The 57671-nt window shown below is 44.2% G+C and carries 48 protein-coding genes, 1 tRNA gene and 1 pseudogene (2 of these 50 cut by a window edge); 10 read left to right on the top strand and 40 right to left on the bottom strand.

The features are described from left to right. Nucleotides 1–331, top strand: the final stretch of a protein-coding gene (gene hydF, locus AC4OGX_RS17985; RefSeq protein WP_493332049.1) for a [FeFe] hydrogenase H-cluster maturation GTPase HydF. The gene continues 887 nt to the left of window position 1, outside the view; 331 of the gene's 1218 nt are visible here — the last part of the coding sequence; its start codon lies beyond the left edge, outside the window; the stop codon is at nt 329–331. A 166-nt stretch (nt 332–497) separates the two neighbouring features. Here hydF and AC4OGX_RS17980 read toward each other — a convergent pair whose 3' ends face one another. The 4 genes from AC4OGX_RS17980 to AC4OGX_RS17965 all read right to left on the bottom strand — a co-directional run bounded on the left by AC4OGX_RS17980 (nt 498) and on the right by AC4OGX_RS17965 (nt 4737). After that, nucleotides 498–2753, bottom strand: a complete 2256-nt coding sequence (locus tag AC4OGX_RS17980) for a sensor histidine kinase (RefSeq protein ID WP_493332048.1) — start codon at nt 2751–2753, stop codon at nt 498–500. Next, complete coding sequence (locus tag AC4OGX_RS17975; RefSeq protein WP_493332046.1) at nt 2725–3423, bottom strand: response regulator transcription factor; 699 nt, start codon at nt 3421–3423, stop codon at nt 2725–2727. Before AC4OGX_RS17975 ends, AC4OGX_RS17980 begins: the two co-directional genes overlap by 29 nt. Before the next feature lie 46 nt (nt 3424–3469). Beyond that, a complete protein-coding gene (locus AC4OGX_RS17970) occupies nt 3470–4126 on the bottom strand; it encodes a hypothetical protein (protein ID WP_493332045.1) in 657 nt (218 codons plus the stop codon). Nucleotides 4127–4227: 101 nt separating this feature from the next. Next, nucleotides 4228–4737, bottom strand: coding sequence for a DedA family protein (locus AC4OGX_RS17965; RefSeq protein WP_493332044.1), 510 nt, complete (start codon nt 4735–4737; stop codon nt 4228–4230). Nucleotides 4738–5003: 266 nt separating this feature from the next. On the opposite strand from AC4OGX_RS17965, the gene AC4OGX_RS17960 reads away from it, so the two are divergent. Beyond that, nucleotides 5004–5411, top strand: coding sequence for a hypothetical protein (locus tag AC4OGX_RS17960; RefSeq protein WP_493332043.1), 408 nt, complete (start codon nt 5004–5006; stop codon nt 5409–5411). A gap of 253 nt (nt 5412–5664) precedes the next feature. On the opposite strand, the gene AC4OGX_RS17955 is transcribed toward AC4OGX_RS17960, so the two are convergent. The 15 genes from AC4OGX_RS17955 to AC4OGX_RS17885 form a co-directional block, all read right to left on the bottom strand. After that, nucleotides 5665–6231, bottom strand: a complete 567-nt coding sequence (locus AC4OGX_RS17955) for a CDP-alcohol phosphatidyltransferase family protein (protein ID WP_493332041.1) — start codon at nt 6229–6231, stop codon at nt 5665–5667. 15 nt (nt 6232–6246) lie between these two features. After that, nucleotides 6247–7653, bottom strand: a complete 1407-nt coding sequence (locus AC4OGX_RS17950) for a glutamate synthase-related protein (RefSeq protein ID WP_493332040.1) — start codon at nt 7651–7653, stop codon at nt 6247–6249. A gap of 54 nt (nt 7654–7707) precedes the next feature. Continuing rightward, nucleotides 7708–9402, bottom strand: a complete 1695-nt coding sequence (locus AC4OGX_RS17945) for an extracellular solute-binding protein (protein ID WP_493332039.1) — start codon at nt 9400–9402, stop codon at nt 7708–7710. Then, nucleotides 9399–11120 (bottom strand): sensor histidine kinase, encoded by a 1722-nt coding sequence (locus tag AC4OGX_RS17940; RefSeq protein ID WP_493332037.1) that lies wholly within the window; start codon nt 11118–11120, stop codon nt 9399–9401. The genes AC4OGX_RS17945 and AC4OGX_RS17940 overlap by 4 nt, the downstream gene beginning before the upstream one ends. Then, complete coding sequence (locus AC4OGX_RS17935; protein ID WP_493332036.1) at nt 11092–12627, bottom strand: response regulator transcription factor; 1536 nt, start codon at nt 12625–12627, stop codon at nt 11092–11094. The genes AC4OGX_RS17940 and AC4OGX_RS17935 overlap by 29 nt, the downstream gene beginning before the upstream one ends. A gap of 127 nt (nt 12628–12754) precedes the next feature. After that, nucleotides 12755–13594, bottom strand: coding sequence for a carbohydrate ABC transporter permease (locus AC4OGX_RS17930; protein ID WP_493332035.1), 840 nt, complete (start codon nt 13592–13594; stop codon nt 12755–12757). Beyond that, complete coding sequence (locus tag AC4OGX_RS17925; protein WP_493332034.1) at nt 13594–14436, bottom strand: carbohydrate ABC transporter permease; 843 nt, start codon at nt 14434–14436, stop codon at nt 13594–13596. The genes AC4OGX_RS17930 and AC4OGX_RS17925 overlap by 1 nt, the downstream gene beginning before the upstream one ends. Nucleotides 14437–14545: 109 nt before the next feature. Next, on the bottom strand, nt 14546–15889 hold the full coding sequence (locus tag AC4OGX_RS17920; protein ID WP_493332032.1) for an ABC transporter substrate-binding protein: 1344 nt from the start codon (nt 15887–15889) through the stop codon (nt 14546–14548). Nucleotides 15890–16094: 205 nt separating this feature from the next. Further along, nucleotides 16095–16793, bottom strand: a complete 699-nt coding sequence (locus tag AC4OGX_RS17915) for an exonuclease domain-containing protein (protein ID WP_493332031.1) — start codon at nt 16791–16793, stop codon at nt 16095–16097. Beyond that, nucleotides 16787–17422 (bottom strand): HAD family hydrolase, encoded by a 636-nt coding sequence (locus AC4OGX_RS17910; protein ID WP_493332137.1) that lies wholly within the window; start codon nt 17420–17422, stop codon nt 16787–16789. The genes AC4OGX_RS17915 and AC4OGX_RS17910 overlap by 7 nt, the downstream gene beginning before the upstream one ends. Nucleotides 17423–17507: 85 nt before the next feature. Further along, nucleotides 17508–18089 (bottom strand): xanthine phosphoribosyltransferase, encoded by a 582-nt coding sequence (locus AC4OGX_RS17905; RefSeq protein WP_493332030.1) that lies wholly within the window; start codon nt 18087–18089, stop codon nt 17508–17510. 36 nt (nt 18090–18125) lie between these two features. Continuing rightward, nucleotides 18126–18635 carry a YcxB family protein gene (locus tag AC4OGX_RS17900; RefSeq protein WP_493332029.1) on the bottom strand — a complete coding sequence of 170 codons (510 nt, stop codon included), beginning with the start codon at nt 18633–18635 and terminating at the stop codon, nt 18126–18128. Between the two features lie 19 nt (nt 18636–18654). Next, nucleotides 18655–19323 carry a YesL family protein gene (locus tag AC4OGX_RS17895; protein WP_493332028.1) on the bottom strand — a complete coding sequence of 223 codons (669 nt, stop codon included), beginning with the start codon at nt 19321–19323 and terminating at the stop codon, nt 18655–18657. 154 nt (nt 19324–19477) lie between these two features. After that, entirely contained in the window at nt 19478–20080 is a 603-nt protein-coding gene (locus AC4OGX_RS17890) for a flavin reductase (protein ID WP_493332026.1), read from the bottom strand. Between the two features lie 266 nt (nt 20081–20346). Beyond that, nucleotides 20347–20417 (bottom strand) — tRNA-Gly (locus AC4OGX_RS17885). Between the two features lie 148 nt (nt 20418–20565). Here AC4OGX_RS17885 and AC4OGX_RS17880 point away from each other — a divergent pair. Beyond that, nucleotides 20566–20802: a hypothetical protein gene (locus AC4OGX_RS17880; RefSeq protein WP_493332025.1), complete on the top strand. Its 237-nt coding sequence runs from the start codon at nt 20566–20568 to the stop codon at nt 20800–20802. A 96-nt stretch (nt 20803–20898) separates the two neighbouring features. Here the strand turns inward: AC4OGX_RS17880 and AC4OGX_RS17875 are convergent, their stop codons facing one another. Next, on the bottom strand, nt 20899–23040 hold the full coding sequence (locus AC4OGX_RS17875) for a sensor domain-containing diguanylate cyclase (RefSeq protein ID WP_493332024.1): 2142 nt from the start codon (nt 23038–23040) through the stop codon (nt 20899–20901). A gap of 305 nt (nt 23041–23345) precedes the next feature. Here AC4OGX_RS17875 and AC4OGX_RS17870 point away from each other — a divergent pair, with 305 nt between their 5' ends. After that, nucleotides 23346–23648 (top strand): DUF6465 family protein, encoded by a 303-nt coding sequence (locus AC4OGX_RS17870; RefSeq protein WP_493332023.1) that lies wholly within the window; start codon nt 23346–23348, stop codon nt 23646–23648. A gap of 92 nt (nt 23649–23740) precedes the next feature. On the opposite strand, the gene AC4OGX_RS17865 is transcribed toward AC4OGX_RS17870, so the two are convergent. The 3 genes from AC4OGX_RS17865 to AC4OGX_RS17855 all read right to left on the bottom strand — a co-directional run bounded on the left by AC4OGX_RS17865 (nt 23741) and on the right by AC4OGX_RS17855 (nt 26983). Continuing rightward, nucleotides 23741–25150, bottom strand: coding sequence for an amidophosphoribosyltransferase (locus AC4OGX_RS17865; protein WP_493332022.1), 1410 nt, complete (start codon nt 25148–25150; stop codon nt 23741–23743). Between the two features lie 110 nt (nt 25151–25260). Then, entirely contained in the window at nt 25261–26295 is a 1035-nt protein-coding gene (locus AC4OGX_RS17860) for a tyrosine-protein phosphatase (protein ID WP_493332021.1), read from the bottom strand. Nucleotides 26296–26314: 19 nt separating this feature from the next. Continuing rightward, a complete protein-coding gene (locus tag AC4OGX_RS17855) occupies nt 26315–26983 on the bottom strand; it encodes a Crp/Fnr family transcriptional regulator (RefSeq protein ID WP_493332136.1) in 669 nt (222 codons plus the stop codon). A gap of 108 nt (nt 26984–27091) precedes the next feature. On the opposite strand from AC4OGX_RS17855, the gene AC4OGX_RS17850 reads away from it, so the two are divergent. Then, nucleotides 27092–27823, top strand: coding sequence for an ATP-binding protein (locus AC4OGX_RS17850; RefSeq protein WP_493332019.1), 732 nt, complete (start codon nt 27092–27094; stop codon nt 27821–27823). A gap of 62 nt (nt 27824–27885) precedes the next feature. Here the strand turns inward: AC4OGX_RS17850 and AC4OGX_RS17845 are convergent, their stop codons facing one another. Continuing rightward, entirely contained in the window at nt 27886–28650 is a 765-nt protein-coding gene (locus tag AC4OGX_RS17845) for a MerR family transcriptional regulator (protein ID WP_493332018.1), read from the bottom strand. A 343-nt stretch (nt 28651–28993) separates the two neighbouring features. On the opposite strand from AC4OGX_RS17845, the gene carB reads away from it, so the two are divergent. Then, the gene (carB, locus tag AC4OGX_RS17840; RefSeq protein WP_493332017.1) at nt 28994–32218 is read left to right on the top strand and encodes a carbamoyl-phosphate synthase large subunit; all 3225 of its coding nucleotides are present in this window, start codon (nt 28994–28996) and stop codon (nt 32216–32218) included. A 115-nt stretch (nt 32219–32333) separates the two neighbouring features. On the opposite strand, the gene AC4OGX_RS17835 is transcribed toward carB, so the two are convergent. From AC4OGX_RS17835 to AC4OGX_RS17825, 3 genes are all read right to left on the bottom strand, one after another. Next, nucleotides 32334–33254, bottom strand: coding sequence for an aldo/keto reductase (locus AC4OGX_RS17835; protein WP_493332016.1), 921 nt, complete (start codon nt 33252–33254; stop codon nt 32334–32336). A gap of 109 nt (nt 33255–33363) precedes the next feature. Continuing rightward, a complete protein-coding gene (locus AC4OGX_RS17830; RefSeq protein ID WP_493332015.1) occupies nt 33364–33906 on the bottom strand; it encodes a hypothetical protein in 543 nt (180 codons plus the stop codon). 143 nt (nt 33907–34049) lie between these two features. Continuing rightward, complete coding sequence (locus tag AC4OGX_RS17825; RefSeq protein WP_493332014.1) at nt 34050–35432, bottom strand: alanine/glycine:cation symporter family protein; 1383 nt, start codon at nt 35430–35432, stop codon at nt 34050–34052. Between the two features lie 396 nt (nt 35433–35828). Between AC4OGX_RS17825 and AC4OGX_RS17820 the strand changes: the two genes are divergently transcribed. Then, nucleotides 35829–39053: an ATP-binding protein gene (locus tag AC4OGX_RS17820; protein ID WP_493332013.1), complete on the top strand. Its 3225-nt coding sequence runs from the start codon at nt 35829–35831 to the stop codon at nt 39051–39053. 133 nt (nt 39054–39186) lie between these two features. On the opposite strand, the gene AC4OGX_RS17815 is transcribed toward AC4OGX_RS17820, so the two are convergent. The 4 genes from AC4OGX_RS17815 to AC4OGX_RS17800 all read right to left on the bottom strand — a co-directional run bounded on the left by AC4OGX_RS17815 (nt 39187) and on the right by AC4OGX_RS17800 (nt 43908). Beyond that, on the bottom strand, nt 39187–40101 hold the full coding sequence (locus AC4OGX_RS17815; protein WP_493332012.1) for an ROK family protein: 915 nt from the start codon (nt 40099–40101) through the stop codon (nt 39187–39189). A gap of 21 nt (nt 40102–40122) precedes the next feature. Beyond that, complete coding sequence (gene asnB / locus AC4OGX_RS17810; protein ID WP_493332011.1) at nt 40123–41661, bottom strand: asparagine synthase (glutamine-hydrolyzing); 1539 nt, start codon at nt 41659–41661, stop codon at nt 40123–40125. A 161-nt stretch (nt 41662–41822) separates the two neighbouring features. Beyond that, a complete protein-coding gene (locus tag AC4OGX_RS17805) occupies nt 41823–43193 on the bottom strand; it encodes an APC family permease (RefSeq protein ID WP_493332010.1) in 1371 nt (456 codons plus the stop codon). Between the two features lie 25 nt (nt 43194–43218). Beyond that, nucleotides 43219–43908, bottom strand: a complete 690-nt coding sequence (locus AC4OGX_RS17800; RefSeq protein ID WP_493332009.1) for a cysteine hydrolase family protein — start codon at nt 43906–43908, stop codon at nt 43219–43221. Between the two features lie 231 nt (nt 43909–44139). On the opposite strand from AC4OGX_RS17800, the gene AC4OGX_RS17795 reads away from it, so the two are divergent. The 3 genes from AC4OGX_RS17795 to AC4OGX_RS17785 all read left to right on the top strand — a co-directional run bounded on the left by AC4OGX_RS17795 (nt 44140) and on the right by AC4OGX_RS17785 (nt 47559). Further along, nucleotides 44140–44883 carry a response regulator transcription factor gene (locus AC4OGX_RS17795; RefSeq protein WP_493332008.1) on the top strand — a complete coding sequence of 248 codons (744 nt, stop codon included), beginning with the start codon at nt 44140–44142 and terminating at the stop codon, nt 44881–44883. Nucleotides 44884–44892: 9 nt separating this feature from the next. After that, nucleotides 44893–46149: a sensor histidine kinase gene (locus tag AC4OGX_RS17790; protein ID WP_493332007.1), complete on the top strand. Its 1257-nt coding sequence runs from the start codon at nt 44893–44895 to the stop codon at nt 46147–46149. A gap of 219 nt (nt 46150–46368) precedes the next feature. Continuing rightward, the gene (locus AC4OGX_RS17785; protein ID WP_493332135.1) at nt 46369–47559 is read left to right on the top strand and encodes a coenzyme F420-0:L-glutamate ligase; all 1191 of its coding nucleotides are present in this window, start codon (nt 46369–46371) and stop codon (nt 47557–47559) included. Nucleotides 47560–47752: 193 nt separating this feature from the next. Here the strand turns inward: AC4OGX_RS17785 and AC4OGX_RS17780 are convergent, their stop codons facing one another. The 9 genes and pseudogenes from AC4OGX_RS17780 to AC4OGX_RS17740 form a co-directional block, all read right to left on the bottom strand. Beyond that, nucleotides 47753–50713 (bottom strand): TOTE conflict system archaeo-eukaryotic primase domain-containing protein, encoded by a 2961-nt coding sequence (locus tag AC4OGX_RS17780; RefSeq protein WP_493332006.1) that lies wholly within the window; start codon nt 50711–50713, stop codon nt 47753–47755. A gap of 186 nt (nt 50714–50899) precedes the next feature. Further along, on the bottom strand, nt 50900–51658 hold the full coding sequence (locus tag AC4OGX_RS17775) for a PBECR4 domain-containing protein (RefSeq protein ID WP_493332005.1): 759 nt from the start codon (nt 51656–51658) through the stop codon (nt 50900–50902). A gap of 273 nt (nt 51659–51931) precedes the next feature. Beyond that, a pseudogene (locus tag AC4OGX_RS17770) lies at nt 51932–52216 on the bottom strand (GNAT family N-acetyltransferase); the annotation flags it as partial. Nucleotides 52217–52394: 178 nt separating this feature from the next. Beyond that, entirely contained in the window at nt 52395–52580 is a 186-nt protein-coding gene (locus AC4OGX_RS17765) for a hypothetical protein (protein WP_493332004.1), read from the bottom strand. Nucleotides 52581–53604: 1024 nt separating this feature from the next. Further along, nucleotides 53605–53985, bottom strand: a complete 381-nt coding sequence (locus AC4OGX_RS17760) for a GNAT family N-acetyltransferase (protein ID WP_493332003.1) — start codon at nt 53983–53985, stop codon at nt 53605–53607. 460 nt (nt 53986–54445) lie between these two features. Further along, entirely contained in the window at nt 54446–54916 is a 471-nt protein-coding gene (gene cptIN, locus AC4OGX_RS17755) for a type III toxin-antitoxin system CptIN family toxin (protein ID WP_493332002.1), read from the bottom strand. A 694-nt stretch (nt 54917–55610) separates the two neighbouring features. After that, the gene (locus AC4OGX_RS17750; RefSeq protein WP_493332001.1) at nt 55611–56378 is read right to left on the bottom strand and encodes a hypothetical protein; all 768 of its coding nucleotides are present in this window, start codon (nt 56376–56378) and stop codon (nt 55611–55613) included. Between the two features lie 123 nt (nt 56379–56501). Then, nucleotides 56502–57434, bottom strand: a complete 933-nt coding sequence (locus AC4OGX_RS17745; protein WP_493332000.1) for a reverse transcriptase family protein — start codon at nt 57432–57434, stop codon at nt 56502–56504. Next, nucleotides 57431–57671: the 3' portion of a helix-turn-helix domain-containing protein gene (locus tag AC4OGX_RS17740; protein WP_493331999.1), read on the bottom strand. It continues 56 nt past the right edge of the window; 241 of the gene's 297 nt are visible here — the last part of the coding sequence; the start codon falls outside the window, past its right edge; it ends in the stop codon at nt 57431–57433. Before AC4OGX_RS17740 ends, AC4OGX_RS17745 begins: the two co-directional genes overlap by 4 nt.

Raw genomic sequence — 57671 nt, 5'->3', positions numbered from 1 at the left:
TGAGGATGGCGATACCATTCTGATCTCAGAAGGGTGCACCCACCACCGCCAGTGCGAAGATATCGGCACGGTGAAGCTTCCCCGTCTGGTCAGAAAGCATACCAAAAAGGAACTAAACTTCGAATTCACAAGCGGAATCGAATTTCCTTTAGATCTATCAAAATACAAGCTGATCATCCACTGCGGGGGCTGTACCTTGAATGAACGGGAAATGAAATACCGGCTGAAATGTGCGCAGGATCAAGATATTCCGATCACAAATTATGGGATCGCCATCGCACATATGCAGGGAATATTGGATCGGAGTATTGAAATATTCGGGGATATGTAATAAAGGCAGGATACCTATTCATATTTTTCCTGGCATATACTGAATAATATTGTTTTTAGTATACAAGTTAAAAGCGGAAAAACAATTCCCTCTGTTTTTCCGCTTTTTTATACCCAATTATTATTCCGATAATTACGGGGCGCCCTTTGTCTGTCCCTTTGACGCACTATCTTACCAGATGGTACCCTTTTGCCTTGTCTTTCTGATCTATCTGGTGATCCTCAACTCTTTGAATTTCCATTTTGGGCTCTTCTATTTTAAGCTCCTCCGTCTTTCGGGGTTCCACTTCAACAGGGCTCTCCCTTTTAGGCAGTGTGATTTCTGCTTTGAAAAGATCGGCCTCTGTGGAAATCTTAAGCGTTCCATACTGCAGCTCAGTGAAGCTTTTCGCAATGGCAAGCCCAAGACCGGAGCCTTCCGTATTCCTGGACGAATCTCCCCGGACGAATCTGTCTGTGATCTCCTCTGTATTGAAGTTCAGCTCCGATGCCGAAATATTCTTCATGGAGATAGATACTTCCCGGTCTGTCTCCTGCATCTCGATATAGACCCGTGTATGAGGCATCGCATACTTGGTAATGTTCACGATCATGTTTTCAAAGATACGATATGTTTTCTGACTGTCCAGCCAGAGTACGATCTTGTGGTCCGGCAGTTTCCATCTAAAGTCCAGATTTGATTCCTGGATCTTATTGTCATATTCCAGTCCTACCTGCTTAAGCAGTCCCACAATATCCACATCCATAAAGTTCATGGTCACATTCCTGCTCGTTGCCTTGCTGATCTCAAACAGATCTTCGATCAGAACTTTTAGTCGCAAAGACTTTTTGTCTAAAACTTCGATATATTCTTTCCGCTTCGCTTCGTCTGTCTCATTCTTTAATAAATCTGTATAGGTGATGATCGCTGTCAGCGGTGTCTTTAAATCATGGGAAACATTCGTGATCAGCTCGGTCTTCATCCGCTCGCTTTTCACTTCCTCCTCCACCGCTTTCTTGAATCCCTTCTGGATCCGGATCAACTCACCCTGGATCGGATTAAAGATTCCCATATCTCCGGTCAACGGCGTATCCAGATCTCCCTCTGCCAGCTGATTGGTGGACCGCAGAAGAAGTTTGTATTTTTCCTGAATGTCACTGAAATATTTCCTCAGGAACAAAAACAGCACTACTGAATAAATAACAAGCGCTATAAATCCATAAAACCAAAAGGTACAGATCACGATCAATACTACAAAATTAATTGCCACGATCTTGAAGATCGTCCGATTCGTCTTATCCCGAAAATCCAAGTGCATCATCGCATCATACTGCTTGCTGCAAAATAACTTGAACCGGCTCCAGATCCCACCTGCACCGTCTTTCACTTTTTTACCATACGCATTACCACCTCTTTTTGTCCATCTGATAAATCTTGCGCATAATGTTCGTTCCCTCCAATATGCCTTCTTCATTGTAAACATATGGCTTAAGCAGACACTTCCCCAGAATACGACGGTAAATACAGCCAGCCATACCAGCAGATTGATGAGGAAGGAGAATACCTCATTCCCAAAGCTGTTCGCTCCCGGGATGACCGCCGGAAACTCCCCGCTGATCGTAAGCCATACCATCTCCGATATCATATACGAAAATCCTGCCAGAATGCCCAATACACAGATTACGATTTCAAACGGCACCGCAAAAATCTGATGTGTACCAAATGCAAAGCTTTTTCTGACTGTCAGGAAAAGTCCCGTCAGCATGACCACGATTACAAGCAGAGTGATCATCCAGGTATACGTCGAATTCTCGAGTAAATGGTACGTCTGATAATACTGGGCAGATTGATTTCCCTGCAGATATGCATCCAGATTTTTCTCTGTCATGCCATAGATGATCTGCACGCTGGCCGGTTCTGAAATATCACTGTAGTCATACTGCTGCCAGCCCAATATATTCTGTTCGATCGTAAACTGCTCCCGTTCATCGATCCGGCTGCCGCTGATCCTTATATCCTTTAGTTCACCGGAATCATCATATGTAAATGCTGCCCGAAAAGCATACTCAGAAGAATCTTTTTTTACAAGCTTCGCCAGGGTATCTTCACCGTTCTCTGTAAGCAATGCTTTCCCCTGATAATCAAACACTTCGTAATCCATGAATTTACGCATCAGCTGGAACCTGTCGTTGCCATACTCTTGCAGAACATACGCCGGGTCAGTCTCCTCGTACACCTCGTTATATAAAATAGCATTCCCCTCGATCAGGCTGCTGGCCATCTCCAAAATCATGGACATCTCCACTGATTCCCCGGACCGTTCATCGTTTAGCTGATCCGAATAGATCCGATAGCTCAGTACCATTCCCACGGAGCTAAGCAATATTACAAGTGCAGCAATAATTACCGCAAGTCTATGGCTGTTTTTCAATTTTATATCCAACTCCCCACACCACCTTCAAATATTTTGGGTTCTTCGGGTCTACCTCTATCTTCTCCCGAATATTCCGCACATGCACCATGATCGTGTCTGTGCTGATCGCCTTTTCCTGCCATACCCTTTCGTAGATTTCTTCCGCTGAAAAGACACGCCCCGGATTCTTAGCCAATAATAGCAAAATCTTATATTCGATCGGCGTCATTTTCACAGGATTGCCATCCACAGAAACCTCCACCGTATCTTCATTTATCTCAAGTCCGCCGATCACATGCACATTCTCCTTAGGCTCCAGCTTTTCTAAGAACCTTCTGTAACGCCGCAGCTGTGAATTCACTCTGGCCATCAGCTCCATCGGCGTAAAAGGCTTTGTCACATAATCGTCAGCGCCAATATTTAACCCCATGATCTTATCTACTTCCTCTGATTTCGCAGAAAGCATGATAACCGGGAAGTCATACTTCTCTCTCAGTTTCATAGTCATACGGATCCCATCCATCCGCGGCATCATCACATCCACAATGGCAAGATGGATCTCTTCTCGTTCCATCACCTCAAGCCCTTCCACTCCGTCCGCAGCCTGAAATACCTCATATCCCTGGCTCTGCAGATAAATCTGGACTCCTTCCCTGATCTCTTTATCGTCTTCTACAATTAAAATATGATTCGTCTCCATAGCTTCCTCCTGATTGTTCTGATCACATGATAGTCTGAAAGTACTTTCAGATTGCTGCATTTTCCTGCAGAGGGGTCTGACCCCTTTGAATTATACCACATTTTATCGCACTTGCACTGATTGGAAGTTCTGGAATATTATTTTTATTTATCTCACCATAATTATGGGCCGCTACTGTTACAGTAGAAAATGGCAGCGGAATAACATATTGGTCCCACCTCCATGTCAGGCGCAGTTTTGAGGAATAGGAGACGCTGATGCCCACAAAATCCTCCCGGGACTGTTCTGATAAGTAGAACGCCAGCTTTTTAGGTTCATGCCTGGGGCCAAACGGACCGTCTAATGCGACAGCTATGGAACGGGTCCTTTCATAGGAATTCTGTAAAATCTTCTTGAGCGCCTTAAAGCTTGCAAACCCATCCGGCACCCTGAGTGCACTGCCTCCGCACTGTTCGATGATCTGCTGGATATGATCTCCTCTCTGATCGGATGTCACAATTACATCTACAGGGCTTGTATTCTCTTCCAGTTCGTTAAGCGCCAGATTCATAAACAGGCTGTCTTCATGCCAAAACCCAAAAATCTGCGTTCCGCCGCACACGGAGTTTTCTGCCCACTCGATGGTTATCGTCCTTTTCAAAAGCTTTAAATAACCTATAAATAAACTTACCAGGATACTCTGTCCAATATTTTTCGCCCTCATATTTTACGTCCCTCTTCTCTCTTCCAATAACTAATGCACAATGCATAATGTGCAATAATGAATGCTCAATACCCGGTACGCAGTACATTATGCGTGTCCTTTTATGCCAGTACTTTTATAGCAGTCTCTCCGAAGAAATACCCTGCACCGACAAAAACCAGATTCCAGATAAAGATTCCCATCAGAGAACTTACCGTATATTTCAGGAAATCCATCCGTACCATCCCCGCGGGAATCGAAATGATCGTCCTCGCAACAGGGACCAGCTTGCTGACAAATACACCGGTACTGCCCTTTTCCCGGAGCATTTCCATCTTTTCTTCAATCACAGCCTGATGTTTTGGAAACTTTTTGAAATAAGCACCCATCACCTTCTGTCCGCCGAGCCTCCCCAGCAGATATAAAAGCCAGCTTCCTGTCAGCCCCGCCGCCACGGACAACACCATCACGACCGGGAAACTAATCTCTCCCTTGGCTGCCCAGATCCCTGCCACCGGCATAATCACGCCTGCCGGAAATCCCGGAAGGTTCATGTATTCCAATAAAACGATCAGATAGATAAAAAAGGCGCCATATTGAAGAAAATATTGAGTTAATGCTTGAATATTCATAAAAAGGCCTCCTTTTCAAAATCTGTCTTTATCATAAAACAGATTTCTAAAGGAGGCTCATAAAAGAATCGAAAGAAATTCTTAAGGAGTCCTAAGAAATTATGAATCCCGTGCCATCTTCCAGTACACATTTTTCTTTATATTAATTCATATAGTAGGTTTGTACTATATTGCATTTTCCCTTTGAAGCCACTATAATGAGATTTAAAACAGATACTAATGTAGATACAAGTTCAATTTATCAAAAAGGAGGCTCTTGATATATAGTGAACACTGCCAGTAAATATCAGAATGAAAGATGCCTTATTTTTGATGAATCAGGAAATCTCGGAAATTCTGGTCGCTATTTTATTATTGCATGTATCGATACTACAAATTATAAATCTCTCCATAATGTGATGAAAAAGAAATTGGGAACAGCTAAGCAAATGTTCCAGGAACTGGCTTGCCTGCATTCAAATGAAATCAAAGCCAAAGATGCATATCCATGTATCAAATACCATATTCTTGAAACTATAGCACGAAAAGAACTTTCTATTTCATATATCGCTGCTGATTATGTTGCTAACGCGCTTTACGGCTGGTTTGAGTATGAAGATCCTATCTATTATGATAGATTCCATTCTAAAATACATCATGCTTTAAAGTTTCCGTATAAGAATTTTGGGAAATAGGAAACATTTGATGTAGCAATTTTGCATATTTTCATAAAAAATATTGCACGATTTCCATTCATATGGTATCATAATGGAACCAAAAGTATATACTGTAATTATATGGGTGCGTAAGCCTGTAATAGTGTGTGATTATTTTAAACATAAGTTGCCTATGTGGTAACCACTATTATAGCGGCACCCATTTCTTTTATCTATTAGTCAAAGCGGATATTTAGCATCCACTTTGACTTTTCTTTGATATAATTACAAATTATGAATCCCGTGCCATCTTCCAGTACACAGGTATATAGGATATAAAGGAAAACAAAAGCAGCGCCCCGCAGAGAAGGATCAGCCCATTGGCCGCCTTCATGGATATCTGCGGGAACAGGATCAGCACAAACATCACCACATACAGCACTGCCGTACTGACTTTTCCAAACCATTTGGCCCCATCCAGCATCTTCCCCCTTCGAAGCATCATGATTCCCATGATCCCCATAAACCCTTCCTTGATCACAAGAAGAACCACAAGAGCGATCATATAGGGGAACCGCACCGATAAAGCCAGCACGATGGCTCCCTGGGTCAGCTTGTCTGCGATCGGGTCCAGGGCCTTCCCCACCTTTGTGATCATATGGAATCTCCTCGCCACAAACCCATCCAGGAAGTCTGTGATCCCCGAGACTCCTATGATCACTGCTGCAACATAGTAATCATAAACCGTCTGGGCCGTCACATACCTCCACACAATGAACGGGATCAGGATAATCCTGAAATATCCCATCAGATTAGGAATGGAAAGCAGCTGTTTACGGATCGGTGTATCTTCATTCATGATCTGCCACCTCTTTTATGCATGAGGGATATCTGTATATTCAGAAATTTCCCTGCTGATCGTACACAGATCCTCTACACTCAGATCATGAATATCCGCATGTCCCGTGATCCGCCCGAATGTCTTAAGTTCTGCAAAACTGCAGTTCAGGAAATTGCCGACTCTTTGAGAAGCCGCATCGATCTTCAATCGTTCCCGCAGTTCCGGGTTCTGGGTTGCAACTCCCACCGGACAGTTTCCGCTTCCGCAGATGCGGTACTGCTGGCAGGCCGCCGCGATCAGCCCCGCTGATGCCACTGCCACTGCATCCGCGCCCATGGCGATCGCCTTCGCAAAATCTGAGGATACACGCAGTCCCCCTGTGATCACCAGGCTGATCTCATCTGCCCCATGCTCCCGCAGATACTTCTTTGCACGATACAGTGCATAGATGGTCGGGACACTGGTGGCATCGCGTATCAGACGCGGACTTGCGCCCGTTGCACCGCCGCGCCCGTCGATCGTGATAAAGTCAGGCTCGGCAAACACACAATACTCCAGATCCTTCTCGATCCTACCTGCTGCGATCTTGATTCCGATCGGACGTCCGTCAGATGCGATGCGAAGCTGTGAGACCAGATCCTTTAGGTCCTCCTTCGAATTGACCTCCTCGAACTTGGAAGGACTGATCACATCCTGCCCCAGAGGCTTATTCCTGACAGCCGCGATCTCCGGGGTCACCTTCCCACCCGGCAGATGTCCGCCCATCCCAGGCTTCGTTCCCTGTCCGATCTTCAATTCGATGGCATCCACATTTCTTAAGTTCTCCGGGGTCACACTATATTTATTTGGAACATATTCAAAAATATACTTATGCGCCGCCTCCATCTCCTCCGGCAGAATCCCGCCTTCACCGCTGCACATTGCCGTTCCTGCTATGGCAGATCCCTTTGCCAGGGAGATTTTCGTCTCCTTCGAGAGAGCCCCGAAAGACATATGGGAAATATATACAGGCCCCTCCAGAACCATCGGTTTCTTCGCTTTCTTTCCGATCACAGTACGAATATTCACCTCTGCGTGCTCGTCCAGCGGAGGCGGATTCAACTGCGCCCCCAGGACCAGGATATCATCCCACCCCGGCATCGGCATCTTTGTCCCCATTGCCTCGATGATCGGTTTCCCGGTCACTGCCATCTGATGGATCTCCTCCATGAAACGGCAGGAATCATCTCTCCTGTAGAACTCCGGAGCATACGCAAGCGGGTCCTGTGCCTTCTCAACAGAAGGAATTTCGTGTTCTTTTACCGTCTCCTCACTGTCCTCCTCCTGGAAGACTCTGACTGGCTGCCTGCATACCGGACACACACTCAATTCCTGAAACGGCACTTCTTCTTTGTCTTCATCGTAAATAAACCCACATACTCCACACTTAAACTTTGCCATAACACATCCTCCTTCTGTTTTGCTTCACTGTAAATCTGCTGTTTTTTCTTCTGTCTAATTCCCATATCCGTCCTGTACCTGCTGTGTCAGAACATCCCCTCCTTCCCGGTACCACTCCTGTACAAATTGATCAAAATAGTCCAATGGCTTCTCTCCACAGATGATCTGCAAAAATGCCTTATTCTCCAGGCTCTGCAGATATCTTGGGATCTCTCCGTCTGCCTCCCCCATTGCCAGAGGCAGTTTTCCCCTGCCTGATTCGGCAAGCAGGCTGACTGCCTGGATCCGGGACGCATAAGCTGCCCATGCATTGACTGTCGTCATATTTTTATCCTTGTAGGACTTGCATGTCTCATAGTAAGCCCTCTCCATTCCATTCAGCTCCTGTATACGCATCTCTTTATTCATTACCTTCATAATGTTATCTGTGGTGCGGTAAATGCTGTCCCAATAATCCACATTGATGTTCAAGGGACGCGCCGTAGGATCTACATTCATGGAAAAATAATCGTTGATGTCCCGTGCATTCCGGTCCTCATAGCGGGCGTAATCAAAAAGGACACTGATATATTTTCCCACGATCTCCGGGTGTTCGTATCCTTTTCGCACCACCACATATACCCAGTCATTATAGGACTCTAACACCGGCTTTTCCCTCCGGTTCAAAAGATACGGCTTCCAAGCCACCGCCCGGTTTCCCTTACTCGTTGTACTCAAAGGATTGTTTGGAGCCCACCAGTAACCAAACAGGGCGCCGCACTGCCCCTTGGCTACCATCTCATCCAGATTTTCTGTCCGCCGCAGGAGAAAATGGGGGTCCAGGATTCCCTGTTCATACAGCTTATGCATATAGCCTAATGCTGCTTTTGTCTCCGCCATAACGGAGCCGTAGACCACATTCCCGTCGGCATCCAAGGTCCATTTTCCGGGAACTGCCCCGAACTCTGTGAAAATAGGGTCTGCCCCATATGTAGAGCTGCTCCCTGAAACAAGCTCCGTACTCAAAGCCAGTCCCACTGTGTTGTGGTCCCCTGCCATGTCTGCCTCCACGAATCTGTTGAGGATCTCCATCGCATCCTCCATCGTCCGGGGTTCTTTAAGCCCCAGCTTTTCGATCCAGTCCTCCCGCATCCAGATCAGCATCGTTCCCTGATCCACCGCCGTATCGGGAAATGCATACAGTTTCCCGTCAAAAGTGGCAGAATCCAGAAGATTTTCCCCGCAGCTTAGATACATCTCCTTGATCCGGTCTGTGGTACATTCCTCATAGACCTTGGACAGATCCTCTACCTTTCCCTGCCTGACCAGCTCTTTCAGAGTATCCCTTCCTTTGATCACAAGGATATCCGGAATATCATTATCTTCGATCGCCATCTCCACCGCCTGCTCATAAGTTGCACCGTCCTCCAGCTCAAATACATCCTGGTTCTGGATATTAAGCACCTGTCTTAAATACCGGGTATAGGCGTTATCCTCATAAGTGGCGCCCACAGGAAGATTTGCATGATTGGCTCCCGCGATCTTTCCCAGCGTATAGGTCACCGTTTCAGGATATCTTCCAAGTGGTGTATGCGCCGCCTTCTTCACTTCTTCCTCTAGATCTTTCTTTGATTCCTGCAGCTTGTTAGTCTCATAAGTCTGCTTCTCCTTCGTCTGCCGGCATCCACTTATAGATACCGCCGCAAGTCCTCCCATAAGGAAAAGGCAAATGCCAAGCCGGATACTCAGACTCCGTTTCCTACTCTTCATGCCAGATCGATCCTGCTCCTTTCCTGTGCTCCTTTTGTCTGTTTAGGTATCACGATTTTCACAGAAGTTCCTTCTCCTTCTCTGCTTACGATCTCCATGCTGCCTTCCTCTTTATAAAGCAGCTTGATCCTGTCATATACATTATGCACCCCATAGCCCGGGGACTGATATCCAAGAATTTTGTCTGCCTGTTCCTTTGACATTCCATTTCCATTGTCTGTCACACCGAACACAAGCTTTGTTCCATCCTCCTGAATGGTAATAGAAAGCTGCCTCTCTGACCGCTGCGACAGATCAAGTCCATGGTCAATCGCATTCTCCACCAGCGGCTGAAGGATCAGCTTCGGAATCTCATAATGGAACAAAGAAGCGTCGATCTCCTCCGTAACCCGGAAGTTATGGTCATGCATGATCAACTGGATCCGCAGGTAAGCGCGGATATTGTTCACCTCATTCTCCACCGTTGTCATAGTCTCCCCCCGGTTTAAGCTGGTCCTGTAATAGGTAGAAAGATCCAGGGTCACCCTGCTGATCTCATCCTCCCCGGCTTCGATCGCCTTCCAGTTAATGATGGAAAGAGAATTATACAGGAAATGGGGATTGATCTGTGCCTGCAGTGCCCGCATCTCCGTATGCTGCAGCTCGATCTTCGCCTCATACACCTCTGATATCAGCTTGTCCAGCTCATCCATCATCCTGCTGAATGAGCGGATCAATGTTCCCACCTCATCCTTGGATTCACTGTGTACCGTCACCTTACGAAACCCCAGCTGTACCTGGTTCATATTCTCTGTCAGCCGTTCCAGACAGGACACCAGACGTTTAGAAAAGAAGTAGCTCAAAACTGCCAGAAGAATGATACAGATCCCGATGATAGGAATATTACGCATCACCAGCTGATAGGTCGATCTTGTGATCACCTTTTCAGGACGGTACAGACAGAATGTCCAGTCTGTATTGGACATGGTCCTTTCCGAGCATACATAATGATCTCTCAGATATTCCAGAGAGTCGCCCTTTTTGGGACGGTATTCCTGTTCCATGGAATGATCGGAGTAGACCACCTTTCCCTCCGCATCCAGTACGATCCCGCCCGTATTATCCTTAAGCAGATTGCGAAATGGCTCCAGAACCTTCTGATAGTCCAGACGCATCTCAAGGACCGCTGAGATATCCTGATCTCCATAAAACTTACGTGCGGCAACGATCTCTTTCTCTGCCCCTCTTTTGACAAACCATTCCAAAAGATTTCCGTCTGTCATATGAGAATACCACGCCTCGTCCTGTATCTCACTCAAGGGAACCAGAGTCGTGCCATGGGCCACCTTAATATTATCCGAATATACCGTGATCCCCTTGATCTCCTGATGATACACCAGCGGCATTTCCAGAATCGGGTCCACCACATCCGTATAATGGACATAGTTCTCATAATCCCCGCCCTCTTTCTGGTTCAGAACATTTCTAAGATCCTTAGAATAAGACAGATAATCGATCAGGTTTTCATAGATCTGTACCTGGTTTTCAATACTCTCCACCGCCTGGCTCACCGATTTATCCATACTGTCCGTTTCTTTGGATTTCAGCTGCCGGATCATGCCTGTCTGCATATAGGCAACAATGATGGCAACCGGGATGATTCCCGCCGCGATCGTAAGCAGCATGATCTTCTTCCTGTACTTTAAATCTTTATATTTCTGTAGCAACTTCCTGATCATTCATATCTCCCCGTCTGCATGACTCCGGCGAATTCCCAAAGAACTCGCGGAAGCTCCTGCAAAAATAAGATGTATTGGAAAATCCTACCGCCTTTGCGATCTGTGTGATCTTCATGTTTGTATCCCCAAGCATTTCCTTTGCCTTATTCATCCGCACCTCACGGATAAAACGGTTCAGATTCATCCCGGTCTCTTCCTTGAACACGGCACTAAGGTATCCCGCAGACAGATACACCTGCTCTGCCAGCATCTCCACACTCAGGTTCTGATCATAGTTATGGCAGATATAATTCTTGACCTGGGCAACCTCCCTGCGGAAACCTCCGTTGTTCTCCTGCTGCACCTTTTCCAGATCCCGGATACACTTCTCTGTGATCCTCAGCACTTCCCGGATAGTCCTGCACCGATAAAGCCGGTCCACTGTCCTGGAAAGCTCCTTTTCCCCCACAGAAGGCATCGCCTGAAAGATCTCCTTCACGATCCCGGAAAATACAAACTTCACATACATCTCAGAAAACTGCTTTTCCATGCAGTAGCGCTGTTTTAACAGGAGGAAGTCCTGCCACAGCCGTGTCATATCCTTATATTTGATGTCCGCCGAAATGCTCTCCAGCACCTCCGCATCCCGGACAGCCTCCAGGCTTACCTCCTCCGGCTTATGCCCGACGACAAAAACATGCTGCTTGGGCTGGTAAAACTGTTCCTCCAGTAATTGCTCCATCTTCTGCAGCTGCCCGGGCATCTCCCGGATGCCCCCGATCTGCTCACTGACTACAAAATAGCATTCCGCATCATAGTGCTGGTGGAAAAGCTGGTACATCTGATCCGCAAGATGCTCATATTTTGCATACTTCTCAGAGAATAAAAAGAGTGACTCATTTGAATTTAGATTCAGGTAGAAGAAGTTCCTTCCGATCTTCTCCTTCAATGCAAAAGAAATCGGTTCCTCCTCGGATTCAAAAAAATTATCAGAGCTGCCTGCCAGGATCATTCTTGTATATCCGTCAAACTCCCCGGATGCGATCTCTTCAAGCTTACGCACTTCATCCTCATTCCCCGTATAAAGATAATTCAGCAGAAAATACTTCTTTAGATTTTCTTCTTCCTTAAGACGCCGCTGCTCCTGCTCGGAACGCATACGGATCTTTTCCGTCACCCGGGTGAATGTCTTATGGAATTCTTCGGGATCGACCGGCTTTAACACATAATCCACCACACCATAGCGCATAGCATCTCTTGCATAGGTAAAATCATTATAACCGCTGAAGATCACGATCTCCATCTCAGGGGCAAGCTCCCGCGCCTTCTCTGCCAGTTCCAGCCCGTTCATATAAGGCATCTTAATATCTGAAAACAGAAGATCAACCTTCCTGGATGTCAAAATCCCCATCGCTGCCTTCCCGTTCTCTGCCTCCAGAATCTCTAACTCCTCATTTTCCCGTTTCAAAAGAAATTTAATTCCGCTGCGTTCCAATTTTTCATCATCCACTATCAATATCGTAATCATTTTCATGTCCCTTTTATGTATTTGAAAACAGCAGTGCCCGCCTGCCTCTACGACAGAAGGATACTGCTGCTTCTATGTTTACGAGTCTTTTTTATTATAAATCATCTGTCCGGACATTACAAGCTTTCTACCCTTTGACCGCACCGGCCACAACACCTTCTATAATATACTTCTGACATGCAAGATAGAAAATAATGATCGGCACGATAGCCAGTACCAGAGTTCCCATCATCGCCCCCATATCTACAGAGCCATATCCCCCTTTCAGGTACTGCACCGCGATCGGGATAGTCTTATACTTTTTAGTATCCAGGACAAGCGACGGCAGAAGATAGTCATTCCATACCCACATCGCCTGCAGGATCGTGACCGTCACACAGGTCGGTTTCGTGATAGGCATGACGATCTTAAAAAATGTCTGCAGAGGTGTACAGCCATCGATCATTGCCGCCTCTTCGATCTCCAGCGGGATCGATTTCATAAATCCTGTGAACATAAAGACCGCAAGCCCCGCTCCGAATCCCAGATAGATAATGATGATCCCCCAGGGATTTCCAAGGTGCAGCATATTTGCAACCTTTGATAATGTATACATCTCCATCTGGAATGGTACGATCATCGCAAAGAGGCAGAGCAGGTAAAGACCACTGGTAAACTTTGTATGTACCCTGCTGATATACCATGCACACATGGAACAGCACAGAATGATGGCTGCCACTGAGCCCACGGTAATAAATAAACTCCAGCCAAATGCAGAGACCAGCCCCGTCTTTTCGATCCCCCGGATGTAGTTTTCCAGACCAACAAACATGTTGTCCGCAGGCAGCTTAAATGGGAACTTACTGATATATACCTTTTTCTTAAAAGAATTCAGAAATACAAGAAGAATAGGGTATAAATACAGTACGCTGAGGATGGTAAAGAAGACAGTCCAGATCCATCCATGCTTTATCTTTTTCGTCTTCATTACTGCTGCACCTCCTTTGATCTGGTCAATCTATTCTGAACCACTGCGATCACTCCTACAATGATAAAGAATATGACGGCCTTCGCCTGTCCCACGCCCTCATATCCGGCTCTGCCATAAAACGTATTAAAGATGTTGAGTGCCAGCAGCTCGGACATCTTGGACGGTGCTCCGTTAGTCAGTGCCAGGTTCTGGTCAAAAAGCTTGAATCCATTTGTCAGCGTCAGGAAGGTACAGATCGTAATAGACGGCATGACCATCGGTATGATCACACTCTTTAATACCTGCCTGGAGCTTGCACCGTCGATCTTCGCCGCTTCGATCAATTCTCCCGGAATATTCTGAATACCGGAAATGTAGATGATCATCATATAACCGACCTGCTGCCAGCACATCAGTATGACCAGTCCCCAAAATCCGTAGACAGAGGAATATGTCAGTGTTCTTTCCATTTTTGCCAGGATTCCGTTCAGCAAAAGCTGCCATACATATCCCAGTACGATTCCTCCGATCAGGTTTGGCATAAAAAATACGGTACGGAAGATATTTGTTCCCTTTATTCCCTTTGTCAGCAGCATTGCTACCGCAAAAGCAAGTACATTGATCAGCAGTACAGATACGATCGTGAACAATGCCGTATACCACATTGCATGCAGAAAGGCCGGGTCATCCAATATCTTCAAATAATTTTCCAGGCCGACAAATTTCCCGTCCGTCACTGTCGTAAACTTACAAAAGGATAAATATATTCCCAGCAGAAACGGAACTATAAATCCGATCGTAAATGCAATCAGCGTAGGCAGTACAAATATCGGAAAATGTTTTTTTATCGCTTTTTCCATCTTCTCACTCCTCACGTTTGGCACTGTTTTCCTTTAACAAAAGCTCCGTCAAACCTGCCGGAGCTTTTGCTGTGTCCTATCTATCTCTCAGTTGTTGTATGGATCCGTCCTACTCGTTTGCAGCCTTGTATTCCTTAGCCCATCCATCAACGAATGCAGTCTCAACCGCATCCCATTTGCCTGTTCCCTGTGCATATTCCAGGAGTGCACTTCCGACACCGTTCTTCCAGTTTTCGGAAGGCATGGTTGTGAAGTTCCAGCTCACTGGTGTCTTGCCGGCTTTTGTATACTCGTCATTTGCTTTTACAAGCGGGTTAGACGGCAGGTATTCATCAAATGTAGTAAATGGTGTTACGAATCCCATTTCATTTGCCAGAGCATCACGTCCTGTATCACTTTCTACTACCCACTTCATGAAGTCAAGTGTTGCCTGGATGTCTTCTTCAGATGCATTTTTATTTACACACCAGTAGTTTTCAGAACCAGTGCAGAGTCCCTGGTCTTCTTCACCTTCCACACCAATGTAGATTGGAAGCATTCCCAGATCTTCATCTGCAACTTCATTGTCTTTGATATCATTGTAAGCCCATGTTCCATTCTGGAAGAATACAGCCTCGCCAAGTGCGAATTCGGATGTTGCATCATCCCCTGTCTTGGAAGAGATCATATTTGGCTCGCAGGTTGCGTCTGCCAGGTATAAATCCCAGATTTCTTTATAGTTAGGCAGGTAGGTTCCCTTGATGGCATCTGTGGAGGTGATTCCCTCATCCTTGTACTCATAATAGATCGGCAGGTTTGCCAGATGAGTCTTGAATCTCCAGTCTGAAGAGGAATCCATACCGGCTGAGGTGAATGCTCCTGCTACCCCAAGGTCATCCTTGTGCGCCTGAATGCCGTCTGCTACCTTCTTAAGAGCTTCAAAATTATTCAGTTCATCAATAGATTTGATCTCTGCATCCGGCAGTTCAAAGTATTTGTTCAGCAAAGCCTTATTGTAAATAATACCGTATGTCTCGATTACATAAGCGATTCCTTTGACCTCATCGCCTTCCTTCAATACATAATCATCGCTCTGGACATCTTTGTATACGTCACTGTCTGCAAGATCATAGCAGTAGTCCTTCCAGGTTGCCAGGCCGACCGGACCATTCACCTGGAACAGTGTAGGCGCTTCTTCTTTTGCCATCTCGGACTTCAGCTGTGATTCATATGTACCGGACGCTGCTGTCTGTACATCTACCTGCACCCCGGTCTCATCCGTGTATTTCTTTGCCAGCTCCACCCACTGGTCTGCCTGCTCAGGTTTAAAATTCAAATAGTAAACCTTTCCGCTGCCGCCGCTCTTCTCATCCTTCTCAGCCTTCTTATCGTCCCCGCCGCCGGAACATCCAGCTAACATTCCCGCAACCATGGCTGCTGACAATAAAACCGCGATCAACCTTTTCTTCTTCATAAAAACTTCCTCCTTTTTGATCCCTGTTTGGTATCTGTTGTATTTATTATAAAAAAAGTTCCCTATTACTGATATGATAAAAATTCCAGAAATATATTCAATTTCCATGAAAATTTGAACATGCACCTTCCAGGCTTACCGTTTTATCAATACAAAAAAAGCCGGAGATCATATCAACTTTCAATTGAAATGATCTCCGGCTCTTTTAAGACTTCCTGCAAAGCTCCTCTATCAGGCGCGAAGCCTCACTTTTTGTGATCGTTTCGGGATCCCAGTAAAGATCTGCCCCCTGGTTTCTGATCAGTCTCTTTAAAAACTGAATTTGTTTCGGTGTTGCCGGCATCTCCTTTTTCAGCTTATAAACAAGAGGCTGAGGTTTGAAAAGCTTTGGCTCCTTTTCTTCAAAAAAATGTGCCAGCGTCTGGTACAGTTTGGCTGTCGCCAGTGCATCATGATAGGCCCTGTGGGCCGCCTGGTTTTCAATCTGATAATACTCGCAAAGACTGCCAAGACTCTTAGACTCCAGATCCTTATGTACCTTGCGGGCGATCTTGAGCGTATCGATCCCTGACTTTTCAAAGCTCTGCCCCTGCGAGAGTGCGCTGACCTTCACAAAACTATAATCGAAAATCACATTATGTCCGATGAGGATATCCTCTTCACAGAAATCCAGAAAATCACGCACCACATCCTCACTGCACCTGGAACACGCCACCATCTCATTCGTAATCCCGGTAAGATCCGTGATCACCGGGGAGATCGCCTCCCTGGGACGGGCAAATTCCATAAAACGCTCCTTTACTTTCCCATCCCGCACTTTCAGCGCCCCGATCTCTATGATCTCATTCTGCACAGGGTTCAATCCCGTTGTCTCGATGTCAAAGGCAATATATGATCTTAACATATGTCTCCTTCCTTTAATAAACGGAGAACATCGAAAAGAGTATCGAATCGATGCCATACCATTCCTAAGATCTCTTCATCCGGTTCTACCAGATCCGGTATGATGACGGAACGCATCCCGGCAGCACAGGCCGACCTGATCCCTGACGGTGCATCTTCAAGCGCCAGCGCATGCTCCGGGTCTGTCCCGATCTCCTGGCATGCTCTCTGGTATATCTCGGGATTCGGCTTCCCTGCAGTGACCATATCCCCGTAAACTGCTCCGTCAAAATATGGGAGCAGCCCCTGTTCCTTCATCAGCGCCTCTGCATGCTGACGGCGTGAGGAGGTAGCCAGCGCGATCCTGTATCCATTCTCCTTCGCAAATTTCAGAAGCTCTTCCACTCCCGGTTTCTTCTCCAGCCCCTCCTCGCGGATGATCTGATGATACCGCTCTCTAGTAAGCTCATTAAACCGATCCATTGGGAAATCCGGACTTACATTCTCCCTAAAATAGGCTTCCCTTCTCGTTACATTAAATCCGATCGTGTGATAGATATGTTCTCCAAAATGTTCATAACCCAAGATCTTACCCGCGTGATCCCAGGATCTCTGAACGACTCTCTCTGAATTGAAAATGAGCCCGTCCATGTCAAAGACAAGCCCATAAATCGGCGGTTGAAACTGATTTCTCAAAATATCCCTCTTCCTGCATCCTCATTATTCATGTCTGATCCTACTGCTCTCTGAATACGATCTCTCCGGTCTCGGCATTCATGCTCTCGACAATCGCCAATGATTCCAGCTGCAGACCCAGGTTACGGATGATACGTCCGCCTGACTGAAATCCCTTTTCCACTGCAATACCGATTCCTTCCACAACTGCCCCCGCAGACTGCACGATCTGGATCAGGCCCTGCAGCGCACATCCATTCGCCAGGAAATCGTCAATGATCAGAACATGATCCTCCGGTGACAAAAACTTCTGCGCTACGATCACATTATTCTTACACTTATGGGTAAAGGACTCCACTTCGGCAACATACATCTCTCCCTCGAGATTAATGCTCTTTGACTTCTTGGCAAATACTACCGGAACCTTAAAATGCTGTGCCACAACACATGCGATCCCAATACCGGAAGCCTCGATCGTCAGAATCTTATTGATCGGCTTGCCTGCAAAACGTTTCTTGAATTCTTTCCCCATCTCATCAAACAGATTGATATCCATCTGGTGGTTCAGAAAACTGTCTACCTTGAGCACATTGCCTTCCTTTACGATCCCATCCTTCAAAATTCTTTCTTCTAACACATTCATCTCTGGACTCCTCCTTTTCTTAAGCATATCCCCAATTTACTTCATCCCTTTGATCGCTTCTGCCGGCATATTCGCCTCAACGATCTCTTTCAGCCCCTGTTGGTCGAATACCTCCCTGGGCATGACCAGCGCAAACTGCTTCTCGTAATAAAATCCTACCGCCCTTTTGGTGATACGGACCTTAATGATCTGATTCCATGTAAAAAACTTCTTATTCTTGTTCTGGTTAACAGAAATCCCTCTGTCTGATACCCCATATGAGACCGGGTCCCTGTAGATCGCATTGTTCTTCATCTGCCTGGCCGCATCGTTCCTGAGCTGGAACGGTGTTGAAAATGCCATTGCGACCCCGATAAAGATCAGTGCGCCCAGCCAGTTTAAGCTGATCTTACCATTGGAATACATCACAGCACCGACTACGATAAATGCGATGGAAAACACAATAGAAAATACACCGGTCAGCCCTGAATAAGAGTGATGCAGCATAAAGTCAAAAAGTGCCTCCTTTGTCATCTGTACCTTAAACTTCTTGTCTCGATTCCCCATTGTACAATAACCTCTCTTTTTATTTTCCCTGTTCTTCCTTCGAATGGAATATCTCAAAAACCCTGCGCAGCAAAAATGAATTCAGCCATGCGACCAGTGAGACTCCCACTATGATCCACAAGCCCAGCCCGGCCATCAGCGTCATCGTATTGAGCAGCGTCAAAAGTACAGGACCTGCTGTGATGACAAGCATCAGAAGAGTAAAAGGCAGCTTAGCCACTGATAGAAGCAGCGCATTCTTGAACGTATTCCTGACCGTATTCTCATAGCGAGCCGTCAACGGGAATACATAGATGACCACACACAGCCACACCACGCCGAAAATGATAAAAACACTCTGAAACACCGTCCGCATCGTGGATGACATTCCGGCGGCCACCCTGGAATCAATTCCGATCACGATCCCAACGGCAGCCAGGATCAGCCATATGATCGTACTCTTTTTAAAATTCTCCCTGAAAGCATTGAGAAATCCCTTCACGATATAGCCCTCTTCGTTTCTTACGATCTTGAGCATGACTGTATATAGTGCAGTCGTTGATGCCCCGATGGTAAAAAGCGGGATCGAGCATACCACCCAAAGGATATTCAGCAGTATAAAATCACAAAGCCTGCCCAATGCACGCATTACTACGTTATCTGTCCAGTTCATGGTACTCCTCTTTTCTTTATACAGCTTTAGTATCATGCAGATACTGTCGAAAAATGCCTCTTTCGAGACATAACGTAATTATACTTTAAAAGCCCCAAGGACACAACATGCATTTTAAGAAATTTTCATGAATATGATTGGAAAAAAGAACGACAGCATGATTCGTTTAAATCATGCTGCCCTTATGATTTTATTGGATTCGCTCAAAATCTGAAGCAGGATGCTTACAGATTGGACATATGAAGTCTGACGGAAGCTCTTCGCCTTCATACACATAACCGCAGATCTTACAGATCCAGCCCTTTTTCTTCACTGGCTGTGGTGCCGGCTTAATATTTTTGTGATAGTAGCTGTAGGTTACGGACTCGGCATCGGACAGTACATCCCCGCCCACAACATCAGCAAGGAACATCGTATGGCTGCCCAGATCAGTTGTTGAGATCACCCTCCCGGAAATATATCCGTTTACCATCTCATTTAGATAGGCAACGCCATTCTCTGAACGTGAAAAAGAAACACCGGACATCTTATCCACATCCCTGCCGCTCTGGAATCCAAAATGTTTGAAAAGTTCAAAGTCGGCATCCGTATCTATCATGGAGACATTGAATTCTTTTGTCTTCATAATCATATCATGTGTGTAATTCTGCTTGTTTACAACAATAATGATGCGGTTCGGCTCGGCAGTTACCTGCATTGCTGTGTTGATGATGCATCCGTTGTCCTTCCCTCCATCTTTTGCTGTCAGAACAAATAAGCCATATGTCAGCTTAAACATTACTGCATTATTCATATCCTGTTCCTCCTCTGTTTATGATTATTCTTTTCAAAAAGTGTGAAAGCGGATATTCTTAATCCGCTTCCCTGCTTCCTTGATAAGGTTAAGTCAAGTATACCATAGACGATTCAAAAAAACAGCCGGAATATTCCGACTATTTTCGCAGGTGAGAGAACTGTACATAAAAGATATTGACACTGCCGTACCGGGCGTACCCGCATAAAATAAAACAAAAAAATCGGGAAGCCTCATTAACCAAGGCTTCCCGACCAAAAAAATAAAGCGGGTGATGGGAATCGAACCCACGTATCCAGCTTGGAAGGCTGGTGTTCTACCATTGAACTACACCCGCGTCATCTCTGACACGAGTGATATCATACCATAACTTTTTTCAAAATGCAATACCTAAATCTAAATTTTTTTATTTTTTTCTTGCCAGTCAGAATAAATTGTTCTATATTATATAAAACAACTACCCTATGGAGAAAGGAGTGCGAAAGATGAATCTTAATCAGATTGCCATGCTCCAGAAGTTTAAGAGCAGCATCGAACAATTCCGCAATAATCATCCGAAATTCCCCTTATTTGTAAACGCGGTCGCACAGGATGCACTGATGGAAGGCACAGTCATTGAAATAACGGTAACCTCACCCGAGGGAAAGCATTATTGTTCTAATATCAAATTAAAAGCCGATGACATAGAGCTTATGAAGATGATCCAGCAGATGAATCCATAAACATCAACGAAAGATTCCTTCTGCTGAAACAAGGAAGTCCCTGCCCAACAGCTATGTCTCTTACGCTTAGAAATGGGGGGGACTTCCTGAATCAGGTTAAATTTTGCGGCATACGCCGAACTTTCTCAGGAATACTTCCTTCGGCAGCGGTTCCGAGAAGAAATACCCCTGCCCTACATTGCAGTGGAACTCTTTCAGTATGGACAGCTGTTCTTCATTTTCGATCCCCTCTGCAGTGGAAATCACGCGATTCAGCCTCCTGCACATATCTATCGAATTTTCGACTACGATCCTGGCTTTCGGATTTACTGCCAGGTCATCCACCAGACTCTTATCCAGCTTTAACTCTACAAAATTCATATTGATCAGAATTGCCAGATTGGAATACTGATATCCGTAATCATCCAGCGATACCACAAAATCATATTTTTCAAAATCATCCATCAGGCTTCTCAGTGCCCGGGGCTCCATCTGGCTGATACTCTCTGTCACCTCGATGATCAGAAGCCTGGAAGGCACTTTATATCGGTCCCGGATCTTGGCAAGCCTTTTGACGACCTGGCTGCCCATCAGGCTGACCCTGGAGAAATTCACCGATATCGGAACCGGTGTGCCGCCCTCTTCGATCCACCTGTGCAGCATACTGCATACTTCCTCAAAGGCATAGCAATCCAAATATTGGATCACGCCTTCTGTCTCGTACAAAGAAATAAATCTGTCAGGAAGGAGCATCTCGCCCTCCTCGCCGCGGCGCCGCATCAATGCCTCTGCACCGACCATCTCGCCCGTCTCCAGATGAATCTTAGGCTGCAGAAAAATCTCAAAACTACCGGCTTCGATCTCACGTACCAGCTTTCTTGCCAGGGCTTTGTGCTGCTGTCTCCTGCCGTCTGCCACAGAGCCATAGTAAACCTGCTTTTCGACATACATCATACTGTCACTGTAGCCGATCTGCGCCTCTACATTTACCCTGCCTTCTCCGAAGTTCACCCCCATAGAAAAGTCGCAGATACATTCCTCTTCTGCATACTTCCTCAGCTCATCCAGCCTCTGCTCAAACTCTTCCTTAGTTCCGTTCACAAAGAGAGCTATGAATTCATCTCCGCCGATCCGATATGCATATTCCGGAAACGCACGGCTGATCCCCTGCGCCACACTCTGTATCATCTCATCCCCATAGGAATGTCCATAATGATCATTAGCATACTTCAGACCGTTGATATCGATAAATACGACTCCCAGGGACTGAAGCTTATCCCTTTTGAGTTCTTCCACCTTTTCCAGATAGTAATTCCTGTTTCCAAGCCCGGTCAGCACATCCCGATGGCTCAGCTCCTCCAGCCTGTTGAACATCCGGCGTTTATAAAGATCATTGCTCACAAAAAACGCGACGGATTGAAGAAGCTTTATATGTTCTATCCCACGGGAGGGATTATTCACACCGATAAATCCTGAGAGTTTACGTTTCGTTTGACCTGTCTTAGATTCCCCCTCCCAAATAGGTGCTGCCATGTGGCTTTTTACTCCAAATCTGCGCAGAAGATCAGGAAACACCCCCGGCTTTCCTTCGTTCTCAGGAAGCACGTAGTATGCCTCTGCATCTGCAAAGTCTCTCTTCCATTTCACCACCAGCTCTGCCGGCAGATCCTGCAGCTTAGGCAGGTCCGACTCAAGCCCCTCTCTGTGCCACTCATAGGTATTGGATATGGTATCTGCCGATTGATCATACTCGAATATAAAGGATCTGTCTGCCTGATAAAAAGTACCGATGATCTCAAGCAGGCTATGGATCGCCATATCCATGTCCTCATTCTCCGAAAGTGTATGGATACACTGCACCAGTGTCTCCTCAATCGTAAGCTGTCGTTCCAGATTCTGGTTCTGGATCTCACTTTCTGTGATATCCACACATATCTCGATCCGGTAATCCCGCCCATCGATCTCGATCAGTTTATCCTTCAGGCTGAAATATGTTTTCAGTTTTTCATTATAATGCTTCCATGCATAAGACCGGTCCTTTGTAAGGCAGTCGTTGGTACAGAAGGGACACGGGGAATCCAGTCCCTGAAACAGGTCATAACACAGACGTCCTGCATACTCCTCATCCGGACCTATCTCTAATGTCTCCCTCATCGCCTGATTCAGATAGACTACCTCATAAGTCTTCGGATCAGAAATATAGACCATATTCTCACTTTCATCCACGATAAGGGGATAAATTTTCTCTTTCTCGACCATACAATCCACCTAACTTGTCTTTCTATGTGTGCAAGACGGACTCTATCCGTCTCTTATATCCTCTGCTGCAAATGCTCATATTGTTTTTATTATACAATACTTCTGAATCTTTTGATATACTGAGTTTTACGTGATTTAAACAGCCGCCAGTTCATCTGTTAGTTCAGCTGCTCTCATTGCATTAGCTTCTTTAAACTTTCCGGCCTTCCCCCTGGCAGAGTGCCCCTGCACAAATCCATACTTTGACTTATCCGCCCAAAAGTACTATAATTCCATCATACAGTATAAAAAGGGAGTAATAGAAGATGAGCAAAAGAATCGATAAGAAAAAACTGAAAAGACAAAGTGAAGCAGCAGTAAACAGTGCAGCAGCCCAGGCCGTACCGGTTAAGGACCCTGTTAAAGAGGGCTGTGGAGAGGTAGATTTCTTTATCCAATATCATGATCAGGAATATCTGGAAAAGGAGATCCTGGAGACGATCAAAGAAAAATGTAAAGCCGAAGGCAACGAAATAAGCGGTTCTGAAAAATTGTCCGTTTATCTGAAACCAGAAGATAAAAAGGCATATTACACCTATGCCGGGATCAGCGGATATATAGAGCTTTAAAAATAAATACACTTTATTTTGCATGAATAAAAACCCCCGCAGGATACGCTTAAAACAGGCTGTATCTTACGGGGATTTTGATCTATATTCGCTTATTCTTTTCCGTCAAAGCAATAGGTGCAGAGCTTACATGCCGGAAGTCCGATGGATTCGATCATATCGTCCAGCCGGTGATAACGCAGTGTCGTGAAATTCTGGCGTCTGCGCACTTCTTCCACCATCTCCTCATAACGTTTGGAGGTCGGATCTGCATATTCTGCCAGGATCTCCGGTGTCACCTCCTCCTCGCGTTCTGCAATGATCCTTCTGGTGATCAGGTCCAATTCAGACTTAGAACGTGAGAAATTCAGGTACTTACAGCCAAAGAGCAGCGGCGGACATGCCGGACGGACATGTACCTCTTTTGCTCCGCTCTGATAGAGGAACTCTGTCGTCTCTCTTAACTGTGTCCCTCTTACGATAGAATCATCGATCAGAAGCAGCTTCTTATCCTCGATCAATGCCTGTACAGGTATCAGCTTCATCTTCGCGATCAGGTTTCTCTGGCTCTGGTTCGTTGGCATGAAGGAGCGCGGCCAGGTTGGTGTATACTTAATGAATGGTCTTGCATATGGGATTCCTGATTCATTGGCATAACCGATCGCATGGGCGATTCCTGAATCCGGTACTCCGGCTACTACATCAGGTGTCACGGAGTCGCCATCTCTTTTCGCCAGCATGCTTCCGCATTTGTAGCGCATCTCCTCTACATTCACGCCTTCGTATGAAGAGGTCGGATATCCATAATATACCCATAGGAAAGAACAGATCTTCATCTCCTCCCCCGCAGGGCTGACAGTCTCTACACTGTCCGGTGTGATAAAGACGATCTCTGCCGGGCCCAGCTCCTTATAATCACTGTATCCCAGATTGATATATGCAAAATTCTCGAAGGAAACGCAGAAAGCATCCTCTTTCTTTCCGATCACCAGCGGCGTGCGTCCGAAGCGGTCTCTGGCAGCATACAGACCTTCCGGTGTCATCAGAAGTATGGTCATGGAACCGTCCACAAGCTTCTGTACATAACGGATCCCATCTACGATCGTATCCGCTTTACAGATCAGGGATGCGATCAGCTCTGTCGCATTGATCTGGCCTCCGCTCATCTCCTGAAAATGAGTATGTCCGTTTTCATATACCTTCTCCAACAGTTCGTCCATGTTATTGATCTTTCCGACTGTCGTGATCGCAAAGCTTCCCAGATGTGACTGGATCAGTAACGGCTGAGGCTCATAATCAGAAATACATCCGATCCCAAGATTTCCCTTTAACTCTTCCACGTCTTTGTCAAACTTGGTACGGAACGGGGAGTTCTCAATATTGTGAATTGCTCTTTGAAATCCGTCTTCTCCAAATGTTGCCATTCCACCTCTTCTCGTCCCAAGATGAGAATGGTAGTCTACCCCATAGAACAGCTCCAATGTACAGTTTGTCTTTGAAGCCACACCAAAAAAACCACCCATTTTAAATTCTCCTTCTCACAATTAATTTTCATCGGTACACTGCAGGCCTTGCTGCCCGCGTCAGCATACAGTTTAACATATTCTTCTTTAAAACGTAAAGTAACAGACTGTCAGATTTCCAAAAATTTATCCCGGAGTTTTTGTTTATTATCTACAGAAAGACCAAGTTTTCGCTCTAAATAGATATCCATGGAACCGTATTCCCGATCGATCACATCCAGTGCTTTTTCCAGATAGTCCTGCTCTGCCCCCGCGATCGCTTTCGCAGCTTTCACGGCTTCATCAGAGTATCCCTGGCTTCTGATATACTGTTCAAATCCGGCAATATTTTTCTGATAGTAATGGTTCGTCAGGACATAATCTTCCACGATGGTTTTCCTGTCCACCCCCAGGGCGGCTAAAACCAGGACCGATCCGAAGCCCGCACGGTCTTTCCCTGCCGTACAGTGCCACAGCACTGCTCCCTGTCCATGTTCCAAAAGGATCTGGAAGAACCGGGAATATCCCTGCTGGGAGTGCGGATTTGTCGCGATATCCACATACATATCTTCCATCGCACCATTGGTAATGAACTCCATCACCTTTTCGATGGGAAACGCTCCGCCCGCCGCTGCCGCCGCCATCCCCTCATTCGCCTTGGAGGACTCATCCAGAATCCCGATATGATGGTTCGTCACCCCTTCCATGACCGGGTCCGGCTGTGCATCCCGTTCAAAGCTTGTCCTGAAATCTACCACTTCACTGAGCTGATAAACCTCTCTTAAGCGTCTTAAATCTTCTGTGTCCGCATCAGCAAGCTTGCCGGTACGCAGCAGCAGGTTCTCCTTGATCTTCCTCCCATCTGCTCCGATATATCCTCCGAGCTGCCTTGCATTTCCAACTCCTGTAAGACCGATTGATCTGAAATCCATGTCTGTCTCTCCTATTTTCTTTTGTTCATATTCTATACTGTGCGTTATGAAGCAGAAACTTCCCGTGTAAGGTATCTCTGCCGCATGGACCACACTGCGGTATCCGCCTTTCTTATTATAGTTCGTTTCATGTCCTGATACAAGCGCCTTATTTTTTCTAATGCTGTCTTCCTTTTCCAATACTGCTTGTCTTTCCCAGTACATATCCTCTGACAGGTCTGTTCGTTCCTTCAAAATCCTCCCGGCTTTTACCTTAACGCTCTTTTTCCCCTTTCAGTGTAAAATGATTTTTCCGATAGATCAAAAGGCCGTCCTTCTGCATCTTAGAGAGCTCGGCAGAAAGTGCGCTGCGCTCTACAGAAAGATAGTCCGCCATCTGCTGCCGGTTAAACGGGATCTCGAAGCTTTCCTTCCCCTGGCGTACCGCCTCCTGGGACAAATAAGAAAGCAGCCGTTCCCGGATCGTTTTCGGTGTAATATGATTGATCTTCTGCGTCAGATGCAGATTTTTTGATGCCATGATGACGACCAGATTGTGGATCAGCCTCTGGTGATGGCTGCATGACGAGCTGCATGTGCTCATTACCTTCCATACATCAAGGAATAAGACCTCCGAGGCTTTGACTGCAATCACATCAGCAAGCAGAGGCTCCCCTGAAATACAGGCATAGGTCTCGGCGAATACCTCACCCGGAGCGATATGTCCGATGATATTCTGGTTTCCCCAGGCATCGTTCCTTACAATGTTAATGCCGCCTGACAGCAGCAGGCCCATCCTCTGTATTTTCTCCCCTGTATGATAGATCATGGCCTCTTTGGGAAACGTTTTCTTTTGTGCACCGAGGCATTTCAGCATTTCTTCTGTCTCCCTGGCCGAGCATCCTTCAAATAACTCTGTTTCAGAAATAAACTGTGCGTCCATTTTTTCACCTTTTTCCAAATTCGTTGTTAAAACAACACTATTTTTTTCTAAAGTATAGTACAATACGGTTACACAATCAAGGACGTTCATTCAAAGGAGGATTTTAAAATGATAAGAAGGATTATAGAGATCAATGAGGAAAAATGTAATGGCTGCGGGTTATGTGCCGACGCCTGCCATGAAGGAGCGATCGGAATGATAGACGGAAAAGCAAGGCTGCTAAGAGACGATTACTGCGACGGCCTTGGGGACTGTCTCCCTGCCTGTCCTGCGGATGCAATCCGCTTTGTAGAACGTGAGGCTGCCGCATATGACGAGGAAGCCGTGAAAAAGCACCAGGCAAAAAAGGCTGTGGAGCCGCCTGCCTGCGGCTGCCCGGGAACTTTTGCACGTGAGTTAAAGCACAAGGCGGATGCAGAGGTAAGGGAGCCCGAGGGCTACTGTAAGGCTGCCGCCGCACCTCACAAAGATGTGGAATCTCAGCTTTGCCAGTGGCCCGTGCAGATCAAGCTTGCTCCCGTCACAGCGCCATATTTTGAGGATGCGAAGCTTTTGATTGCGGCAGACTGCACTGCATATGCTTACGCAGGCTTTCATCAGGATTTCATGCGCGGCAGGATCACCTTGATAGGATGCCCCAAATTAGACAGCATTGATTACTCGGAAAAACTGACGGAGATCCTGAAGCAAAACGAGATTAAAAATGTAACCATCGCACGCATGGAGGTTCCCTGCTGCGGCGGGCTTGAGATGGCTGTAAAGAAAGCTCTTAAGGACAGCCGGAAGATGATCCCATGGCAGGTCGTCACCATTTCGACAGATGGAAGAATCCTGGAATAGTTACGAATCTTATACCGAAAAAACAACAGCCTTTGGATTGTTCCCAAAGGCTGTTGTTAAGATTAAATTTTCTCCGCCCAGTACTCCACTGCCTCTTTTAAAAACTGTGCGCATCCCGGGATCTCGCTGTCGTAATACTTTGTGAACCGCTCATCCGCCGTGTACATCTGTGCCACGCCCTGATGGGCCTTAACAGAATAGGTCTTCCAGGTCATAGTGAGCCACTCCTTATGAAGCCGGACTGCGCTTCTTCCCGCTTCCCCCTCCGGCTTTTCACCTGAGCGCACAGCTGTCTTTAGGAGATCATTGAGCTCCTGGGACAGTGCCTGGAAGCGCTGATACTCCTCTTTTGTCATATTCAGCATCTTCTGATTGGATGCATCCACTTCCTCATCTCCATATCTGCTTCTTATTTCCTGACCATAAGCCTCTTCGTTTTTCTGTACGGCATCCTTCTTGAATGCCTCAAATCTTTCCTGATCATTCATCGTGATCTCTCCTTTCATTGATGCAATCGTCTTTTTTACGGTAGTGATCATGCTGTGGATACGTGCCTGCTCCTTTTTAAGCTCTGCCAGATGTTCGTCCAGGGCACTCATCACGTCAAAGTCCTCACTGTATAGAATTTCCGCGATCTGATCCAGCTTAAATCCGCGTTCCCTGTAAAATAAAATCTGCTGCAGCATTTCCAGTTCCCGCTCCCCATAATAACGATATCCGCTCTCCTGCACAAAAGCCGGCTTAAGCAGCCCGATACTGTCATAATACCGCAGTGTACGTGCACTGATCCCTGCGATTTCTGATACTTCTCTGATACTATATTCCATATGCAATCCCTCCTGCCGTGATTTGACTATAGCAGTTGACGCTGCGTCAAAGTCAAGTGTTATTGTATACCCAAAGGGCATCCCGTGATACATGCCCTGCGGGCGGGTCCGCAGCAAACTGCGGATTAAGGGATGCCTTATGGGTATATTTTTTCCATTTATTACAACGACTTATTAGATTTTATCATACCCCTTTATATATCGCACTATGATGGAACATTTTTTTACAATATCCGGCAATCTTCGCGATAATTTTCTTTACTTACACCACCTTCCTCTACTATAATGATATCTGACAGGTTATGCTATTTCATAAATTTAAAAATAAATAGGAGGACAACGTATGTCACAGAGAACAGACATTCACAAGGTACTAATCATTGGATCAGGTCCAATCATCATTGGTCAGGCATGTGAGTTCGACTACTCCGGAACTCAGGCTTGTAAAGCATTAAGAAAATTAGGTTATGAGATTGTTTTGGTGAACTCCAATCCGGCGACGATCATGACAGACCCGGAGACAGCCGATGTAACTTACATCGAACCGCTGAACGTAGAGAGGCTGGAACAGATCATCGCAAAGGAACGTCCTGACGCGCTGCTCCCGAACCTCGGCGGCCAGTCCGGACTGAATTTATGTTCAGAGCTTGCCGCTGCAGGTGTCCTGGAGAAATACAATGTTCAGGTCATCGGTGTGCAGGTAGATGCCATCGAACGCGGTGAGGACCGTATTGAGTTTAAGAAGGCAATGAATGAGCTGGGGATCGAGATGGCCCGCAGTGAGGTTGCCTACACAGTTGAGGAAGCGCTTAAGATCGCGGATGAGCTGGGATATCCGGTCGTTCTGCGTCCGGCTTACACCATGGGCGGTGCAGGCGGCGGCCTCGTTTACAACAGAGATGAGTTAAAGACGGTCTGCGCACGCGGACTCCAGGCAAGCCTTGTAGGACAGGTACTGGTCGAGGAATCTATCCTTGGATGGGAAGAGCTGGAGCTGGAGGTTGTCCGTGACAAGGACGGCAACATGATCACTGTCTGCTTCATCGAGAATATTGACCCGCTGGGTGTACATACAGGAGATTCCTTCTGTTCTGCTCCGATGCTGACGATCTCCGAAGAGTGTCAGAAGCGTCTCCAGGAGCAGGCATATAAGATCGTAGAATCCGTACAGGTCATCGGTGGTACGAACGTGCAGTTCGCACATGACCCGGTCAGCGACCGTATCATCGTCATCGAGATCAACCCAAGAACCTCACGTTCCTCTGCCCTGGCATCCAAGGCAACAGGTTTCCCGATCGCCCTCGTATCTGCAATGCTGGCTACCGGCCTGACCTTAAAGGATATCCCATGCGGCAAATACGGAACCCTTGACAAATATGTGCCGGACGGAGACTATGTGGTAATCAAGTTTGCGCGCTGGGCATTTGAAAAGTTCAAAGGTGTAGAGGACAAGCTTGGTACTCAGATGCGCGCCGTAGGGGAAGTCATGAGTATCGGCAAGACTTATAAAGAAGCGTTCCAGAAGGCGATCCGCAGTCTTGAAACCGGACGCTACGGACTGGGATACGCAAAGGATTTTGCTTCTAAGACGAAGGAAGAACTGCTTCACCTTCTGATCACTCCATCCAGCGAGCGCCATTTCATCATGTATGAAGCGCTGCGCAAGGGTGCTTCCGTAGAAGAGATCCATGAGATCACCAAGGTAAAAGAATGGTTCATCACACAGATGAAGGAACTGGTTGAGGAAGAAGAAGCCCTTGCAAAGGAAAAAGGACATCTGCCTTCTGATGAGATGCTGACCGCTGCGAAAAAGGACGGTTTCTCAGATAAATACTTAAGTCAGATCCTGGAAGTTTCCGAAGATGATATCAGAAACCGCCGCATCGAGATCGGAGTGGAAGAGGCCTGGGAGGGCGTTCATGTAAGCGGCACAAAGGACAGTGCTTACTACTACTCCACCTATAATGCAGATGATAAGAATCCGGTCAATGAGGACAAGCCTAAGATCATGATCCTCGGCGGCGGCCCTAACCGTATCGGACAGGGTATCGAGTTCGACTACTGCTGCGTACACGCTTCTCTTGCACTGAAGAAGCTTGGTTTCGAGACGATCATTGTAAACTGTAACCCTGAGACAGTTTCCACAGATTATGATACTTCTGATAAACTGTACTTTGAACCGCTGACACTGGAAGATGTTTTAAGTATCTACAAAAAAGAAAAACCTGTCGGAGTGATCGCACAGTTCGGCGGGCAGACACCTCTGAACCTGGCTGCTGACCTGGAGAAAAATGGGGTGAAGATCCTCGGAACTGCTCCGTCTGTCATCGATCTTGCAGAAGACCGTGACCTGTTCCGTGCCATGATGGAAAAGCTGGAGATCCCGATGCCGGAATCCGGAATGGCCGTCGATGTAGATGAGGCGGTTGCAATTGCCAATAAGATCGGTTATCCGGTCATGGTACGCCCATCCTATGTATTAGGAGGACGCGGAATGGAAGTGGTATATGACGACGAAAGCATGGCAAACTACATGCAGGCTGCGGTAGGTGTGACTCCTGACCGCCCGATCCTGATCGACCGCTTCTTAAATCACGCAATGGAATGTGAAGCAGATGCCATCAGCGACGGAACCCATGCATTTGTTCCTGCTGTCATGGAGCATATTGAGCTTGCAGGCGTTCATTCCGGTGACTCTGCATGTATTATTCCATCCGTACATATTTCAGAGGAAAATGTAAAGACCATCAAGGAATATACAAGAAAGATCGCAGAGGAAATGCACGTCAAGGGTCTGATGAACATGCAGTATGCGATTGAAAACGGCAAGGTCTATGTGTTAGAGGCTAACCCGCGTGCATCCAGAACCGTGCCGCTCGTATCCAAGGTATGCAACATCCGTATGGTGCCGCTTGCGACCGATATCATCACTTCCGAACTGACAGGAAGACCGTCACCGGTGCCGTCACTCATGGAACAGAACATTCCGAATTACGGAGTGAAAGAAGCCGTATTCCCGTTCAACATGTTCCAGGAGGTAGACCCGGTACTCGGACCAGAGATGCGTTCCACAGGCGAAGTACTCGGACTTTCCGCATCCTATGGAGAAGCGTTCTACAAAGCACAGGAGGCAACTCAGACAAAGCTTCCGTTAGAGGGAACTGTACTGATCTCTGTCAGCCGCAAGGATAAGCCGGAGGTCGTCGAGATCGCAAAGAGCTTTGCAGAGGATGGTTTCAAGATCGTTGCAACAGGAACTACTTATGACCTGATCCGTGAAAATGGAATCGAGGCTGAAAAGGTGAAGAAGCTTTACGAAGGCAGACCAAACATCCTGGATCTGATCACAAACGGAAAGATCGACCTGATCGTCAATACCCCGGTCGGAAAAGACAGTGCACACGATGACAGCTACTTAAGAAAGGCTGCTATCAAAGCCAAGATCCCATATATGACAACCATGGCTGCTGCTAAGGCCACAGCTAAGGGAATCAAATATGTGAAAGAGCATGGAAACGGGGAAGTAAAATCCCTGCAGGAGCTGCACAGCGAAATTTCAGATAAATAAGACTTAAAAAGGAAAGGGCGGTACGTCAAATGTACTGCCCTTTCTTAAACTCTATTTTTGATAATATCAGTCTCTATAAAGCTATAATTTCCAAAGAAACTATAAGAATTCACTTTTAAGGAAGGATATGTCCCGCACTCAGATAAATCTGGTACCATTCCTCACGCGTCAGGTTGATCTCACTTGCCTGTGCAATTTCCTCCAGCCTGCTTAAGTTGGTCGTACCTGCAATCATCTGAACGTGTGCCGGATGTCTCAGAAGCCATGCCGCTGCGATCGTCGTCGGAGTCACATCATACCGCTCTGCCAAGTCCTCCATCTGCTGGTTCAGTTCCGGATACTTATCGCTTCCAATAAATACGCCTTCAAAAAATCCATACTGGAACGGTGACCATGCCTGAATCGTCATATCTTTAAGGCGGCAGTAATCGAGGATACTTCCGTCTCTGTCAACCGCACCGTCTGTAAGCATATTCACTTCCAGACCATTCGCGATCATATTAGAAAATGGAATACTAAGCTGCAGCTGATCTGTTACAATATCCTGCTTTACATACTTTTTCAGCAGTTCGATCTGCATCGGCTTATGATTAGACACTCCGAAATTCCGTACCTTTCCTGATGCATTGAGTAGATCAAACGCCTCCGCTACCTCCTCCGGCTCCACCAGGGCATCCGGTCTGTGAAGCACGAGAACATCCAGATAATCTGTATTCAGCCGTTTCAGACTGTTCTCCACGCATTTGATAATATGCTCTTTAGAAAAGTCGTACATCACACCCGGAACGATTCCACACTTGGACTGCAGGATGATATCCTCACGCCTGAACTCTGTTCTCTCGAACGCCTCTGCAAACAGGGATTCACACTTACCATTCCCATAAATGTCTGCATGTTCAAAAAAGTTCATTCCTAGCTCCATGCACTTATTTATATAATTCTCGAGCCCCTCTTCATCCAGGGTATTGATCCTCATACACCCTGCCGCGATAACCGGAACTTCCAGACTGCTGGTCCCCAATGTCATTCTTTTCATCTCTTGTATCCTCCTGCATATCATAGTAGACTTCATGGATCTGCGTTTCTACTATTATATGCTTTCCAAAATATATCCGTCAAGAGCTTTGTAAAAAGAGTATAGAACATCACAGAAATTCCTTTATGTCTTTCATAAATTCCTCTAAATCCTTCACCAGCTTTCTGGCGATTGTTTTTGCCTGCTCTGATGCCCCCCGGTTATCGTTGAGTGCCTCGCTGATCGATTTGATCCCCATATTGCAGCCGTCCATCATAAGCCTTGCGACCTGCCTGCTGTCTCCCTTTAACATCAGCTTCATCTCTGTTGTCATCCAGGAAAATGCGGCAGCCATCATCCCCGGTTCCTTATCCGATTCACCGGCCTGCTTAAGTAGCCTTGAAGTCTCCTCATCTAAGATCTGGTACTTCTCATGATAACGGTCTATGACCTTTTTCAGTTTTTCATCCTCTGTGATAAAATCCTGTACCTGTCCGATACTGTCTATCCCCATCTTACAGCCTTTACTGCATTCTTCTAATAATTTGATCGTCTGGTCATCCATGCCTGATACCTTCTTTCCCTTTTTCACTATAGTGTGGTTCGTTTTTGTAAAAATATTCCTATCTCCTGCTGGATCCCCGGAACAGATCCATAAAAAAAGCAGCATCATAATAATGCCCCTTCTATCCCGGATAAAAGAATGGCGTAAGAACATCTCTGATCTTACGCCATATCTGTTTCATAGACCGTATTCAATTTGGGGGATGCCTTGTAAACACCCCTATGGATTTTTATTTCAGCCTTATCCGAAACCTACTTTTTCAGCTGGTTAGGCTTAAAATTCTTATAGTAATCATCATGTACCATCTTAACTGTCTTATGCAGGAAAAGAAGTCCAATGATGTTAGGGATAACCATCATACTGTTGAAGCAGTCTGCCATATCCCATACGAGGCTTACCTTTGCTACAGATCCAAGGATCACGCATACACATACTAATACGGTGTATACCTTAACTGCTTTTGGTCCAAATAAGTATTTAATATTTGCCTCTCCAAAGAAGTACCATCCAATAATGGTAGAAAAGGCAAAGAAGAACATACATACTGCAATAAAGATGGACCCAAATTTACCAAATACTGCTGTAAATCCAGCCTGTGTCAGTGCGGTACCTGTCAATGATCCGTCAGGAGTTACCGAACGTGTTGTAATGATTACAAGTGCTGTTAATGTAAGGATTACAAATGTATCAATGAATACACCGATCATTGCTACAAATCCCTGCTCTGCCGGATGATTAACCTTAGCGATCGCATGTGCATGAGGTGTAGAACCCATACCAGCTTCGTTAGAGAACAGTCCACGTGCAACACCTTTCTGCATTGCTTTCTGGATCGTTGCTCCAAGAACACCACCGCCGATTGCCTGAGGTGCAAATGCACCTACAAAGATCTCCTTGAATGCCAGAGGAAGATTCTGGATATTTGCAATGATTACGATAAGTGATCCAATAATATAGAACAATGCCATGATCGGCACGATCTTCTCTGTAACGGAAGCGATACGTTTGATTCCGCCTGCGAAAATCAGGAATGCAAGGATCGCAATAATCACACCAACGATTACCGGATTAATTCCAAATGCACCATGGAATGCGTCACCGATGGAGTTGGACTGTACTGCATTCCCCATAAATCCTAATGCAAAAATGATCAAAACCGCGAACACACCTGCAAGTGCTTTACCAAATGCGTTGTCATGGAAAGCCGCTCTTATGTAGTATACAGGACCTCCTGTTACTGCACCGTCTTTACCGACTACTTTGTACTTCTGTGCCATCATGGCCTCGGCATAGATCGTTGCCATACCAAAGAAAGCACTTACCCACATCCAGAAAATTGCACCAGGTCCTCCAACTGCGATAGCTGTTGCTGCTCCTGCAAGGTTACCTGTTCCTACCTGTGCTGCGATTGCCGTTGCCAGTGCCTGGAAAGATGACATACCATCCTTGCCTGCTGCTCCCTGTTTCTTAAAGAGCCCTCCAAAAGTACGGTTCCAGCCTTCCTTGAAGCCTCTGATCTGTACGAATCCCGTACGAATTGAAAACCAGACGCCCGCTCCAACAAGTACAAAGATCAGCAGATAACTCGTCAGAAAATCATTCACCTTTAACACAATGTCGTTTAATAATTCCACTCGCTATTCCCCCTGTTCTCCGGATTATAGTCTCATTCTATAAACCCATAATTTTTTCCTATCACATAAAATAATAAAGCATTATTGCCCGGAATTCAAGATGGGGAATTGCACAGAAATTTCATAAAAATTTTATAATTTCCAAACGTGTTTTTTTCCGCTTTACCCCAGCAAACACGCCACTTTGGCAATTAATTAACAATCTGTCCGCCAAATCTACGATTTGTGCACTTTTACCATCTTATCTATAATCTCATCATATTTGTAATATGAAAGCCTCATTTTATTCCTCCAAAGTGCACAAAATCTCTCCTCGATCCCCTGATGTGAACCTGTACTTTTTAGCTGTTGTCTGATACAATATGAAGTAGTGAAAGCAAGGTGGGGGTATTACCTATGAAAAAGATGAAAAAGACGATGTTTTTCCTTCTCTGCCTGGTTCTGTGCGGTCTTATGTATCTGCCTGTTTCCGCCTCAGCATCCTCACATAAGGTCAAGGCCGGATTCTTTGCATTTTCCGGTTATCATATGATGGACGAACACGGAATCTTAAGCGGTTATGGTTATGACTATTTACAGTACATGTCTAATTATGAAGACTGGAGCTATGATTATATAGGCTATGATAAGGGTTGGAAGGACATGCTGAATATGCTGGAATCCGGCGGGATCGACCTGCTGACCTCTGCCCAGAAGACTCCGGAGATGGAAACACGGTTTGCATTTTCCGATGAACCGATCGGGCACAACTCCCTCATCTTTACTGTAAAGGCCGGGAATACGAGATTCCTTTCAGGAGATTACGAGAACTATGACGGCATGAGAGTGGGGCTGCTGGAGGGACGCTCCAAGAACAGCCTTTTCCGCTCTTACGCTGAGGAACACGGCTTTGATTTCATCCCTGTCTATTTCAGCAGCGTAGACAGACTGACAGAAGCATTACAGAAAAATACCATCGATGCAGTCGTGACAAGTAATCTAAGAAAAATTGAAGATGAGTGGGTTTTGGACGAATTTGCATCCTCTCCTTTTTATGTCATTGTCAGAAAGGATGACACCAAGCTTCTTAAGGATGTCAATGATGCAATCAAACAGGTGAAACGCTACCACCCCAATATTGAGGAAGATCTGTTCCAGAAATATTATACCCCTTCCAGCGGCGAAGAGATCGCCTTTACTGCCGATGAACAGCGTTATATCCAGGATCGCAGAAAAAGGGGAGAGACTTTACGGGTCCTTCTGAATCCGGACCGTGCCCCTTTGTCCTGGTTCGAGAATGGAACGGCGCAGGGAGTATTTGCCCACATTGGAGAACAAGTCCTGGACCGGGCACAGCTTCCTTATGAGATCCTGGAAGTCCAAAGCAGGGCCGAATACCAGCGTCTTTTAAAAAACGGGGACTATGACATCACACTGGATTCCAGTGTTGATTTTAACAGAGCGGAAACGTACGGATATAAATTGACCCAGCCCTATATGACAGCCTCCATCTTCCAGATCACGCGGAAGGATTTTTCCGGTGAGATCTCAGCCCTGGCAGCTTTAAAGGATGCCGATGTGACACTGGAGTATGTTGAGAGAATCTTTCCTCCCAAGTCCATAACTTATTATGATACGATAGAGGAATGCACGCAGGCTGTACTGGACCAAAAGCAGGATGCAGCTTTCTTCTACTCCTATGTGGCACAGTCGATTATTTATAATGATACCAAAAACCTGCTGGTATTCAAAGAGATCCCTGGATATGCAACGAACTTCGCCATCGCTGTAAATAACACCCAGGATGAAAGGCTCCTCCCAATCATAGAAAAATCCCTGCAGAGCCTTAGCGAGGCGGAATTGAATGAACTCATCGCAGCAGATACCGAATATCCGCCTAAAGCCCAGAATCTCTCTTCCTTCCTCCACAGCCATCCACTGATCGTTGCGTCGATTTTAGCCTTTTTGTTTGTCGTGTCTCTGATCATAACCGTACTTCTTTATAAAAATAAAGGAAGAAAAAGTGAAAAGGCCCGATTGAATGAATTCGAACGTTTTATATCCTATGTATGCAGGATGAATGACCTGGTCCTTGAAATAAACTTAAGGGATTCCAAAAGCTGGTATTACACCACCCGGGATGGCGTCGTACATAAGACGGAGATCACAGCAGCGCAGCTTATAAAGCTCTCAGGTGCGATCTGCCGGGAGGATGCGGAAAAACTAAAGCAGAAACTAAACCGTGACTTTATCAATTCTCTGATCGATGAGGTCTCAGAATTTTATTTTGAGTGCCGCATCATATTGGACGGCTCTGCCCCTCACTGGTATGCCTATACGATCCAGGGATTAGCCAGGGATTCCATGCATCCCAATACGATCATGATATTTGGGCATGACATCGATGCAGTCAAACAAGAGGAAACTGAGAGACGTAAAATCCTGCAGGATGCCCTTGCTCAGGCCCAGCAGGCGAGTGAGACAAAAAGTAGTTTCTTATCCCGTATGTCCCACGAGATGCGCACTCCGCTCAATGCCGTCATTGGCTATCTGGAGCTGGGTAAAAAACATATGTATGAACCCGAAAGGCTAAAGGATTATATGAACAAATCTGATATTGCGGCACATCAGCTTTTGTCCATTATCAATGATGTCCTTGACATGGCCTCGATCGAGAGCGGAAAGCTGCATCTGGACAGAGTCCAGTTTGAATTAACAGAAGAGGTTCGCTCCGTCTGGAGAATGTTTGAGCCACAGGCTTTGAATAAAGAGCTTGATTTTCAGATACGGTTTGACAATGAGGAAAAAGTCTATATTATGGGAGATCCTCTGCGGCTCAACCAGATTTTGATCAATCTTCTTTCCAATGCCGTTAAATTCACCCCCGTCCACGGGAAAGTAACACTTAGTGTCCGACGGACAGCACAGCAGGATGGACGCGTTTACTACCGCTTCGAAGTTGCTGATACCGGGATCGGTATGTCAAAGGAGTATCTAAAGCATCTGTTTGATCCCTTCGAGCAGCATGACGCATCCATCGCCAGGCGCTATGGGGGAAGCGGTCTGGGGATGTCCATTACGAAGAATCTGGTCACTATGAAGCATGGTACTATTTCCGCGGAAAGTAAACTTGGAGAAGGGACAACCTTTACTGTAAACCTGCCCTTCGATCTGGCAGAAAACAGAAACGTTACTCACACTGCCTCCTCAACGGACAGCTCCGACCCGTCGGCACCAAAGGGTCACGTATTCACAGGTATACGGCTTCTTCTCGCAGAAGACAATCCGATGAACAGAGAGATCGCCATAGAGATCCTTTCCTCTGCAGGTTTTGAAGTGGATGCTGCTGAGGATGGAAAACAGGCTGTCGAACAATTTCTTGCAGCTCCGGCAGATACCTATCAACTGATCCTGATGGATATCCAGATGCCGGTCATGAATGGGTATGAAGCAGCGGAGGCAGTCCGCGCTCTGGATCATCCGCAGGCAAAAACGATTCCTATATTTGCCATGACAGCCAACGCCTTTGCGGAGGATATCAACAAAGCTCTTGCTGCCGGAATGAACGGACACATCGCAAAACCACTGGATGTGAAAAAAATGCTGGAAACCCTTGGTGAGGCACTGGCCATCCGTAACTGATACAGCCGCCAAAGACATTTTATTTTAACGGCTGCCAGCATACCACTTTCTAAAAAAACGCATAACCGGTATCTCTATACAGCAGATCCGGCTATGCGTTTTTATTTCTTTGCTTTCATATCTTCTGTGCTTCCTATTCCCTGGAAGATCTGGCCGCCTCAAGTATCTTTTCTGCTGTCAGGATGGACATACCGTTATGGTAATCCCCCCATACATCTGCTGAATAGAGAATCTCCGGCATCACAGACCGAACCAGGAAGGAATATACCGTATCACTGATCGGACCGATACATTCTGTTCTTAAATCTTTTCCGGCGAGTGCCACATACTGAGGATTCAAAATGCCGCACACCCAAAAGATCATTTTCGCCATCAGTTTTGTGTATTGAGCATCATCCATGTCATCTGCCATCCAGTCATCCAAAGTGCGTCCATCCTCCATAGGAATCAGCCCCAGTTCTCCGGCAAAATTATGATTCCCCCGGATTATCTGTCCCCCTGCAATAAATCCGGCACTGACACAGCCCTTTGAAAAATGAAGATACGCCATGTTGATCTCTTCTGGTACTTCGGCCGGAAACTGGCTTTGATAACATTTCCCAAAGCCAAAGGTAGTAGCATTTAAATTATTTTCCAATACGACCGGGATATGATATCTTTTTGAGATCCGTTCTCCGATATCTACACGGCACAGCTTATCATCCGTCAGCCTCTTCTTCCAGTAAGCACCGCCCTCTACAATTCCCGGGACACCGATTCCGATCGCCTTTATCTCCTCCTGCGGCGTCAGTTCATCTAAAATTGAGATGATCGCACGTTCAAAATTCTTATCCGGCACTTTCAAGCTGCTTTTCTTAAGGATTTCCCCATAGGAGTTGATCAGCAGACTGTGCATCTCATCGCCTGAAATGCAAAATACAGCACCATGAAGCTCTACCGTACTCAAGCAGCATTCTTCTTTTTCTTGCGTATCTTCTATCATGTTCCTTCGGGTCAGGGAAGGATCAGCCTGTTTCAGAGTCTGGGATTTTTCCATTAATTCATCCATGTAGATGCCTCCTGATATAATCTAACGTTTCACAAAATACTCCTCATACCAGACAAGGAAGGTATAAATTGTCCAGATTTTTCTCCAATTATCGGAATTGCCGCCAACATAGTCATCAAAAATTGCATTGATCTCACCGACATTAAAAAATTTCTCTGCCATCTCACTGTTAAGCTTCTCGCGTACATCCTGATTATACCGGTCATCAGCCATCCAAATCCGGATCGGCACGATAAATCCCAGCTTCTTGCGGAAGGCGATCTCCTCTGGCAGTACTTTTGCCGCTGCTGTACGGAAAGCCACCTTATTCTGCTCCTCGTTCACCTTATACTTAGAAGGCATCCGTGATGCAATATCAAAGATCCTGGTGTCTGTCAGCGGCATCCTGATCTCTAAGCCCGCAGCGGTGCTCATCTTATCTACATTGAAATAAATATCCCCCTCCAGCCAGATCTGGATATCTACATCGGACATCTTAGTCAGCGGGTCTAATCCTTCTGTTTCTTCATAGATCGGCGCTGCCAGCTCGATCGGAAGTACATCTGGATCATACTTCTTTAAGATCCGCTTCTTTTCCTCTTCCTTCATGATATTGGTGTTGCCCACATAAAACGTCTTGAGGTTCTCCCCATAACGCTCTGCATTGCGGTACATATTGTATCCGCCAAAAAATTCATCCGCACCTTCCCCTGAGTAGCAAAGCTTTGCATGCTGCGCTGTTGCCCTGCATCCGAGAGCAAATACGATCGCAGATGCATCTCCCAGCGGCTGCTCCATATTGTACATCACGTAAGGTACCGCACCGAAATATTCCTCCGGTGTGATCACACATCTGGACAGCTTTCGTCCCAAAATATCTGCTGTAGCCTGTGCCAGCTTTGACTCATCGAACCTCTCTTCCTCATAACCGCAGGAATCTGCCGTCTCCACATCGGACATCGCCAGTACATAAGAGGAATCGACCCCTCCCGACAAGAAGGAATCCGCTTTTTCGTCCTCTGTCTTTACTTCCTTTAAAACAGTCTGAAGTGTGGTATGTATCTCATCCGCCCACTCTTCCAGAGTCTTGCTCTCATCCGGGTAAAATTGCGGTGTCCAGTAACGTTCGATGGTCAGTTTCCTCTTCTGCCAGACAAGATAGCGTCCCGGCATCAACTTCTTTAAGCCACGGAAAAATGTATTCTCCCCAGCCACATAGGTCAGGCTTAAATACAGCTGCAGCATCTCCTCATTCAGTTCCTTCACAAATCCCGGCTGCTCCATGATCTTACGGATGGATGTGCCGTAAAGGAGCCTGCCGTCTTCCGTCTCATAATAATAGAAAGGCTTGGTACCAAATTGATCCCTTAGACAGAAAAGCTTCTTTTCTTCCTCGTCCCACAGTGCAAATGCAAACATACCATGCATGTGATGGGCCATCTCGTATCCCCATGTCTCGTATGCTTTCATTAAAATCTCAGCCTCGCGGTCTTCCCTGGATAAAGAAGAATCAATTCCAAGTTCCTCGCAAAGCGCTGCCCAGTTGCGGATGTGTCCGCTGTATTCTTGGATTTTTATCATAGGTTTGTCCTCTCGTTTTATCGCATTTTTATATTGGTTCCAAAGTTTCATTCACTTTTTACCTGTACATTTTAGCATAATATTATGGGATGGGCAATAAAACGAGAGACGTTTTGCAAATGGTATCACTGAACTGAGACCTATTTTATTTCGTACCCAGCTTAAAAATCTTTATCTGCATCCTCTGGTGTCAATGTGATCAGTGCATGCTCTTTCGGATCTTTTTTCCGATACTGCGCCATGACCGCATACATTACAACTCCCAGCAGACAGTAAATGATCAGAGAAATGTATCCTCCTAAAGCAAGCTCCAGGCAGGATCCGATGATGACCCATACGGAGATCAGCATCCCAAGTATGAATACAACAGATCCTCCCGGTACTTTATAGGGACGTTTCCACTCAGGATGTTTCTTTCTCAGAACCAGCGCATCGAGGCAGCATACAAAATATACAAGACCTGCGGCAATACAGGAGACTGCGTATATATACTGCACCCAGTTGTCCCCGCTGAAAATACAGAAGAAAATCGTAAATAACAGCACCAGTGTATTCGCAACTGTAGGCTGCCCCTTTTTATTGAGCTTTCCGATCACCTTTGGCAGCTGATTGAGCTGTGCTGCTCCATAGAGCACGCGGGCGGAAGAGGTCCAGAATCCCATCAGTGTTGTAATTGCGTGAAGCACGCCTGCAACAATCGCAAGGATTGCTATGATCTTAGGCAGGGAGAACTTTGCCACAAATTCCGGCTCCGGCATCCCCATTCCTGCCACGATATCCCAGGATCCCATACCTCCGATCGCCATTACAACAACAAAGTATAAAAGCGCCGGGACAAACAATGCAGAAAGAATGACCTTCCACATTTTAGAAACCGGAAAATTCGTCTCTTCTATCATGGTCGGGGTCATCTCAAATCCGATAAATTTCAGGGAAAATACTGCCATAGCAACGAATATTCCCCGGAACCCCTGGGGGAAGAGCCCGCCATTTGCAGTCAGATTAGAAGCTGACCAATGGCCGCTGAATAAGAGCGTCCCGCTTACTATAATCGACATAATGATCATGGCAAAGAAAAATACGTTTGCAAGCGTTCCCGTTATTCCCACATTAAAGTTGGATACGATGTACCATAGAACAACAATTGTGATCGCGATCCAGACACTCATCCCCTGAGGTATCGGGACAAAGTATCCGATCGCTGTGATAAAGATAAATGCCATCATTGGCGGTTCCACTACCTGCACCAAAAACATCATCCACTGTGCAGCAAATCCTGCCCTGTGCCCGAATGCACTTGTTGTCCAGATATCTACCGAAGATGCAAACGGCAGCATTGCTGTCAATTCTGCAAATGTCACTCCCACCGGTATCAGCAGCACCGCCAGTATCGGAAATATGATGGCAGCTCCGGCGCCTGTCACGGAAAACCAATAGGGAGCTTCTGCCAGCCATCCTCCTATTACTGCACCTGATGCCAATGCGATCATAGATATAAAACTTAAATTTCTTTTTAATTTCTGTTCCGCCATCCCTCAACACCCTTCCTCTCTTATCTTACTTACATGCCTCGATCAGTTCATCCGTAGTGATCACATGACAGTAAATATTATTCAGTATCTCTAACTCATTATCCTGGATCCGCTGTGTAGATGCCATGCATGCGTCCTCGATCAGCCAGACTTTGAAACTTTCATCGGCCAGGCTTCTCACGGTCCCTGATACGCACTGGTCAGTCAGCACACCCGTGCATACGACGGTGTCGATCCCCATGTTCTGGAACCAGAGCCGAAGCGGTGTGCCTGTAAGTGCGCTGTCTGTTGTCTTAGTTACAACGATCTCATCCTTCTTTGGTGCCAGCTCTGGAATGATCTCGGCAAGCGGTGCTCCCGGCGGCAGAAGGAGTTCATTATACCCGGTCGCCTTCTGATCGAGAGAGCGGTCGCTTCCATTCTCCTTCTGGCATTGTATCTTTGCAAAGCACACTTCCATTCCCTTTTCTCTAAAAGTATCCAGAAGACGTTTATTATTGGGGATCACCACCTCATCGATCTTCTTATAAAATGGTTCCCAGCGCTCAGCTTCCCTGATCTGTTCTTCCGTAGGCTCTTCATAAACCGGACGCGTCACGAATACGTGCTGCATATCAATTACCAGCAGCGCTGTTTTTGTCGGGTCGATCACGACCTCTCCCATATCGTGGTCATTTTCGTAATAGAACGATACATGCCTGTCATTTACTCTCATTTCTTTCTTCCTCCTTATACTTATAATTGTGGTTGGATTTATTCTAACAATTTCATTTTTATTTTTCTATGATTTACACTATTCCGAACAATGGCTGCAAATCTCTGTCTATTTTTTATCAATTCTTTGCTTTTTTTATTTTTTTCTTTACATTTTTTATGATATATTATTATTGGTTTATACAAATCTTTCGTGTCGTCGTATGATATGAATAGCAAAGGAGGGAGTTTTATGCTTGAGGTACTGATCGCTGATGACGAGGCCATTGAACGCAGATATTTAAGCAGTGTATTCCAAAAACATCCCGGACAGTTTCATGTTGCGGGAGAGGCACAAAACGGACAGGAAATCATTGATCTGGCAATGCGCACAAAACCGGATATTATTATCATGGATATCAATATGCCTATGGTAAACGGCTTAGAATCCGCTAACCGGATCAAACAGCGCTTCCCTGAAACCCTTATCCTGCTTAACACCGCTTATGCAGAATTTGAATTTGCAAGGAAAGCCGTGGAATACAATCTTGATGCTTACCTGCTAAAGCCTGCAAAGGAAGAGCAGATTTTAGAAGCAATTAAAAAATGCCTCCGAAAACGTACGCCAAAACCAGTCTCTTCTGCTTCCCTGACCGATTCTCTCACTGGAACCTCCGCAAATGCTGTCTCTATCGTTACGGATTATATCGATAAAAATTACCAGAAGCCCTTAACTTTACAAGAGCTTTCAACTTTAGCCCATTTCAGCCCATCTTACCTGTCAAAATTATTTCATCAGACAAAGGGCATGACTATAAAGGCTTATATGAATCACAAACGGCTGGAAAACGCAGAGTACCTTTTAAAAAACTCCGGCCTTACCATTCAGGAGGTTTCCCAGCACTGTGGTTTTTCCAATGTTTCCCACTTTAACCGTGTATTCAAACAGCATACCGGAACCCCGCCCCTGGAATTCCGGCATCTTTATCACGAATGAGGTATCTTTATGCAGGAATTTAATTTGAGAAGTATCATCACCGAAGAATTTCAAAATGAGATCCAGGACTCTTTTGCATTTGCAACCGGGTTTGGTGTGGTTTTTACAGACTCCCAGGGCAACCATATCGGTCCCGGCGGGAATTTCTGCCGGTTCTGCAATAGAATTAATGAAACGAAAGAAGGGGCACATTACTGTGCTCTATCTAATAAACATGCGATCGAGATCGCTCTGGAAACAAAAAAGCCCAGTATATACATCTGTCATGCCGGGCTGGTGAACATTGAGATTCCTCTTATCTATAACGGAAACTGTGTGGGCGCTATCACAGCAGGGCAGGTTCTTTGTTCTGAGGAGAATGCCTATCCACAGGATGCCATTGCCAGTGAGATCAACTGGATGGCTGACCCGGAACTGGCGGCGTACTACAGAGAGATCGAGATCATGGACTGCCACCAGATCGAGGCAACGACGACTGCCCTGTCCAATATTACCAACTATATTATTCAGACTCTTGCCTATTCTCAGATCCAGGAAACACTAGCACGTAAGTCTGAACAGCTTCTCCGTGAGGAAAACCGCCGGATTCATCTGGAAAAGCAGTTAAAGCTGGCACAGCTGGATGCACTTCAGAAGCAGGTGACTCCTCACTTTATTTTTAACGTGATCAATTCGATCTCACGGCTTCTTTCGCTGAAAGAATATAATACGGCTGAACAGATACTTAATTCCTTTGCGGAAATGATGCGGTACAGCCTTCTGGATATCCGAAGTTCTGTCTCTCTGGAGCAGGAACTGAATTATATCACCAACTATCTTTCCATACAAAAGATCCGTTTCAGCGACCGTATCAGCTATCAGATCCACTGTGACAAAGAGCTCCTTGATCTGTCCATTCCCTTCTTTTCTCTGCAGCCCCTTGTAGAAAACTCTATCGAACATGGGCTGTTGAATAAAGCTGGCGGAGGGCACCTTATTCTATCCTGTACACGGCATGATACCTACGACCTGATACAGATTACTGATAACGGAGTCGGAATCCCTGGTGCAGAATTAGACCAGATCTGCCATGACGCCTTCCAGGCTGAGGCTTCTCCTAATGAAAAGCATGTAGGACTCCATAACTGCTACCGTCGTTTTCTTCTGCTGTTTGGAGAGCGGATGGATTTCCGCATGAAAAGTATAGAAAATGAAGGGACCGAGATTATTCTCAGGATCTCTCATACTGAGCTTCATTCCCAACACTGGAGTGAGCAGATCTTTTGACAAGAATTGCTTTATTCCCATAAAAAATGCAGGATCCTTTGGGAAAAATGTCAAATGACCGACAATATCTGCAAAAGTGTATGGAAAATCCCTATTGTATCTGGTAATATAGTATGTGTTAAAAATATTGACGTCTATATAACGGCTTAGGAGCATTCATGCTCTTTGGCCAAAGATTTGTAAAAACAGATAATATCTAAGTATAGGAGATGTGTCATGATGGAAAGAAAAGTAGGTACAGTATCAAGAGGAATCCGCTGCCCGATCATCCGGACCGGTGATAATCTGGCAGAAATCGTAGTAAACAGTGTGTTGGATGCTGCGAAAAGCGAAGGTTTTGAATTAAGGGACCGTGATGTCATCGCTGCGACAGAATCTATTGTAGCCAGAGCACAGGGAAATTATGCTTCTGTAGAGGCTATTGCTGAGGATGTGAAAACGAAGCTCGGCGGCGGAACAATCGGCGTGATCTCACCGATCTTATCGAGAAACCGTTTTTCAATCTGCTTAAAGGGTATTGCTATGGGAGCTAAAAAGATCGTGCTCATGTTAAACTACCCCAGCGATGAGGTTGGAAATGAGCTGGTTTCCTTAGATCAGCTGGATGAAGCCGGCGTGAATCCTTACAGTGATGTACTGACTCTGGAGCGTTACAGAGAGCTGTTCGGCGAGAATAAGCATCCTTTCACAGGCGTGGATTATGTGGCATATTACAGCGATCTGATCCGGGAAGCAGGAGCAGAGGTGGAAGTAATCTTCTGTAATAATCCGAGGGAGATACTGAAGTATACAAAGAATGTACTTACTTGTGATATCCACACTCGTTTCCGCTCAAAGAGGATCTTAAAGGCTGCAGGTGCAGAGCGTGTCTGTGGACTGGATGATATCCTGAATGCACCGGTAAACGGCAGCGGCTGCAATGAAAGCTTCGGACTTCTTGGTTCCAATAAGTCTACGGAAGATACCGTGAAACTGTTCCCAAGAGAATGTCAGGGACTGGTAGATGCTATCCAGAAGCAGATTCTTGACAAAACCGGAAAACATGTAGAAGTTATGGTATACGGAGACGGAGCGTTTAAAGATCCTGTGGGCCGTATCTGGGAGCTGGCTGATCCATGTGTTTCCGTGGCTCATACGGCAGGACTGGAAGGAACACCTAATGAATTAAAGCTGAAATATCTGGCTGACAATGATTTCAAAGATCTGTCCGGCGAGGCGCTTTCAGATGCCATCTCTCAGAGAATCAAGGAGAAAAAGGATAATCTGGTGGGCGATATGGCATCTCAGGGTACAACGCCAAGAAGACTGACTGACCTGATCGGCTCCCTGTGTGACTTAACCAGCGGATCTGGGGATAAGGGGACACCTGTGATTCTTGTTCAGGGGTATTTTGATAACTTTACGAATTAATTATTAGGTCATGTAAATTAATTTGTGTCTTTAGTAAAAAATAGCTCCTTTTTGGTAAGTATTAGGATATAACACAGCTTATCAAAAAGGAGTATTTTTTACGTATTTTTATGTGATTTCCAATGAATCCCCTGTGCATAGCTTCTCTGCGTCCTCCATATGCACAATCTCGTAAGTCCGTTTGTGAGTCCGTCTATCCAAAAGTCATTTCCATCAGTTCGGCGGCAATGCGTTTCCCTCTTACACGCATCATACTATCTTCTACTTTTTCCTTCCCCAATAAATTCATGTTTCCATACCATACTGTTTCCTGGTCTATAATTGCAAAATGCTCACAGGAATCTTCTATCGTTTTGATATAGAATCCCGCCTGTCTCATATCTTCATGCAATCTCATCCAAAAAGTCGTATCCCCATAGCCATAAAGATCCGGTGTCCATGTAACTATCGTCACTTCTACACCAGAAGCCTGTTTTTCTCTCAGTAAATCTATCAGTTCGTATACTTTTGAACCACTGATTGCCGGACTTGATATCACAATACCACTATCCGCTTCCAATAAATCTTTTTTATACACTTCCTGATAATTTTCACCATCAAAGATAGCATTTGCAGTCTGTTTGTCATGATGTAAGCTGCCGCACACTTCGTATCCGATCTGTTTATATGCTTTCAGACGTTTCGCATACATCTTATCAAACATTGGAATATGGCTGTCAACATAATCATAAATAATCACATTTCTTTTTCCCTCATAATCCCGGTTCAGCCTCCCGGCGTATTGTTCAACCACACTTCGAAAAGAGACCGGAGTCGCCATAATCAGCGTATCAAGTCTGGGAAAATCAAATCCTTCACCAATCAGGCTGCCCGTTGCAACCAAAACTAACGTTTCTTCCCGTTCTACTATCTGTAATTGTTCACGTATCATCTTATGCTCTTTCTTGGATTTGTCACCCGTCATAAGAAATATTTTATCTGCATATTCTTTTACTCGCTGATATAATTTTTCCGAATGATCTTTATACTTTGACAACACCACTGGAGTTCTGCCTTCGGCTATGCATTCTCTTATATCTGAAAGGATCTGTTCGTCTCTTACATCATTGTCTCTGATTATGTCATAAGCCTCATTTGGATGCATTTTTTCTACTACACCTCGCGGAGGCACTGTTCTGGTAAATCTAGGATACACAAAATGATCAATTCCCTGTGTTCTTGCTTTTTCCTTTGCTGTATAACTGTAACGAATTGGACCAAGCAGCATATCATTTATCTTTTCCAATCCATCAGACCGCTTCGGAGTCGCTGTAACACCATAGACATATTTCGCTTTTATTTCTTTCAAAACATTTGCAATCGTGTCAGAAGCGGCATGATGGCACTCATCTACAATCACCATTCCATATTGCTCTAGCATGGAATGCCATTCTCCCTTTTTACACAAAGATCCGGCCATGGCAATATCAACAATTCCAGTCATGGAATCATGTGCTCCCTGCAATGTTCCGATCAAGCTTTTCCTTACTTTGATCCGGCCCGTTTTCGTTTTATACTCCGGTAATTCTTCCTGTATATCTAAAAATTGTTCCAGGGCATGCTTCCATTGTTCAAGCAGTGCAGAAGATTCCAGAATAATTAAAGTATTGATCCCTTTCTCAGCAATAATAGCGCTGCATACAACTGTCTTTCCAAAAGCCGTTGCTGCATGTAAAATACCATTGTCATACTTCACCATTTCCGCTAATGCCGGGTTCTGTTCCTCTCTCAACTCTCCTTTAAATGAAACATCAATACTTTTTCCTTTTTGTCTTTCATCACTTACTTCGTAATCAATCCCGGCATTTTCTATGTTTTCAAGCAATTTTTCGTACAGCCCTCTCGGAATTTCTATATAACCACTCAAATGATCTTTTCCAAGATATATCCACTGTGAAGTATCAAAATTTGTTGTCCCGATAGCCTGATTTTTATAGTATACCGGATTCCTAATGGCTGCCATCCTCCGAATTTTATTTTGAATAGCGGGCTTTAAATTCATACTGTCTATATAGATACCATTGGAAAGAGTAATATTTAATTTCCCATCCACATCTGATCTATTAAGTAACTTTTTCTTCTCCCACGGCTTATCACGATCTTCCTCATTTTCATCTTCAGCAGCTATTATATCTGATCCAGCCCATTCATTAAGCTTAGCCTCAATAAACTCGACAGATAGCCGCGGCTTACTCCACAAAACTTTCCACTGATTTGCATAAGCATTCCAATTTTTGTCTATAAATGCACTGTTTCCACTTTCCAATGCTTTTCCCTGCAATGGAAGCGCAATTAAATTTCCTATTCCCCCCTCAGTTAAAGTATCCTGTGCAGGCAGCATACGGTCATAATATTTAAAAGATTTTAAATTGACCTGCTCTGCCCCTCGTTCTAATAATGCAAACCCAAACTTTCTTACAAGAGTCGCCGAAATCGCCTTATCAAAGAAAATCCAGATATGTGCACCCCTGCCCGATCTGGATCGCTCCACTAATGGATCAATTCCATTTAAAGTGCATATCGTCCGCATCACTTCAACTTCTTCCATCCATGTATCATCTGAATTTGCAAAGTCATGCTTTTCATCACCCTTTTCATGATTATCAAAATCATACACCAGAAAGCGGCATGTCCCATTTGGCAGCAATGGATATACGCCTATAACATCCGATGAATGATAGGATCTTCCACGCAAATGATTTAAAATATCTGCTTTTGTTAACTGCTTATAGGAACGGTGTGGACAATCTTTACAGTTCATTTTCTGTTTATGTTTTTTCGGACAACATTCCTGCCAGAAGTTGTGACATTGAGTAAAGTAACCTGCTTCTCCTGTCTCCTTATTCTCGCTTCTCTTTGCATATACATCCTGCCTTCCCCAAAACCTGGCATAAAATAGATTTGCCATTTCATCTGTTATTTGCTTCGGATGTATAATTCTTGCGCCCTGGTTTGGATCATACTCTGCCGCTTTTTCAGGTTCTCTCAGCTTTCTTATTTCCTCAACATAAGAAATCCCGGAACGATCCAGAATATTTTTCAGTATTTGATTTTCCAATTGCAGATCGTTCATCTGCTTTTGCAGCAAACTGATATTTTCAATAGGATTTCTCATGTGATAATCTCCATTCTCTGCATGGTGCTTTATTTATATAGCAAGAGCCCGTAAACCAACATAAATGCTGGATATCCGGGCTATTTTATATATCACTTTTATCTATACATTATTCTGCAGTTTTTGCTGCAGACCCGCCCATCAGGGCATGCATTACGGGATCCCCTTTGGGTATACCATTTTCAGCTAATACTGAACACCATTGATTTTACAATGAATGTCCTTATCTTGCGCCAAACTAATATAAAATCTGTCATTATTAGAATCTACAAGAAGATTCGCATCGTTTCTTTCGATAATTCTTAGAATCTCTTCCTTATCCTCCATTGAATATTTATATTCTTTTTTCTTTATTAAATCTGAGTTCTTATCAAAGGCAAACACATAACGAATCAAATCTATATTCTGTAATGGCATATATTTTTCTTTTTGGTGTTGAGAGCCTCCGCTCTCATCCATCCAACTTGAAATACAATATTTAGTTAAACGGATCTCTGCATTAACCTGAATACTTTTATTACATTTCCACCCCAGCATATAGCCAGAGTGAATATCTGTAAGAAGAATATCAACATTACTTAATTTCTTGCTGCTCAAAGCCTCATTATAGTTAATTGCCAAAGGCCCCTTATTATTCCAAAATATTTCTGTGGAATGTTCAAACTTTGCTGCCTTTTTGTACATTTTAGAAGTAGTGGAAATATTTTTAGGAATAATTCTGTTTGACACTGGGTGCCCATTTCTAATATCTCTGTACAATGCATATGGTGATCTATATCCATTAGATTTATAAATTAACTTTGCAATCCCCATTAAGTGTGGGAAATTTTCTTTCTCCCCTATCAAAATAAAACTTTTCCCGTAATATGTACTTACTAAATAAAACGTTTCCAAATAGTTTATCTGATAATAAACTGCACACCTTTGTATATCTGTTATATCCATATTTTCTCCTATAATGAACAAAAGCCCCAGAAGTGGGGCTTTTGTTAATGGCTATCGTTCACGATTATTTTTTTAACAGGGGAGTGCCCGGATCGGCCATTACGATTCCCTCAGCTAGTGAGCCTGTGTGTTATATAATATTTCTGTTATTAAATTTTATTCATCTCTTTTGCACTTATATTATAATGCAAAACAGGTAAAAAATCAATTTGTAAAAATAAATTTTATACTCATTTTATCAAATAATAATATTTACTATCCACATTCTGTAACTCACTTGCTTTTATCAATCGTGTATGATTGTAACCCCTTTTTACAGCCATTCTTTTCATAAAATACTTCTACACCTGGCTGTGCACCAAAATACAGCATAGTTGGAGTGTTCTCCTTTGCTAATTCAGGAAGTTTACTCCCTACCCTCTGTTTTTGATATTCCGGAAGAACAAGTAATTCCGGAATTGTTCCCCAAAAATATCTATCTGTAAGGATTCGTAAACACCCTACAGGCACCTTATCATCATATGCTGTAATATTCAGTATTTTAGATAATGCAGTCTGTGCGCCCTTCCAATCTGGGTTTGAACAACATTATTACCTGACTTTTGAATTTCTGTTCCAATACCATCAAAAATCTAATCCATAAACTTACCTACTTTCAACAATTCTCTTGAGATTTTGAAAAAATGTAATATTACCAAATCAATGCCTTTATATCCCTGTATTTTTTCAAAACATATCAATTTCCTTTTTCTGTATCTTCAATTAAATTTTGTTTTAACGCTTCTATAGTTTCTTGATTTTTCTTAAAAATTTGAAGCTGTCGGTATGCCTTTTCTCGTAATATCTTTAGTCGTTCAATTTTAGGAACTTCCTGCCTTATCCAATCTGCATTCGTATCTTCCAGATTGATAAGTACAACCATATCTACCTGATTTTGATACGATACCAATTGCGTCCGTTGCTTTTATCCATTGCTGTGGTGTCAGCATAAATGCATTATCTCCCGACTCTGCTTTAAACCTATCGAATTCGATAGGTTTAAAATTAGGATTATGGATTTGTTCCCACAGCCCTAAAAAAGAAATTGTAGAGTGGTTACGCATCCAATTGGCAACTACACTAAAACATTATCAGGATTTTTATATTTAGCAATATCTGTAAGCGAAATATATGCTTCCTCATTGACAACATCGCCCATTACTCTGATTTCTGTTCCGTTAGCATCTATTTTCATATATTTTTATTTTCCTTTTTAACAATATTTAGCAATAAGCCAAACTCTTTATTTATATCCAATAACTTCCTGAGATACTTTCTCAATTATTTCAGAGCTAATTTGGGATCTCTACCAAGGGGGGCTAACCATTATTTCTTAAAATGTAGTTGACGGACAACCCAAAATGTGCGGCCGCGGATACTGTTCTTATAATAATATGGTGCATGTCGTTAACCAAAATCAATATTTTCTGTTTCGCACAAAAGACATTCATACCAAAGGACTTGTTGGCAAGTTCAACTTCCCGGAGGAAGAAGCTTTGATATTGACATTAAGGTCACTCTGGTTAGGAGCCATTCTAAAAAGGGGCAGGCAGATCCGAAAAGCTACACACGCTTTGTTGATCAGGTGGTCGCTTTTGATTACATTAAATATGGCAGCCTTGATACTTACGAACTTTCCTTTCGGGTTGTAAGATTTCTAATAAGCGATTCCACATATGAATGCATTGTAACAGTCTGCCCCAGGATAAATTTCCTGCAGACCACATCAAAAGGCTTTACACTTCCAGATGGGGATCAGGTCCTCGTTTCCGTCTCACCACGGAGAAAGACCAATATGATGTGATGTCTCTGCTTCAAAAAAATGCTATTCATTTTAAAGTTATCTTAATGAAATTGGCGTCTGAACTGTTACCGAATAATAATATTTACTATCCACGTTCTGTACCTCACTTACTTTTATCAATCATGTATGATTGTAACCCCTTTTTACAGCCATTCTTTTCATAAAATACTTCTACACCTGGCTGTGCACCAAAATACAGCATGGTTGGGGTGTTCTCCTTTGCCAGTTCAAGAAGTTTACTCCCTACACCCTGTTTCTGATATTCCGGTAGAACAAGTAATTCCGTAATTGTTCCAAAAAAATATCCATCTGTAAGAATTCGTAAACACCCTACAAGCACTTTATCATCATATGCTGTAATATTCAGTGTTTTAGATAATGCAGTCTGTGTGCCCTCCATATCATAATTTCCCGGCCATATTTGATTGACAAAGGGAATAAAAATTGAAGCAGCAAGTTCTGTGTCATTTACTCTATAATCCATTTTCACCTCTTTTAAAGTAATACTATCTTTTCTCTTAATATTTTCAATCTTTCAAGTCCAGGCACTTCTTGTCCAATCTATTTTGTTTGAGCTCTATTTGTTTCTATATTATTTAAGCTGTCCTATTCCTCTGTTGACGGTAGACTCTTTTGGTATTCTTTCTTCAATACTGTTTCAAGTTCATATTCTGCAATGCCAAAAGGCTGGGCTATCTCTTCAAGTGATTATTCCGCAACCACATTATCTTTGTCTTTACATATCAACAGACCAATAGCCGGGTTATCCTCTTCACCAGTAAACTACTTATTAACCGCAGTATTTCTCTTCAAAATTTGTAATCGCCTTCCCTTTTCGCTCGTATAGTTTGCCTTCTATCTGATGAACCAACACATCACGACTCCAATTATTCCCTAGCTTATGCTGCACATAAAAAATGGCTTCTCTGAATTTACAAGAGAACTTATTCTCTCTGTCGTAATTTCTCCAGTATAGCCATAACATCCGGCTGTGTTGGTATAAACTTCACACCACGTTTCAGCATACCCATAATTTTCTTTGCTTTCTGCTCAATCTCCTTAGCTGTATGCTCACTTGTCAGCATCAGATGATTTCCAGCTATGGTATATTCCCGTTCTATATATTCTTCGGTTATCGGGAACATATCCTGTATCAAGAATGCACTTTCCCGGTCATCATCTAGTTTGACAATATGAAGGATATCGCAAGGTTTTCCGCATTTTTCTTTTTTCTCCATAATTCTTTTATATTTATCAATACGACTGGACAAAGGTATCATCCAGTATATTCCTGTATTTATATCTTCAAAGCAATAATAATGCGGCCTGTTTCCCGCCTTATTTCCCTTGAGGTACGGGTCAGACATATCCTCGAAAAATTCATCCTTGATAATATAAAATCCTGTTTTCTTCATTTGCTCTGTCCTTACTATGTAAAAAGTCCTCCACCCCGCGGCGAAGGACTACACTTTCGACCCAACCACTTATATACCGCATATTGGTCAGCGGTAAACTTGCAACCCGACCATTTATATACCACATATCGGTCAGTGGTAAACTTTCTTTGTACCTACATACTAGCAAGTGCAAAGAAGAAAGTCAATAGAGCTTTCCACTAAAATTTTATGCAAAAAAAATAAAATTATGCTTTGCTCGCTGATTTTTGAATATTTCCGTCAATAAGTACCTATTTTACCTTTTTCAATATTCAAAGCATTATGATATTCCTGAAAAGCATCCAATCGCTTTCGATGTCCATTATGAATAACTAAACCTGAATTATTCATAATAATTCATTTCACTGTGGCTAACACCGCATGGTTACCGTATTTTTAATACTTTCTGCTTTCACCTGACAGGTAAAGAAAAAATTGTACACAAAAAGGACTTCAAGTTTGTTAAAATTAAGGTGTACAATCAAAATCAAAGGAGAAGTCCCTTATGTCCATGTATTTTCAACCCACAGACTCACTCAAACTCGGCGTGTCCTTTGTTGTCTTTAACCATATTTGTTTAAGTTTCATGCAAATACACACCTGTTTTTACTTCAATTACATCAATTATTCTGCCTTACTAATTTTCTGTTGCCAATATATTGCCACGCAGAACTTAGTTGAGGTACGCTCCTTGAGGAGCAAAGATACAGCATACATAATGTTTCAAACGATATAAATCAGTTTTTATCCCTTTGTTATCATAGTGTACTGGCATTGCATCAAACCTCATACCAAAGAACACTTTATTATCTGGCAAACACAAATTAAATGTATAACTATCATTATTAGCTATTTCCTCTACATGTAATACCGTATAATCCTTTGTTAAATCAAGCAACCATTTTATTTTACTAAAAACAATTTTATCTATATAGAGAAATGAACCTGAAATCCCATATACACTTCCTGATCCCTCCATGATATAAGCTTTGGAAAAAGCTGTATTCATCTGAAATTCTTTTGGGTAATAGGTTATAATTTCTCCTGTCGATGGCATATACATATAATCGCTATCTATGTAATCATATCGTTGACCACATGTTATTACCCCTCGAATTCCAGGTAATCCCTGCTCTTTTTCAATAGCATTAATTTTAGAGAAATCGTTGATTAATCCGCCTAGAAACTTTCGAACCGTAAACAATGTGTCGGATTCTGTCTTCATTATATCCATCGTATTTATAACACCATCATTTAGAATAAAGCTTTTTCCTAGTCCTAAGGCAGAAACCCCATAAAATCTATCTTTAATCTCCGTAATACGATGTACGTTAATTTCACATCTTGAATTCTCCAAATCCCAACTTGATTCGACAAATGGCGAACCAAAGCCTAACAAATCATACCAACAACAAATACATTCCTTAATCTCATAATTCATGCACTACCCTCACCATCATTTTATCTTTGAATATAATTGACAGCACTCACACAAAGTAATTCTCAAAACCTAATAGATTATCTCCATATAAAATTGTATATGTAAATCATTTGTTACACAATATTATATTTGATTAACTAGCCTCTTAATTTCAGGGAATTTATCAGTTTCTATATTTCTTGATGCCTGTATTTGACCTTTTAATCTATCCAATTTCTTTTGGTCATTCCCACTTAATTCTTGTCCTTGTAATTTTTTTACCTCTTGAAATCCCTCAAATACTTTTTGCTGCAAACTATTTGGTACTTTTATTTCATGTTTCGCATTAATTATAGTTCCCGTTATAGGAACCGGTTTGCCATGTGAATAGTATTTGACTTTTTTATATTTAGGCTTATGTCCATATTTTCTTAATTTTAAATCAATCTCTTTTACTAATTTATTAACATCGAATGCTTTAATAGAAGAAAACGTCATATCATCAACATATAATGTAAATACGCAACCATACTCCACTGCCAAACGGTAAATTTCATCAAACATTTGCTCGTATGCGTAATATGCTATCAATTGACTTGTTGGACACCCTGTTGGTATGCCTTGATTGAAAGTAACTATATCTGTACAAATCCCTGCAATATCACCACTCATTTGTAATTTGTTCTTAAAGAATTGATAAACGTATTCTCTTTTACAATTATCATAGAACTTTTTGATGTCAATAGTTAAAAAATAGTTTGATGAAATATGTGCTTTCCCATTATCAATATAACACTTCCCTTTCTCTCCAGAAATCAACCATTGTGGCCTTTCAACCTTTTGGATCAGTTCTAGCACTCGGCTTTGTATCTGCTTTATTCTTCTATTAGGCGCTGTTATGTTTCTTTTTTCTATTCCATCCTTTTTATCAATTTGAAACTCATGATAACCTACGATTTCTGCTATTTTTTTATATTCTGTATCCTCTAGTCTCAACAATGTTTTTATCTTTTTAGGACTCCTGCATTTATATAAAGCACTTTGCGTGATATTATATCTCTTGGTTTCTTTTCTCATTGTTTCTCCATGTTAGGTGTCATTTTCTCAATCAAATGAGTCATCATATTTTTAATAAAAACATCGTTTTTCTTTCCTTTATTAGTTTCATCATATTCTTCAGATAACAATATCAACGAGGAAAGTTTCATCCCATATATTTCAGAATATTTCTTTAGGATATCTAATGACGGTTGTTTTTTGTTATTTTCAATTTCAGAAAGGTAGCTCTTAGATATTTGCAACATTTCACTCATT

It is taken from the genome of Faecalicatena sp. (assembly GCF_058819085.1).
This window is presented reverse-complemented; position numbering and strand designations above follow the sequence as displayed.

What these genes read in the sequence shown, in the direction of transcription:
- AC4OGX_RS17865 (WP_493332022.1), bottom strand. Translation starts at nt 25,150, where the DNA reads ATGGGTGGTTTTTTTGGTGTGGCTTCAAAGACAAACTGTACATTGGAG.
- AC4OGX_RS17805 (WP_493332010.1), bottom strand. Translation starts at nt 43,193, where the DNA reads ATGGCGGAACAGAAATTAAAAAGAAATTTAAGTTTTATATCTATGATC.
- AC4OGX_RS17765 (WP_493332004.1), bottom strand. Translation starts at nt 52,580, where the DNA reads ATGGTTGTACTTATCAATCTGGAAGATACGAATGCAGATTGGATAAGG.
- AC4OGX_RS17935 (WP_493332036.1), bottom strand. Translation starts at nt 12,627, where the DNA reads ATGATTACGATATTGATAGTGGATGATGAAAAATTGGAACGCAGCGGA.
- AC4OGX_RS17750 (WP_493332001.1), bottom strand. Translation starts at nt 56,378, where the DNA reads ATGAATTATGAGATTAAGGAATGTATTTGTTGTTGGTATGATTTGTTA.
- AC4OGX_RS17905 (WP_493332030.1), bottom strand. Translation starts at nt 18,089, where the DNA reads ATGAATGTGTTAGAAGAAAGAATTTTGAAGGATGGGATCGTAAAGGAA.
- AC4OGX_RS17910 (WP_493332137.1), bottom strand. Translation starts at nt 17,422, where the DNA reads ATGGACGGGCTCATTTTCAATTCAGAGAGAGTCGTTCAGAGATCCTGG.
- cptIN (WP_493332002.1), bottom strand. Translation starts at nt 54,916, where the DNA reads ATGAAGAAAACAGGATTTTATATTATCAAGGATGAATTTTTCGAGGAT.
- AC4OGX_RS17945 (WP_493332039.1), bottom strand. Translation starts at nt 9,402, where the DNA reads ATGAAGAGTAGGAAACGGAGTCTGAGTATCCGGCTTGGCATTTGCCTT.
- AC4OGX_RS17900 (WP_493332029.1), bottom strand. Translation starts at nt 18,635, where the DNA reads ATGGGGAATCGAGACAAGAAGTTTAAGGTACAGATGACAAAGGAGGCA.
- AC4OGX_RS17930 (WP_493332035.1), bottom strand. Translation starts at nt 13,594, where the DNA reads ATGAAGACGAAAAAGATAAAGCATGGATGGATCTGGACTGTCTTCTTT.
- AC4OGX_RS17975 (WP_493332046.1), bottom strand. Translation starts at nt 3,423, where the DNA reads ATGGAGACGAATCATATTTTAATTGTAGAAGACGATAAAGAGATCAGG.
- AC4OGX_RS17915 (WP_493332031.1), bottom strand. Translation starts at nt 16,793, where the DNA reads ATGTTAAGATCATATATTGCCTTTGACATCGAGACAACGGGATTGAAC.
- AC4OGX_RS17845 (WP_493332018.1), bottom strand. Translation starts at nt 28,650, where the DNA reads ATGGAATATAGTATCAGAGAAGTATCAGAAATCGCAGGGATCAGTGCA.
- AC4OGX_RS17800 (WP_493332009.1), bottom strand. Translation starts at nt 43,908, where the DNA reads ATGAGAGTAAATGACAGGCATGTATCGTTCTATTACGAAAATGACCAC.
- AC4OGX_RS17850 (WP_493332019.1), top strand. Translation starts at nt 27,092, where the DNA reads ATGATAAGAAGGATTATAGAGATCAATGAGGAAAAATGTAATGGCTGC.
- AC4OGX_RS17855 (WP_493332136.1), bottom strand. Translation starts at nt 26,983, where the DNA reads ATGGACGCACAGTTTATTTCTGAAACAGAGTTATTTGAAGGATGCTCG.
- AC4OGX_RS17870 (WP_493332023.1), top strand. Translation starts at nt 23,346, where the DNA reads ATGAGCAAAAGAATCGATAAGAAAAAACTGAAAAGACAAAGTGAAGCA.
- asnB (WP_493332011.1), bottom strand. Translation starts at nt 41,661, where the DNA reads ATGATAAAAATCCAAGAATACAGCGGACACATCCGCAACTGGGCAGCG.
- AC4OGX_RS17940 (WP_493332037.1), bottom strand. Translation starts at nt 11,120, where the DNA reads ATGATCAGGAAGTTGCTACAGAAATATAAAGATTTAAAGTACAGGAAG.
- AC4OGX_RS17895 (WP_493332028.1), bottom strand. Translation starts at nt 19,323, where the DNA reads ATGATACTAAAGCTGTATAAAGAAAAGAGGAGTACCATGAACTGGACA.
- carB (WP_493332017.1), top strand. Translation starts at nt 28,994, where the DNA reads ATGTCACAGAGAACAGACATTCACAAGGTACTAATCATTGGATCAGGT.
- AC4OGX_RS17970 (WP_493332045.1), bottom strand. Translation starts at nt 4,126, where the DNA reads ATGAGGGCGAAAAATATTGGACAGAGTATCCTGGTAAGTTTATTTATA.
- AC4OGX_RS17880 (WP_493332025.1), top strand. Translation starts at nt 20,566, where the DNA reads ATGAATCTTAATCAGATTGCCATGCTCCAGAAGTTTAAGAGCAGCATC.
- AC4OGX_RS17795 (WP_493332008.1), top strand. Translation starts at nt 44,140, where the DNA reads ATGCTTGAGGTACTGATCGCTGATGACGAGGCCATTGAACGCAGATAT.
- AC4OGX_RS17760 (WP_493332003.1), bottom strand. Translation starts at nt 53,985, where the DNA reads ATGGATTATAGAGTAAATGACACAGAACTTGCTGCTTCAATTTTTATT.
- AC4OGX_RS17780 (WP_493332006.1), bottom strand. Translation starts at nt 50,713, where the DNA reads ATGAGAAATCCTATTGAAAATATCAGTTTGCTGCAAAAGCAGATGAAC.
- AC4OGX_RS17790 (WP_493332007.1), top strand. Translation starts at nt 44,893, where the DNA reads ATGCAGGAATTTAATTTGAGAAGTATCATCACCGAAGAATTTCAAAAT.
- AC4OGX_RS17950 (WP_493332040.1), bottom strand. Translation starts at nt 7,653, where the DNA reads ATGGCAAAGTTTAAGTGTGGAGTATGTGGGTTTATTTACGATGAAGAC.
- AC4OGX_RS17875 (WP_493332024.1), bottom strand. Translation starts at nt 23,040, where the DNA reads ATGGTCGAGAAAGAGAAAATTTATCCCCTTATCGTGGATGAAAGTGAG.
- AC4OGX_RS17955 (WP_493332041.1), bottom strand. Translation starts at nt 6,231, where the DNA reads ATGAATGAAGATACACCGATCCGTAAACAGCTGCTTTCCATTCCTAAT.
- AC4OGX_RS17830 (WP_493332015.1), bottom strand. Translation starts at nt 33,906, where the DNA reads ATGATGCTGCTTTTTTTATGGATCTGTTCCGGGGATCCAGCAGGAGAT.
- AC4OGX_RS17820 (WP_493332013.1), top strand. Translation starts at nt 35,829, where the DNA reads ATGAAAAAGATGAAAAAGACGATGTTTTTCCTTCTCTGCCTGGTTCTG.
- AC4OGX_RS17745 (WP_493332000.1), bottom strand. Translation starts at nt 57,434, where the DNA reads ATGAGAAAAGAAACCAAGAGATATAATATCACGCAAAGTGCTTTATAT.
- AC4OGX_RS17965 (WP_493332044.1), bottom strand. Translation starts at nt 4,737, where the DNA reads ATGAATATTCAAGCATTAACTCAATATTTTCTTCAATATGGCGCCTTT.
- AC4OGX_RS17815 (WP_493332012.1), bottom strand. Translation starts at nt 40,101, where the DNA reads ATGGATGAATTAATGGAAAAATCCCAGACTCTGAAACAGGCTGATCCT.
- AC4OGX_RS17835 (WP_493332016.1), bottom strand. Translation starts at nt 33,254, where the DNA reads ATGAAAAGAATGACATTGGGGACCAGCAGTCTGGAAGTTCCGGTTATC.
- AC4OGX_RS17925 (WP_493332034.1), bottom strand. Translation starts at nt 14,436, where the DNA reads ATGGAAAAAGCGATAAAAAAACATTTTCCGATATTTGTACTGCCTACG.
- AC4OGX_RS17920 (WP_493332032.1), bottom strand. Translation starts at nt 15,889, where the DNA reads ATGAAGAAGAAAAGGTTGATCGCGGTTTTATTGTCAGCAGCCATGGTT.
- AC4OGX_RS17785 (WP_493332135.1), top strand. Translation starts at nt 46,369, where the DNA reads ATGGAAAGAAAAGTAGGTACAGTATCAAGAGGAATCCGCTGCCCGATC.
- AC4OGX_RS17890 (WP_493332026.1), bottom strand. Translation starts at nt 20,080, where the DNA reads ATGAATAATGCAGTAATGTTTAAGCTGACATATGGCTTATTTGTTCTG.
- AC4OGX_RS17775 (WP_493332005.1), bottom strand. Translation starts at nt 51,658, where the DNA reads ATGGATATAACAGATATACAAAGGTGTGCAGTTTATTATCAGATAAAC.